Origin of the sequence: Enterococcus sp. BSD2780061688st2 D3 (assembly GCF_005844145.1) — a bacterium.
Lineage (GTDB): Bacteria > Bacillota > Bacilli > Lactobacillales > Enterococcaceae > Enterococcus_B > Enterococcus_B durans.
This window is the reverse complement of record NZ_SPHN01000005.1, coordinates 115,343-173,013: the sequence shown is the minus strand read 5'-3', so window position 1 is coordinate 173,013 and position 57,671 is coordinate 115,343. Positions and strand designations below refer to the sequence as shown.

The 57,671-nt window shown below is 37.8% G+C and carries 53 protein-coding genes and 2 pseudogenes (1 of these 55 cut by a window edge); 40 read left to right on the top strand and 15 right to left on the bottom strand.

Features of this window, described 5'->3' with window-relative positions; all coding sequences use genetic code 11:
• From FGQ66_RS06195 to FGQ66_RS06115, 17 genes are all read left to right on the top strand, one after another.
• On the top strand, positions 1–463 hold the final stretch of the coding sequence (locus FGQ66_RS06195; RefSeq protein ID WP_138302027.1) for a carbamoyl phosphate synthase small subunit. The gene continues 614 nt to the left of window position 1, outside the view; only the last 463 of its 1,077 coding nucleotides appear in the window; its start codon lies beyond the left edge, outside the window; the stop codon is at positions 461–463.
• A 2-nt stretch (positions 464–465) separates the two neighbouring features.
• On the top strand, positions 466–3,651 hold the full coding sequence (gene carB / locus FGQ66_RS06190; protein ID WP_138302026.1) for a carbamoyl-phosphate synthase large subunit: 3,186 nt from the start codon (positions 466–468) through the stop codon (positions 3,649–3,651).
• 122 nt (positions 3,652–3,773) lie between these two features.
• Positions 3,774–4,550, top strand: coding sequence for a dihydroorotate dehydrogenase electron transfer subunit (locus FGQ66_RS06185; protein ID WP_104660398.1), 777 nt, complete (start codon positions 3,774–3,776; stop codon positions 4,548–4,550).
• Complete coding sequence (locus FGQ66_RS06180) at positions 4,547–5,479, top strand: dihydroorotate dehydrogenase (protein ID WP_095443852.1); 933 nt, start codon at positions 4,547–4,549, stop codon at positions 5,477–5,479. Before FGQ66_RS06185 ends, FGQ66_RS06180 begins: the two co-directional genes overlap by 4 nt.
• The gene (gene pyrF / locus FGQ66_RS06175; RefSeq protein WP_138302024.1) at positions 5,476–6,186 is read left to right on the top strand and encodes an orotidine-5'-phosphate decarboxylase; all 711 of its coding nucleotides are present in this window, start codon (positions 5,476–5,478) and stop codon (positions 6,184–6,186) included. The genes FGQ66_RS06180 and pyrF overlap by 4 nt, the downstream gene beginning before the upstream one ends.
• 1 nt (position 6,187) lies before the next feature.
• Complete coding sequence (pyrE, locus tag FGQ66_RS06170) at positions 6,188–6,823, top strand: orotate phosphoribosyltransferase (RefSeq protein ID WP_138302023.1); 636 nt, start codon at positions 6,188–6,190, stop codon at positions 6,821–6,823.
• A gap of 803 nt (positions 6,824–7,626) precedes the next feature.
• On the top strand, positions 7,627–8,268 hold the full coding sequence (locus tag FGQ66_RS06165) for a YfbR-like 5'-deoxynucleotidase (RefSeq protein ID WP_005879659.1): 642 nt from the start codon (positions 7,627–7,629) through the stop codon (positions 8,266–8,268).
• 30 nt (positions 8,269–8,298) lie between these two features.
• Positions 8,299–9,003 (top strand): carbonic anhydrase family protein, encoded by a 705-nt coding sequence (locus FGQ66_RS06160; protein WP_138302022.1) that lies wholly within the window; start codon positions 8,299–8,301, stop codon positions 9,001–9,003.
• Entirely contained in the window at positions 9,000–9,896 is an 897-nt protein-coding gene (locus FGQ66_RS06155; protein ID WP_138302021.1) for a LysR family transcriptional regulator, read from the top strand. The genes FGQ66_RS06160 and FGQ66_RS06155 overlap by 4 nt, the downstream gene beginning before the upstream one ends.
• A 139-nt stretch (positions 9,897–10,035) precedes the next feature.
• Positions 10,036–10,236: a hypothetical protein gene (locus FGQ66_RS06150; RefSeq protein WP_138302020.1), complete on the top strand. Its 201-nt coding sequence runs from the start codon at positions 10,036–10,038 to the stop codon at positions 10,234–10,236.
• Between the two features lie 107 nt (positions 10,237–10,343).
• The gene (locus FGQ66_RS06145; RefSeq protein WP_138302019.1) at positions 10,344–10,787 is read left to right on the top strand and encodes a GNAT family N-acetyltransferase; all 444 of its coding nucleotides are present in this window, start codon (positions 10,344–10,346) and stop codon (positions 10,785–10,787) included.
• A 295-nt stretch (positions 10,788–11,082) separates the two neighbouring features.
• A complete protein-coding gene (locus FGQ66_RS06140) occupies positions 11,083–11,853 on the top strand; it encodes a DeoR/GlpR family DNA-binding transcription regulator (RefSeq protein WP_113845551.1) in 771 nt (256 codons plus the stop codon).
• A complete protein-coding gene (locus tag FGQ66_RS06135; RefSeq protein WP_138302018.1) occupies positions 11,846–12,478 on the top strand; it encodes an HAD family hydrolase in 633 nt (210 codons plus the stop codon). Before FGQ66_RS06140 ends, FGQ66_RS06135 begins: the two co-directional genes overlap by 8 nt.
• Positions 12,479–13,144: 666 nt before the next feature.
• Entirely contained in the window at positions 13,145–13,867 is a 723-nt protein-coding gene (gene emtA, locus FGQ66_RS06130) for a metal ABC transporter ATP-binding protein EmtA (RefSeq protein ID WP_138302017.1), read from the top strand.
• A 14-nt stretch (positions 13,868–13,881) separates the two neighbouring features.
• The gene (gene emtB, locus FGQ66_RS06125; RefSeq protein ID WP_373134924.1) at positions 13,882–14,532 is read left to right on the top strand and encodes a metal ABC transporter permease EmtB; all 651 of its coding nucleotides are present in this window, start codon (positions 13,882–13,884) and stop codon (positions 14,530–14,532) included.
• An 11-nt stretch (positions 14,533–14,543) separates the two neighbouring features.
• Positions 14,544–15,356 (top strand): metal family ABC transporter substrate-binding protein EmtC, encoded by an 813-nt coding sequence (gene emtC / locus FGQ66_RS06120; protein ID WP_138302015.1) that lies wholly within the window; start codon positions 14,544–14,546, stop codon positions 15,354–15,356.
• Positions 15,357–15,596: 240 nt separating this feature from the next.
• A complete protein-coding gene (locus FGQ66_RS06115) occupies positions 15,597–16,070 on the top strand; it encodes a YbaK/EbsC family protein (RefSeq protein WP_081133542.1) in 474 nt (157 codons plus the stop codon).
• 609 nt (positions 16,071–16,679) lie between these two features.
• On the opposite strand, the gene FGQ66_RS06105 is transcribed toward FGQ66_RS06115, so the two are convergent.
• Positions 16,680–17,270 (bottom strand): response regulator transcription factor, encoded by a 591-nt coding sequence (locus tag FGQ66_RS06105; RefSeq protein WP_095443854.1) that lies wholly within the window; start codon positions 17,268–17,270, stop codon positions 16,680–16,682.
• A 399-nt stretch (positions 17,271–17,669) separates the two neighbouring features.
• Here FGQ66_RS06105 and FGQ66_RS06100 point away from each other — a divergent pair, with 399 nt between their 5' ends.
• Positions 17,670–18,320 (top strand): ATP-binding cassette domain-containing protein, encoded by a 651-nt coding sequence (locus FGQ66_RS06100; protein ID WP_138302014.1) that lies wholly within the window; start codon positions 17,670–17,672, stop codon positions 18,318–18,320.
• Positions 18,310–19,242, top strand: a complete 933-nt coding sequence (locus FGQ66_RS06095; RefSeq protein ID WP_138302013.1) for a hypothetical protein — start codon at positions 18,310–18,312, stop codon at positions 19,240–19,242. The genes FGQ66_RS06100 and FGQ66_RS06095 overlap by 11 nt, the downstream gene beginning before the upstream one ends.
• A 291-nt stretch (positions 19,243–19,533) precedes the next feature.
• On the opposite strand, the gene efbA is transcribed toward FGQ66_RS06095, so the two are convergent.
• Positions 19,534–21,237, bottom strand: coding sequence for a fibronectin-binding protein EfbA (gene efbA, locus FGQ66_RS06090; protein ID WP_138302012.1), 1,704 nt, complete (start codon positions 21,235–21,237; stop codon positions 19,534–19,536).
• Positions 21,238–21,443: 206 nt separating this feature from the next.
• Between efbA and FGQ66_RS06085 the strand changes: the two genes are divergently transcribed.
• From FGQ66_RS06085 to FGQ66_RS06035, 11 genes are all read left to right on the top strand, one after another.
• On the top strand, positions 21,444–22,094 hold the full coding sequence (locus tag FGQ66_RS06085; RefSeq protein ID WP_375811103.1) for a hypothetical protein: 651 nt from the start codon (positions 21,444–21,446) through the stop codon (positions 22,092–22,094).
• 381 nt (positions 22,095–22,475) lie between these two features.
• Positions 22,476–23,522: a tryptophan ABC transporter substrate-binding protein gene (gene trpX, locus FGQ66_RS06080; RefSeq protein WP_025479863.1), complete on the top strand. Its 1,047-nt coding sequence runs from the start codon at positions 22,476–22,478 to the stop codon at positions 23,520–23,522.
• Positions 23,519–24,400 (top strand): ABC transporter permease, encoded by an 882-nt coding sequence (locus tag FGQ66_RS06075; RefSeq protein ID WP_005876043.1) that lies wholly within the window; start codon positions 23,519–23,521, stop codon positions 24,398–24,400. The genes trpX and FGQ66_RS06075 overlap by 4 nt, the downstream gene beginning before the upstream one ends.
• 2 nt (positions 24,401–24,402) lie before the next feature.
• Entirely contained in the window at positions 24,403–25,173 is a 771-nt protein-coding gene (locus tag FGQ66_RS06070; RefSeq protein ID WP_005876041.1) for an ABC transporter ATP-binding protein, read from the top strand.
• Between the two features lie 178 nt (positions 25,174–25,351).
• Entirely contained in the window at positions 25,352–26,212 is an 861-nt protein-coding gene (locus FGQ66_RS06065) for a shikimate dehydrogenase (RefSeq protein WP_138302010.1), read from the top strand.
• Positions 26,213–27,238, top strand: a complete 1,026-nt coding sequence (aroF, locus tag FGQ66_RS06060) for a 3-deoxy-7-phosphoheptulonate synthase (protein WP_113845561.1) — start codon at positions 26,213–26,215, stop codon at positions 27,236–27,238.
• Between the two features lie 101 nt (positions 27,239–27,339).
• On the top strand, positions 27,340–28,527 hold the full coding sequence (locus FGQ66_RS06055) for an LCP family protein (protein WP_113845562.1): 1,188 nt from the start codon (positions 27,340–27,342) through the stop codon (positions 28,525–28,527).
• Positions 28,528–28,846: 319 nt separating this feature from the next.
• Positions 28,847–31,033 (top strand): type IA DNA topoisomerase, encoded by a 2,187-nt coding sequence (locus FGQ66_RS06050; RefSeq protein WP_138302009.1) that lies wholly within the window; start codon positions 28,847–28,849, stop codon positions 31,031–31,033.
• An 87-nt stretch (positions 31,034–31,120) separates the two neighbouring features.
• Positions 31,121–31,435, top strand: coding sequence for a hypothetical protein (locus FGQ66_RS06045; protein ID WP_005876031.1), 315 nt, complete (start codon positions 31,121–31,123; stop codon positions 31,433–31,435).
• Between the two features lie 492 nt (positions 31,436–31,927).
• Entirely contained in the window at positions 31,928–32,179 is a 252-nt protein-coding gene (locus FGQ66_RS06040) for a type II toxin-antitoxin system Phd/YefM family antitoxin (protein WP_016176676.1), read from the top strand.
• Positions 32,164–32,430, top strand: coding sequence for a Txe/YoeB family addiction module toxin (locus FGQ66_RS06035; protein ID WP_113845566.1), 267 nt, complete (start codon positions 32,164–32,166; stop codon positions 32,428–32,430). The genes FGQ66_RS06040 and FGQ66_RS06035 overlap by 16 nt, the downstream gene beginning before the upstream one ends.
• A gap of 411 nt (positions 32,431–32,841) precedes the next feature.
• Here FGQ66_RS06035 and FGQ66_RS06030 read toward each other — a convergent pair whose 3' ends face one another.
• Positions 32,842–33,189: a bacteriocin immunity protein gene (locus FGQ66_RS06030; RefSeq protein WP_081133554.1), complete on the bottom strand. Its 348-nt coding sequence runs from the start codon at positions 33,187–33,189 to the stop codon at positions 32,842–32,844.
• 505 nt (positions 33,190–33,694) lie between these two features.
• Here FGQ66_RS06030 and FGQ66_RS06025 point away from each other — a divergent pair.
• Positions 33,695–35,911 carry a helix-turn-helix domain-containing protein gene (locus FGQ66_RS06025; RefSeq protein ID WP_113845567.1) on the top strand — a complete coding sequence of 739 codons (2,217 nt, stop codon included), beginning with the start codon at positions 33,695–33,697 and terminating at the stop codon, positions 35,909–35,911.
• A 94-nt stretch (positions 35,912–36,005) separates the two neighbouring features.
• On the opposite strand, the gene FGQ66_RS15400 is transcribed toward FGQ66_RS06025, so the two are convergent.
• Together FGQ66_RS15400 and FGQ66_RS06015 are read right to left on the bottom strand one after the other, a co-directional pair.
• Positions 36,006–36,488, bottom strand: coding sequence for a hypothetical protein (locus FGQ66_RS15400; protein WP_230315236.1), 483 nt, complete (start codon positions 36,486–36,488; stop codon positions 36,006–36,008).
• Positions 36,476–37,111: a DUF624 domain-containing protein gene (locus FGQ66_RS06015; RefSeq protein ID WP_230315235.1), complete on the bottom strand. Its 636-nt coding sequence runs from the start codon at positions 37,109–37,111 to the stop codon at positions 36,476–36,478. Before FGQ66_RS06015 ends, FGQ66_RS15400 begins: the two co-directional genes overlap by 13 nt.
• Positions 37,112–37,260: 149 nt before the next feature.
• Here FGQ66_RS06015 and FGQ66_RS06010 point away from each other — a divergent pair, with 149 nt between their 5' ends.
• From FGQ66_RS06010 to FGQ66_RS05975, 8 genes and pseudogenes are all read left to right on the top strand, one after another.
• Entirely contained in the window at positions 37,261–38,616 is a 1,356-nt protein-coding gene (locus tag FGQ66_RS06010; protein WP_113845568.1) for an alpha-L-fucosidase, read from the top strand.
• 40 nt (positions 38,617–38,656) lie between these two features.
• On the top strand, positions 38,657–39,610 hold the full coding sequence (locus FGQ66_RS06005; protein ID WP_113845569.1) for an ABC transporter permease: 954 nt from the start codon (positions 38,657–38,659) through the stop codon (positions 39,608–39,610).
• 15 nt (positions 39,611–39,625) lie between these two features.
• Positions 39,626–40,540, top strand: coding sequence for a carbohydrate ABC transporter permease (locus tag FGQ66_RS06000; protein ID WP_016176670.1), 915 nt, complete (start codon positions 39,626–39,628; stop codon positions 40,538–40,540).
• Between the two features lie 20 nt (positions 40,541–40,560).
• Positions 40,561–42,201 carry a type 2 periplasmic-binding domain-containing protein gene (locus FGQ66_RS05995; RefSeq protein WP_081133560.1) on the top strand — a complete coding sequence of 547 codons (1,641 nt, stop codon included), beginning with the start codon at positions 40,561–40,563 and terminating at the stop codon, positions 42,199–42,201.
• Positions 42,202–42,301: 100 nt separating this feature from the next.
• Entirely contained in the window at positions 42,302–45,352 is a 3,051-nt protein-coding gene (locus FGQ66_RS05990; RefSeq protein ID WP_113845571.1) for an alpha-mannosidase, read from the top strand.
• Between the two features lie 4 nt (positions 45,353–45,356).
• Positions 45,357–47,582, top strand: coding sequence for a glycoside hydrolase family 3 protein (locus FGQ66_RS05985; protein WP_138302008.1), 2,226 nt, complete (start codon positions 45,357–45,359; stop codon positions 47,580–47,582).
• 296 nt (positions 47,583–47,878) lie between these two features.
• Positions 47,879–48,085, top strand: a complete 207-nt coding sequence (locus FGQ66_RS05980; RefSeq protein ID WP_005879091.1) for an AbrB/MazE/SpoVT family DNA-binding domain-containing protein — start codon at positions 47,879–47,881, stop codon at positions 48,083–48,085.
• A 42-nt stretch (positions 48,086–48,127) separates the two neighbouring features.
• A pseudogene (locus tag FGQ66_RS05975) lies at positions 48,128–48,495 on the top strand (type II toxin-antitoxin system death-on-curing family toxin).
• A gap of 571 nt (positions 48,496–49,066) precedes the next feature.
• On the opposite strand, the gene FGQ66_RS05970 reads toward FGQ66_RS05975, so the two are convergent.
• The 7 genes from FGQ66_RS05970 to FGQ66_RS05935 form a co-directional block, all read right to left on the bottom strand.
• Positions 49,067–49,336: a hypothetical protein gene (locus FGQ66_RS05970; protein ID WP_138302007.1), complete on the bottom strand. Its 270-nt coding sequence runs from the start codon at positions 49,334–49,336 to the stop codon at positions 49,067–49,069.
• Positions 49,337–49,399: 63 nt separating this feature from the next.
• Positions 49,400–49,591 carry a hypothetical protein gene (locus FGQ66_RS05965; RefSeq protein ID WP_230315234.1) on the bottom strand — a complete coding sequence of 64 codons (192 nt, stop codon included), beginning with the start codon at positions 49,589–49,591 and terminating at the stop codon, positions 49,400–49,402.
• Between the two features lie 279 nt (positions 49,592–49,870).
• Positions 49,871–50,815, bottom strand: a complete 945-nt coding sequence (locus FGQ66_RS05960; protein ID WP_005877741.1) for an L-lactate dehydrogenase — start codon at positions 50,813–50,815, stop codon at positions 49,871–49,873.
• Positions 50,816–51,295: 480 nt separating this feature from the next.
• Positions 51,296–51,577 carry a hypothetical protein gene (locus FGQ66_RS05950; RefSeq protein WP_138302006.1) on the bottom strand — a complete coding sequence of 94 codons (282 nt, stop codon included), beginning with the start codon at positions 51,575–51,577 and terminating at the stop codon, positions 51,296–51,298.
• A 68-nt stretch (positions 51,578–51,645) separates the two neighbouring features.
• The gene (locus FGQ66_RS05945) at positions 51,646–51,879 is read right to left on the bottom strand and encodes a hypothetical protein (protein WP_138302005.1); all 234 of its coding nucleotides are present in this window, start codon (positions 51,877–51,879) and stop codon (positions 51,646–51,648) included.
• 289 nt (positions 51,880–52,168) lie between these two features.
• Positions 52,169–52,462 (bottom strand): rRNA processing protein, encoded by a 294-nt coding sequence (locus FGQ66_RS05940; RefSeq protein ID WP_138302004.1) that lies wholly within the window; start codon positions 52,460–52,462, stop codon positions 52,169–52,171.
• A gap of 419 nt (positions 52,463–52,881) precedes the next feature.
• On the bottom strand, positions 52,882–53,916 hold the full coding sequence (locus tag FGQ66_RS05935) for a Gfo/Idh/MocA family oxidoreductase (protein ID WP_005877732.1): 1,035 nt from the start codon (positions 53,914–53,916) through the stop codon (positions 52,882–52,884).
• A 198-nt stretch (positions 53,917–54,114) separates the two neighbouring features.
• Here FGQ66_RS05935 and FGQ66_RS05930 point away from each other — a divergent pair, with 198 nt between their 5' ends.
• Positions 54,115–54,987 (top strand): MurR/RpiR family transcriptional regulator, encoded by an 873-nt coding sequence (locus tag FGQ66_RS05930; protein ID WP_138302003.1) that lies wholly within the window; start codon positions 54,115–54,117, stop codon positions 54,985–54,987.
• 69 nt (positions 54,988–55,056) lie between these two features.
• On the opposite strand, the gene FGQ66_RS05925 is transcribed toward FGQ66_RS05930, so the two are convergent.
• The 3 genes and pseudogenes from FGQ66_RS05925 to FGQ66_RS05915 all read right to left on the bottom strand — a co-directional run.
• On the bottom strand, positions 55,057–55,635 hold the full coding sequence (locus FGQ66_RS05925; RefSeq protein WP_138302002.1) for an SGNH/GDSL hydrolase family protein: 579 nt from the start codon (positions 55,633–55,635) through the stop codon (positions 55,057–55,059).
• 121 nt (positions 55,636–55,756) lie between these two features.
• Entirely contained in the window at positions 55,757–56,209 is a 453-nt protein-coding gene (locus FGQ66_RS05920; protein WP_073490767.1) for an ASCH domain-containing protein, read from the bottom strand.
• 472 nt (positions 56,210–56,681) lie between these two features.
• Positions 56,682–57,381, bottom strand: a pseudogene (locus FGQ66_RS05915) (class C sortase); the annotation flags it as partial.
• Positions 57,382–57,671: the final 290 nt, after the last annotated feature.

Sequence of the window (57,671 nt, the reverse complement as noted above, 5' to 3'; positions counted from 1 at the left end):
GATTTTATCCTTAGCGCCTGATGGAGTCATGTTGACGAATGGTCCTGGTGATCCTAAAGACGTACCAGAAGCAATTGAGATGATCCGAGGTATCCAAGGAAAAATCCCGATTTTTGGCATCTGTCTTGGGCATCAACTCTTTGCATTAGCAAATGGAGCAGACACGTATAAAATGAAGTTTGGCCATCGCGGATTGAACCATCCAGTGCGAGAAATCGCTACTGGACGGATCGATTTTACCTCACAGAATCACGGATATGCAGTGGATGAGAAAACGGTGGACCCAAAACGATTGATGGTGACCCATGTTGAAGTGAATGACGGAACAGTAGAAGGAATCAGACACCGAAATTATCCAGCATTCAGTGTTCAATTCCACCCAGATGCTGCACCTGGGCCACATGATGCCTTACATTTATTCGACGAATTCATGGAAATGATGGATGCAGGAAGGGAGCAATAAGAATGCCAAAACGGACAGATATCAAAAAAATCATGGTGATCGGTTCAGGACCAATCATCATCGGACAAGCCGCTGAGTTTGATTATGCGGGAACACAAGCTTGTCTAGCCTTGAAAGAAGAAGGATATGAAGTCGTCTTGGTCAACTCTAATCCAGCGACGATCATGACAGATAAAGAAATTGCTGATCAAGTGTATATCGAACCGATCACTTTAGAATTCGTGTCGAGAATCTTAAGAAAAGAACGCCCTGATGCATTGTTGCCGACATTAGGAGGCCAAACAGGCTTGAATATGGCAATGGAACTAGCTGAATCTGGTATTTTAGATGAGTTAGATATTGAACTTTTAGGTACAAAATTATCCGCAATCGATCAGGCGGAAGATCGAGATTTATTCAAACAGTTGATGGAAGAATTGAATCAACCAATCCCCGAATCTGAAATCGTGACAACAGTAGAAGAAGCTGTTGATTTTGCCAATAAAATCGGCTACCCAATCATCGTCCGACCTGCCTTCACATTAGGTGGAACGGGCGGTGGCATGTGCGAAAATGAAGAAGAGCTACGTGTAATCGCTGAAAACGGCCTGAGTTTATCCCCTGTGACACAATGTTTGATCGAACGGAGTATCGCTGGATTCAAAGAAATCGAGTATGAAGTAATGCGAGATTCAGCTGATAATGCAATCGTTGTTTGTAACATGGAGAACTTTGATCCTGTTGGTATCCATACAGGCGATTCGATCGTTTTTGCACCAAGCCAAACATTATCTGATCATGAATACCAAATGTTGCGTGATGCTTCGCTTTCAATTATCCGAGCGTTGAAAATCGAAGGTGGCTGTAATGTGCAGTTAGCTTTAGATCCAAACAGTTTCAACTACTATGTGATTGAAGTGAATCCTCGTGTTTCACGGTCTTCTGCATTAGCAAGTAAAGCAACCGGCTATCCGATTGCAAAATTGGCAGCTAAAATTGCTTTAGGGCTGACGCTTGATGAGATGAAAAATCCGGTAACAGGTACGACCTATGCTGAATTTGAACCTGCACTCGACTATGTTGTAGCAAAAATCCCACGTTGGCCTTTCGATAAGTTTGAAAATGGCGAACGAGTGCTAGGGACCCAGATGAAGGCAACTGGCGAAGTAATGGCAATCGGGAGAAACATCGAGGAATCCCTTTTGAAAGCTGTTCGTTCTCTAGAAATCGGGACTTATCATATTGAATTGCCAGAGTTAAAGGATGTCGAAGATGATCTATTGATCAAAAAAATGGTCAGAGCACAAGATGATCGCCTCTTCTACGTAGCAGAAGCAATCCGTCGAGGTTTCCCGATCGAAGAAATTGCGGAATTAACAAAAATCGATTTATTCTTTTTAGATAAACTCCTTCACATCGTCGAATTAGAAAACCAACTAGCAGCACAATCGAATGATCATGAGCTACTAACGTTTGTGAAACAAAATGGATTTACGGATCAAAAGATCGCGGATTTGTGGAAAACTACCGCAAAAGAGATCAGACAAATGCGAACTGAGCAAAATATCCTGCCCGTTTATAAAATGGTGGATACTTGTGCCGCTGAATTTGAGTCACAAACGCCTTATTTCTATAGCACATATGAATATGAAAACGAGAGTATCCGCTCCGAGAAAGAATCAGTCCTAGTTTTAGGGTCAGGACCAATCAGAATTGGCCAAGGAGTGGAGTTTGATTATGCGACTGTCCATTCTGTCAAAGCAATCCAACAAGCTGGATATGAAGCAATCATCATGAACAGTAATCCAGAGACCGTATCGACTGATTTTTCTATCTCTGACAAATTGTACTTTGAACCATTGACTTTTGAAGACGTCATGAACGTTATTGATCTTGAACAGCCGATGGGTGTGATCGTCCAATTCGGTGGTCAGACTGCGATCAACTTAGCAGAACCGCTTGTTAAAGCTGGTGTGAAAATTTTAGGGACAACGATCGAAGATTTGGATCGTGCAGAAAATCGTGATCTTTTCGAACAGGCATTGAAGCAACTGGATGTTCCACAACCGCTAGGAGATACAGCGACAAGTAAAGCAGAAGCTGTCGCAATTGCTTCAACTATCGGTTACCCAGTATTAGTCAGACCAAGCTATGTTTTAGGCGGACGTGCAATGGAAATCGTTGAAAATCAACACGATCTTGAAGACTACATGGAACATGCAGTCAAAGCTTCCCCAGAACATCCTGTACTGATCGATCGTTATTTGCTTGGTAGTGAATGTGAAGTAGATGCCATCTGTGATGGAGAAACAGTACTGATCCCAGGAATCATGGAACATATCGAACGTGCAGGTGTCCATTCCGGTGACTCGATGGCTGTTTATCCGCCACAAGCACTATCCGCTGAAATCCAGAAGACGATCGAAGACTATACGATCCGCCTAGCGCGAGGGTTGAACTGCATTGGCATGATGAATATCCAATTTGTCATCCATGATAATAAAGTTTATGTGATCGAAGTGAATCCTCGTGCAAGTCGTACTGTACCATTTTTAAGTAAAGTTACAGGTATTCCGATGGCACAGATCGCAACAAAAGCAATCTTAGGGCAGAAACTAAAAGACTTAGGCTTTGAAACTGGCTTGTATCCTGAAACTGAGAATGTCCACGTAAAAGCACCAGTCTTTTCATTCACTAAACTTCATAAAGTAGATACGTATTTAGGGCCTGAAATGAAATCGACTGGGGAAGTCATGGGATCAGACCAAAATCTCGATAAGGCATTGTATAAAGCTTTTGAGGCATCAGGACTTCGGTTACCAGATTATGGCTCCGTTTTGTTCACGATTGCGGATGAAACCAAAGAAGAAGCATTAGAATTAGCCAAACGCTTTTCAGAAATCGGCTACAGCTTGTTAGCAACGAAAAATACAGCTGCCTTTTTCGAATCACATGGGTTGATCGTTACGAAGGTTGCTAAAATTTCTGAGCATGTCCATGAAAAAAATGTTGTCGATTTGATCCGTGAAGGAAAAGCGCAAGTCGTAGTCAATACCATTGACAAAGACAGAGGAAATGCTTCAAAAGATGGCTTTATCATTCGCCGAGAGGCTGTTGAACATGGAACTCCGTTATTTACTTCATTAGATACTGCAGATGCAATCATTCGAGTAATGGAATCACGAGCATTTTCAACAAAAGCGATCTAAAAAGAAACGAGATAATGAAAATGTGAATAGTCATGTACAAAAGTATCAATTGAGAAGAGTCTCTTCTTAGTTGATACTTAGGCAGGACACACACTGGAACGTCTCAAATGAGGAGAGTAGATATGAAACAAGAATTAATGAAGGTTATCAATCAAAGACAACTGGCACCACGCATTTATGAACTCACGTTAAAAGGAGAATTAGTCAATGAAATGAATTCTCCAGGGCAGTTTCTGCATATTCGAGTGCCTCGTGCTGATTTGCTACTAAGGCGACCAATCAGTATCAACCAGATTGATCATGAAAATAAAACTTGTCGGATTATCTATCGAATCGAAGGAGAAGGGACAAAAATCTTCTCAGAATTGAAAATGGGCGATACACTCGATGTGTTAGGTCCTTTAGGCAATGGGTTTGACTTGTCAGGATTAGAACCAGAAGATGAAGTTTTCATCGTTGGCGGTGGGATTGGTGTGCCTCCTCTCTATGAGTTATCAAAGCAATTAAAAGAAAAGGGGATCATTCCAATTCATTTTCTAGGATTCGCCTCAAAAGACGTATTATATTATGAAGAAGAATTCAATGAATTAGGAGAAACTCGCATTGCAACAGATGACGGTACCTACGGAATCCACGGCAATGTCGGAAATTTATTGTTGAGTACAAGCAAAATGCCTAAAGCAGTGTTTGCTTGTGGCGCAAATGGACTATTGAAGACCGTCGAACAACTTTATTCAGATCATCCCAATGTCCAGCTGTCATTAGAATCTAGGATGGCTTGCGGTGTCGGTGCTTGCTACGCATGTGTGTGCCATAAGCCAGATGATGAGACAGGAACGAAAAGTGTGAAGGTCTGTGATGAAGGACCTATCTTCAAAGTTGGGGAGGTCATTTTATGAGTGGAAATCCTTTAGCAGTAAAACTTCCAGGGCTAGATTTGAAAAATCCGATCATGCCAGCCAGTGGATGCTTTGGTTTCGGAAAAGAATATGGAAAATATTATGATTTGAATCAACTAGGATCGATCATGGTCAAAGCAACGACACCTAAGGCAAGATTTGGCAATCCTACGCCGAGAGTAGCAGAAACACCTTCTGGTATGCTGAACGCGATCGGCTTACAAAATCCTGGACTAGATGTTGTGATGAAAGAATTATTACCTGAATTAGCTCATTACCAGGAATTGCCGATCATTGCGAATGTTGCAGGGGCATGTGAAGAAGATTATGTAGAAGTTTGTGCAAAAATCGGTGACGCACCGAATGTGAAAGCTATTGAATTGAATATTTCCTGCCCGAATGTCAAACATGGAGGTATCGCTTTTGGTACTGACCCAGAAGTTGCTTTTCAATTGACACAAGCGGTCAAAAAAGTAGCAAAAGTTCCAGTGTACGTGAAACTTTCGCCTAATGTGACAGATATCGTGCCCATCGCTCAAGCAATCGAAAGTGGCGGAGCCGATGGTTTCACCATGATCAATACACTACTTGGCATGCGGATCGATCTAAAAACCAGAAAACCAATTTTAGCAAATCAAACAGGGGGACTGTCAGGTCCAGCAATCAAACCTGTGGCCATTCGCTTGATCAATCAGGTGGCGTCCGTTTCAAAACTACCGATTATTGGAATGGGTGGTGTCCAAACTGTTGACGATGTGTTAGAGATGTTCATGGCAGGTGCAAGTGCTGTTGCTGTTGGAACGGCTAACTTTACCGATCCCTACATCTGTCCTAAACTGATTGAAGGGTTGCCAGTCCGAATGGCAGAACTTGGTATCGAATCATTAGAGCAATTAATCAAGGAAGTAAGAGAGGAACGAAATCAATGAATCAACGACCAATTATCGCGTTAGACTTTTCAACTTGGCAAGAAGTAGAAGAGTTTCTGCAATTATTCCCAGAAGATGAGAAATTATTTGTAAAAATCGGCATGGAATTATTCTACCAAGAAGGGCCAATCATTGTTCGTTGGTTAAAAGACGCTGGACACGATGTCTTTTTAGATTTGAAACTCCATGATATTCCGAATACTGTTGAAAAAGCTATGACAGGCCTAGCTAAATTAGGTGTGGACGTGACTTGTGTCCATGCAGCTGGTGGCATCCGAATGATGGAGGCTGCTCTAAGAGGATTAGAAGCAGGTACACCAGAAGATAAAAAACGCCCGCTGTTGTTGGCAATCACGCAATTAACTTCAACAAGTGAAGAAGAAATGCACCATGACCAATTGATCGATGTTCCTCTTGAAGAAAGTGTCATCCATTATGCCCGATGTGCCAAACAAGCTGGTCTTGACGGAGTAGTTTCATCCGCATGGGAAGTGAAATCCATCAAAGAAAAAACTGACCCATCATTTATCTGTCTAACCCCAGGGATACGTCCAGAAGGAACAGTTGCAGGAGATCAAACAAGAATTGTGACACCGGCTAAAGCACATGAAATCGGTTCTACGTTCATTGTCGTTGGTCGTCCAATCACATTGGCGCAAGATCCATATCAAGCGTATCAATCAATTAAAGAAGAATGGAGCCATTAATATGAAGTCAATTGAAACTAAGATCGCAAAAGATTTATTAGAAATCGAAGCTGTTTTTTTGAGCCCTAGTGAACCTTTTACTTGGGCAAGCGGTATCAAAAGTCCAATTTACTGTGACAATCGGATCACGATGAGCTATCCAAAAGTTAGAAAAGAAATTGCACAAGGGTTAGCAGACAAAATCAAAGAAGCATATCCAGATGTTGAAGTCATTGCAGGAACAGCTACTGCAGGCATCCCACATGCAGCATGGGTAGCTGAAATTTTAGATTTGCCGATGGTTTATATCAGAAGCAAACCGAAAGATCATGGTAAAGGAAACCAAATCGAAGGACGTATTTTTGAAGGGCAAAAAATGGTCGTGATCGAAGATCTGATTTCAACTGGCGGAAGTGTACTAGAAGCAGCAGAAGCCGCTAAACGTGAAGGGGCGAATGTCTTAGGTGTGGCTGCTATCTTCATATATGAATTACCAAAAGGAAAAGCAAACTTTACTAATGCGGAAATGCCATTATTGACCCTTACGAATTATTCAGTGCTGATCGAAGCAGCACTAGAAGAAAAATACATTGATGAAACAGAATTAAACCTATTGAAGGAATGGAAACAAGATCCTGAAAACTGGAAGAAAAACTGATTGCTTAACATCTGTAAAAAATATTTTAGCATCAGAAATAAAATGGTATACTAGTGTTGAATAAACAACAAATAAAGAAGTATTCAAGACGAAAGTTTTGCTATGGACGAGTAGCTCAGTGATAAATCACGTAGAAAAAATTTTTCTACGAGGTTTTAGAGCTATGTTGTTTTGAATGCTTCCAAAACATGATGTTCAGGTTTACCCTCAAACTCATTGTTTTAGAGCTATGTTGTTTTGAATGCTTCCAAAACTCAGAGGTGAAGTCAGACACTTTGACAGCTGTTTTAGAGCTATGTTGTTTTGAATGCTTCCAAAACCATTCTCTATTCAGATTTTGTAGGTATGCAGTTTTAGAGCTAAGCTATGTTGTTTTGAATGCTTCCAAAACCATTCTCTATTCAGATTTTGTAGGTATGCAGTTTTAGAGCTATGTTGTTTTGAATGCTTCCAAAACAAATTGCTGCAGATCATGAATTATCAGCGAGTTTTAGAGCTATGTTGTTTTGAATGCTTCCAAAACAAGGAGTTTTATAAATCGTGAACAAAAAAAGTTTTAGAGCTATGTTGTTTTGAATGTTTCCAAGTCAGCAACTGTTTTTGGGTAGTGTTATTTGAAAATACGATATACGAGTGGTAGAGACTAGAATGCTTTCTTCTGGTTTCTATTTTTTTATATAAATTGGGGATGATTTTGTTAAAATTATAAAAAAATCAATGGAAATAAAACGTGTTATTTGCAAATTTTAGTTATTTAATGGTAGGATTATCGCAAAAAGTATTCCATTATGGGAGGTCTATTTATGGGATTGAATGAATTTATTTTGGGATTGAACAACTTAGAAAAAATCACTCGGGCTCCTGGTTTCTTTAAATTCACCGAGCATACGGTAGCGGCACACTCGTATCGAGTGGCTTCGATTGCTCAAGTTTTAGGGGATATCGAAGAAGTAAATGGTCAAAAGATCGACTGGAAACTTCTCTATGAAAAGGCACTGAACCATGATTATACCGAGCGCTTCATTGGTGACATCAAAACTCCAGTAAAATATGCAAGTAAAGAGTTGCGGGGGATGTTGCAAACGGTAGAAGAGAAAATGACGGACGAGTTTATTAATCAGGAAATTCCAGAAGAATTTCAGGAAACGTATCGTAAACGTCTTTTTGAAGGAAAAGATAACACGGTTGAGGGAGAGTTACTAGCAATTTCTGATAAAGTCGATTTATTGTATGAATCTTTTGAAGAAATCATCAAAAACAATCCGGAAAAAGTCTATAAAGAAATGTTTATCGAAGCGGTCACGACGATCAAGTCATTCGAGCATCGTCCTTCTGTAAAGTATTTCTTCAATGAGATCTTCCCAGAATTACTGAACCAAGAATTCTATGGAAAAGAAGATTTTTTAGCAACAGTTTCGACCATTGTCAAGAAAACCAACAAATAAAACGAAAAAGAAAGCTCTGGAGGTATGGATTTGAAGAAAAATATGGATGTTGAATGGGGCTACTCGGGAGATAGAGGACCTGAACACTGGGCTGAGTTATGTGATTGGTTTGCCAAAGGAGCAGCTTTTTCTTTGCAGTCACCTATTCAATTAACTACATGTGAGGAAACAGGCGAGTCAAGTGAAACATTATCTTTCCACTATGAAAGGCAACGATTCACGGACAAAGAATTCAAAAATACGATTCATTTAGTTCCTTACGATCAACTTAGTTACGTTGAATTTAAAGATCAAAAATTTTATTTGACTGATATCCACTTCCATATGCCTTCTGAGCATTTGATCAATGGAAAACAGGAAGATATTGAGTTCCACTTTGTGCACATGAATGCCAAAAAAGAAAATTTGGTCGTAGGAGTCATGTATCATTTAGCAACTGGAGAAGGTTGGTTATATGATCGCGAGAATGGTGATTCTTGGGACGTGGAGAAACACGAACATTGGACGAACCCAATCGTCTTATTCCCAGAGCAAAAGAGCCATTATCATTATGTCGGGTCGTTAACCACACCGCCGACTAGCGGTCCTATACAGTGGTTTGTAATGGACCAGATCCAAAAATTGAATAAGGACTTTTTGATTCCTTTTAAAGGGCAATATGCACAACCAAATAATCGACCGATCCAACCGCTGAAAAACCGAGAAATCAACTATTACACGGAGGCAAATCAGTGAATTTTCAACAATTGAAATATGTGGTCGCTGTGGCAAACAATGGAAGTTTTAGAGAAGCGGCTAAAAAACTATATGTTGCACAACCTAGTTTGTCGGCAGGTATCAAGGAACTTGAAACAGAGCTTGGGATCACTCTTTTTACCCGAACCAATCGAGGGGCCTTTTTAACCGAAGAAGGCCAAGAGTTTTTAAAACGAGCAGAACGAATCTTAGTGCAACTGGAATCGTTAGAAGGGTATTATCTTGCGAATGAAAAGCGAGACAGCTTTTCTATTGCTTCGCAACACTATGATTTTTTAGGTCCTTTGACAGCAAAGCTGATTACTTCATTCAAACAAGAAATCAAACAATTTCGGATCATTGAAACGACTACTGCAAAAGTGATAGAAGAAGTCAAAGAGCAACATAGTGAAATTGGTATCCTTTATATGAATGAACACAATCGTTCAGGGATCAAAAGATACTTGGAACAAGGAGAATTGGTGACACAGGCTTTAGGGACTTTCAAGACACATATCTTTTTACGTCAAGAACATCCATTGAGCCAAAAAAAGGAGATAGCCAAAGAGGAGCTATTTCCATATCCCCAAGTGAGATTTACTCAAGATGGCAGTAATTTTCCTTATTTTTATGAGGATTTGATCGAGATTCCTGACCAAGAAACGGTGATCTATACGAGTGATCGTGGTACATTGATGAATATCGTTCTGGAAACAGATGCTTATGCTTCTGGTTCTGGAATCGTGATCGGCGAGATGAAAGAATACCTTCGATTGATTCCCCTAGCAGATAGTCAAGAAAATGAGTTGGTGATCATTTACTCCGTGAAACGACCATTAAGTAAAATCGCTCAACGGTTCATCCACCATCTCACACAGCTAATCAAACAGTAAGAACATCATTAGAAACAATTGGAATGATCGCTTGTAAAAGCTATTGTTCTAATTGTTTTTTTGTCTGTCTTTTTCGCGTTGTAAATGATAGGATTGAAAGTAGTAGGAAACGAAAAAAGTAGTAGAAAGGCGTGAGGTGATGAAACGAAAACTGTCTAGGAGAAGTGTTATCGCAAGTGTGATTTTTGTAGGTACATTGATTGGCGGGTTTGTCATAGCACAACAATTACCTGAATACGAAAATGTCATCCTGACTATTTGTCTATTAGTCATGATTTTTAGAATGAAAATAACTGATTTTATACTAAAAACGAACAAAAAATCAAGAATATCTGCATGACTACAATATCTATTCGCTTCCGTCAGGCGTGAAAATCGCTTATTTAGGCGGTATAACAGTAAATGGCGTGATGTAAACTACATCGTTTTTGCAGAAAGGGTGGGATTATGAAAGAAATCGAAATCAAAGACAGAACTCCTTTGCTTGTCGAGCAATTGGTTGATGTATGGGAAAAATCGGTAAGAGAAACTCATCTTTTCTTATCAGGTGAGGAAATAGAAGAGATAAAAAAATTTGTGCCGACTGCCTTGATGGCCGTGCCACAATTGCTTGTTGAAACTGATAAAAATGCAATGCCTGTCGCTTTTATGGGAATTGATGACGGAAAACTGGAAATGCTGTTCATTGCTCCAGAAGAGCGTGGTAGAGGATTAGGTAGAAAGCTGTTGGGATATGGAATGACAAAATATGGTATAAAAGAACTCGTTGTCAATGAGCAAAATCCACAAGCAAAAGGATTTTATGAACATATGGGATTCCAAGTTCGTGAAAGGTCAGAGATGGATGAACAGGGAAATCCGTATCCTATCTTGTTTATGGAAATAAGTTAAGTTATATAACTAAATACTACATGTTTTAAAGACAGTTTCCTATAAAAAATAGGCTGTCTTTTTTTTGTTAAAAAACTAGCTGAGTCAGCTAACTAACTACACTTCTTAAGTAACAAAGCTATTCTACATAATTGCTGTTTAATCGACAACGATTGGGGCTATTTCAGAAATTAAATTATGAGTGTCCAGAAACGTGTGATGTATGAGTATGATATACTGTTGTACATTTAAGCTTATTTAAGTTATTATTAAAATGAACTTAAAATCACTTATTACAGTAAGGAGAGTTCTATCGATGAATCAACAAAAAAGATTGCTGATAATAATGGAAAGACTAAAAAAAGAACAATCGTTAACTTTACAAGACATTATGCAACTTACAGGTGCTTCTAGAGACACGGCTAGAAGAGATACAATAAAACTAGCGGATAACAACCTTGTGATTAGAACTTACGGAGGTATCAGTTTAGCAAATTCATTTAATAAAATAGATGGATATTTAGGACGAACAGATCAAGAACTTCAAGTAAAAAAGCAAATTGCTCGAGAAGCAAGTAAATTATTACTTGAAAAACAAAATATATATTTAGATGTGTCGACCACAATCTCTCTTTTGCCCCAGTATTTAGCGAATAGAAACATAAAAAAAGCTGTAACGAACTCGATTGACATTGCTGATCAATTTTTAAAGACTACTTCAATCCCTACTACAATCCTTGGGGGAACATTAAATAAAGAAAGCCGTTCAGTTACTGGTGGATACCCAATCTGGGAATTAACTAAGTATCGGTTTGATATTTCTTTCTTAAGTTGTGCAGGTATAAATAATCAAGGAATCTATTATGCCCATGAAGAAGATATAGCAATGAAGCAGGCAATTAGAGAGAAAAGTAATAAAATCGTACTGCTATGCGACCATACAAAAATCAACTTATCTCATAATTATCTTATCTACACGTTTGAAGAACTCGACTACTTGGTAACCGATAAAAAAATTCCTGAAGAATTAGCCGTTAGAATAGGAAAGAGTAAAATCATTTACACAAAGGAGAAAAGCTATGATTAAAACGATATTATTTGATGTTGATGGAACGATTATTGATACAGAATATGTTATGACACATTCTCTGCAAAAAACATTGCGTGAAGAATTAGATAAGGAAATCCCGATTAAAGAATTACATTATATTTTAGGTATTCCCGGAAGAGATGCGATTAAAAAGTTTGTAAATACTGAGGAAGAAGAGGAGACTCTCTTATCAAAATGGGGTGAAAACGTACTTTTATTAGCAGATAATGCTCAAGTTTTTCCGCATATAGAAGAAACATTACAGATATTGCACGTAAAAGAGATTCAATTAGGACTTGTTACATCTAAAACAAAGGAAGAAATGAAGAATGAATTTGACCGATTTGATTTAAATCAGTATTTTGATATACAAATTACAGCTTCAGATACTAACTTGCATAAACCTTTTCCAGATCCAATACAAAAGGCAATTGACGAGCTCAATGTAAAAAAGGAAGAGACGATTTATATTGGTGATTCATTATATGACATGCAAAGTGCGAAAGCATGTGGAGTCACTTTTGGTTTAGCTAAATGGGGAGCCCAAAATATTGAAAATTTTCAAAATGTCAACATAGTTATTGACTCTCCTCAAGAAATACTTGATTTGTTAGAAAAATAGAAAAAGAGTGTGAGAGAAGAATGATATGCTCCCCTATATAGGAATTTTATATTTCTGTGTCCACTAGACGGGAAGTGCATCATAGTGTCTCACACTCTTTTTTTAAGTGTGGGACAAAACTAAAAATCATTTTTGCCATAGACTTGTGAATAAACGAAAGTTCAAAAGTCAGTTTTTTCGGAAATTTCAAAAAAGAGGCTGTGACAGAAGTGTTTAACTCCGAGAAATAAGCCGAAATTAACGAAAATTGCTTTTCAAATTTTTGTGAATTTCGGCTTATTTAAGAAGAAGTTGTTTCTGCTCCCACCGTTTATTCGTTTTTAAAGAATGAGACAAAAGTGTTTCTTACTTTTGTCCTACGATTTTTCTCTCCAATTTCTCAAATCGAAACGACTTTTGTCTCGATCTCATTTTAGAATATGAAATAGTGAAAAAAGAGCAAAATACGACAAGTAAAAATTAGTACAGTTGTAAAAACAGATTTTTCTCATAAAGCGAGTAAAAATATTGCTTTTTTTTTGGTTTTAAGGGATTATATAGCTAGAAAATGGCAATTGTCCATTATTTCATTGATTAATCAGAAATTTTTAGCTGATTTAGTAGTTACTTTTTTATTATTATTAAACAGATTTTAGAGGTGTTATAATCTTGGATTGGAGAGTTGCCATGATTGAATTGAGGAATGTTTCTAAGCGATATGAAAATACCCAAGCGTTGCAATCGATTGATTTTTCTGTCGAAGAAGGAGAAATTATTGGAATCGTTGGGAAAAGCGGCTCAGGAAAATCTACACTGCTTCGCTTGTTGAATCTGATGGAGGACCCGAGTTCGGGAAAAATACTATTTGATGGCATAGATAGTCAAACTTTCACAAGAAATGAGCGTCGTCAGCAAAAACAACGGATGGGAATGATTTTTCAAAATTATAATCTATTGGATAATTTACGCGTATACGAAAACGTAGCATTACCTTTGAAATTACAAAAAAAAGTTAATGAGGATAAACTTGCACAATTATTAGACTTTGTTGATATGAACCACAAAGCGCAAGCTTACCCAGCCAATCTTTCTGGAGGAGAAAAGCAACGGGTTTCGATTGCCAGAGCACTAAGTAGAGATCCTCGTATCCTATTATGTGATGAGGCGACCAGTTCATTGGATGAGGAAAATACTGAAAGCGTTATACGCCTATTGCAAAAAACACATGAAGCGTTCCAACCGACTATTTTCTTTGTAAGTCATGAACTTGAAACAGTCAAAAGCCTCTGTAAACGGATTCTCGTCATGGAACATGGAGAACTGATTGGCGAATTATCCAACAATCCCGAATACTTTGAAGAGGAAAACCTTACTTATTTTGAAAAGATAAAAAGGGGGCTTGACCATTGACACATACTAGTTTTATGGAGTATTGGCCCGCATTGCTAACAAGTTTGAAGGAAACAGGGATCATGATGTCGATTTCAATGGTGATTTGTCTTTTGATCGGCTTACCATTAGGCTTGAGTTTGTTTCTGACAAACCCAAAAATGAAAGGTCATCACCCATGGCTGTATTGGTTACTCAATTTTTTAGTTACAGTTGTCCGTTCATTTCCGTATTTATTGTTTGTGATTGCCTTGATTCCCCTTACACGTTCTGTCCTAGGGAAAGCTTTTGGCCCTGTTCCTTCATCCGTTCCATTGAGTATCGTAGCAATTGCGATTTTTGCTCGGTTAGTCGAGCAAGTACTATTAGATGTGCCAAAAGAGATTGGTGCTCTGGCTAACTCCTTAGGAACATCCAGATTACAATATGTTTGGTATTTTTTATTAGTTGAAGCACGTAGTGGATTAGTATTGGCTTATACGACCACGACCGTCAGTATGGTTTCCTATTCTACCGTTATGGGAGTCATTGGTGGTGGCGGAATTGGCGATTTCGCTGTACGTGTAGGTTATCAGCGTTATGAATACGGTATGATGTATGTCGCCATCGTGATCATGATTGCGTTGGTCTTCATTTTACAAATGTTCGGTAATTTCATTGCCCAAACACTAGACAAACGAAAATAGGAGGAAAAAGAATGAAAAAGGTTTATCTGATTGTATTGGCTGCTCTTGCAACTGTGATTTTGGCTGCTTGTGGTGGAGGTAAAGAGGGGAAAGAAGACAAAGAAATCACGGTAGCTGTCCAGTTAGAATCATCAAAAGATATTTTAGAAATTGCGAAAAAGACAGCTGAAAAAGAAGGCTACACAATCAATATCATGGAAGTTAGTGATAATGTCGCATATAATGATGCCGTCCAACATGATGAAGCAGATTCGAACTTCGCACAGCATGAACCATTTATGGAGATGTTCAATAAAGAGAAGAAAGCTGATCTTGTAGCTGTTCAACCGATTTATTATTTCTCTGGAGGATTTTATTCTAAGTCATATCAATCAGCAAATGAATTACCTCAAAATGCGAAAGTAGGGATACCTAGTGATCCAACGAATGAGGGACGCGCATTGGCAATCCTTGCTAAAAATGGGGTAATCACATTAAAAGAAGGTGTAGGATTTGAGGGGACAGTCGCTGATATTGTAAAAAATCCTAAAAATCTTACATTTGAAAGCATTGATTTATTGAATTTAGTAAAAGCCTATGATGAAAAAGATATCGCTATGGTCTTTTGTTATCCTGCTTATTTGGAGCCCGCTGGTTTAACGACTAAAGACGCGGTGCTATTAGAAGATGAAGAAGCAAGTGAACATTACGCATTGCAACTCGTTACGCGTGAAGGTGAAAAAGACAGCGAAAAAATCAAGGTACTCAAAAAAGCAATGACTACCCAAGAAGTAGCAGATTACATCAAAAATAATTCAAAAGGTTCAAATATTCCCGCTTTTTAGATTTTAGCTAAGGAGTACAGTTAACTTTCTAACATAAAACTCTTCAAGTACAGTAAAAATGATGGCTCCCCCGATAATGGGACAATAAAACAATCAATGATTTTTTTGAACTACTCTTTCATCTTTGGAGAGTAGTTTTTGCTATATCAAAGGATAGTAAAGACCTGGTATAATTGTTGACTTTTCTACAAAAAAGAAATACGGTTAAAAAAACTGTCAATTTTTCTAGGAGTGAGTGCTGTGATTTCATTAAAAGACAAATTTTTAAAAGAAAATATTCCTTTTGAACTATATGACCACCGGGCGATTTATACGAATGAAGATGCACTAGTCGTGAAAAAAGAGCAAGGATTTACTGGAACGGAAACAAAAAGCCTCTTTTTGAAAGATAAGAAAGACAACTATTACATCTATTTGACCTTTACCACTAAAAAAAGCGATTTTAAAAAGGTAAGTAAGCTGATCGGTAAGAGAGTTTCTGTTGTTTCTTCAGAAAAAATGGAAGAATTGACAGGTCAAAAACCAGGTGCTGTTTCTCCGTTTGGCTATACGTTCCATGTACCTGTAATCATTGATGAAGAATTACTATCCCATCAAAAAATCGTCTTTGCACCTGGAAGACCTGATCAAACGATGGTCGTGGAAGTGGCGGATCTAGAAAAAATCATCCAAGTCTTAGGGTTGGAAGTCTACTATTTACCAGTGGGAGAATAAAGAATGTCTGAAATTTTACGAGAGATCGGTGTTTTTTCTCGTTCTTTGGCTTCAATCAGTAAATTTGAGTTCAAAGAGATCCATTTGAAAAAAGAGCAATAGTTGCCTCTAGCAAATATGAGTCATTCATCTTCCCTGCATTGATGCCAAGAATAACACGCATTGGATATTGTGTCCTATACACCAAGCTTGGATAGGGTCGAATCATCTAGTGTTCCAACATGAGTCATTGCCCAAAAAGTTTAGAGGGATCCGCTCGCTTTGAATGGGAAAAAGAACTTAATAGGTGCCAAATTAGCTATAGGGAAAATACAAAAGTAAGAAACACTTTTATCTCATTCTTTAAAAATGAATAGACAGTGGGAGCAGAAGCAACTCCTTCTTAAATAAGCCGAAATTCACAAAAATTTGAAAAGCAATTTTCGTGAATTCCGGCTTATTTCTCGGAGTTAAACACTTCTGTCCCAACCTCTTTTTGATTGCTCTTTTTTGATGCGAAAAGGGAACGAGGCTAAAAACAACCATTCAGTAAGGGAAGGGATTGTATCTTTTTTCTATGTTGGATGGTTGATTTTTTGCTATGGTGTAGTTATCGATAGGTGGAGGACACTAACTTTTGATCTGTATCAGCCCCAGTTCAAGCCCTTTGATGATGGCAGATACTGTTGAGTTCACCTCTAATTTATTGTTGATAGAGCAGATATGGGAATTGACAGTACGGCGACTTATAAATAATTTTTTGGCAATTTCGTGCTGTGTCTGTCCAGTAGCTGCTAGTTTCAAGACTTCTAATTCTCTATCCGTGATTTTATTTGCGATCGATTGATCTGGTGACAAGAGTGTATGACCTTTGGAAATAAATTTGATTTTGGTGATCAACTCATCTAGAGAAACAGTTTTATTTATAAAGGCTTTAGCACCTAGCTTGAATGCCTCATTACGATAGACTTGTAAATCATAACCAGAAAGAAAAATTAGTTTAGTATGTGGGACTTGTTCCATAATTTCTTTTCCGACAACTAATCCGTTGACACTACCCATACGGATATCTAACAGAACAATATCTGGTTTATTCTTAATAATAACTTTTAAAATATCAACTTTTTCCGAAAAAATATCAAATCGTTCAAAATAAGTGGATAAGGAAAACTGCATCGCTTGGGCAAAAAGTGTATGATCATCAAATAAAATAATATGCATGTGGCTAGATCACTCCCCATCGATTGGAATCATAAATGTAGTACTTAGGCCGTTGATTTGTATGTATGCTTTTCATTTTAGGAATAGCAAAGTGTTCCATTTTTTGCTACTTAGTTGGCGAAATCACGAAGAGAATGAGTTCCTTATGAAACGTGTAGTTTGGATGTATCCATTCCATTTTACTGTATTTAAATTTAATTGAGAATCCGTATATTGTGCAATTTACAATATAGAATTTTACACAATGTACCGATGCTTTTTTAATTCGTTGTGAGATAGACTTAAAGAAAAGTAATCTGTGGAATAAAGCGGAGTTCCTTATAGAATTGAGTTACAATGACATGGATCGTTATGGAGTAATACTGGTGGTAGCAGTTAGTATTAAGGTGGGGAAATAGAATGTTGAAGCTGAGTGATTTTTCAAAGAGTTTTGGAAGGAAAGTACTTTTTGAAAAGGTTTCGTTCACTTTTTATCAAAACGTAACTTACTATATTTACGGAGAAAATGGTATTGGCAAAACGACCTTGTTCCATTGTATATTAGGACAAGAAAAATTTACTGGGATGATCGATAAAGAATCATCTAGTATATTTTGTGTTTTTGATGATACGCCATTTTTTTTAAATTTGACTGGACTGGATAACCTAGTTTTCTTTACAAAAAATAAAAATATACGATTTGAGATAGAAAAATTAGAGTCTTCATACTTATCGAAAGGATTGCTGTATAAATCGCGTGTAAGAACCTATTCTTTAGGCGAACGAAAGATGTTGGCTTTACTACTTGTGAGATTGCTCCATCCTAAAATTCTCTTGTTAGATGAAGTTCTAAATGGATTGGATCAAATGAATCGATTGCTTCTTTTCAAGACGTTAAAATATTTAATGAAACAAGGAACGTTGATAATAATGAGCGGGCATGAATCACTGTATTTAGAGCTTTGTGATGAGCATTTATGGGTAAAGAATAAGACGATCGAAGTTGTACCGAAACACAAAGTGCGTACATTATTTGCTGTCGTAGAAGAAGGTGGGTCTGTTGCTGAGTGAACTGCATTATCAATGGAAGTCAAAAAATTATTTGATTTTTTTAGTGATTTCGATTTTTGTGACTGCAATGATGTATCTATCCCAAAGAAATCTGGTGAATAGCCATTTAGACAGTTTTTATCAAGCAGTGGAGGATGCCATAGCAAATGGTGAAAACATTACTCAACTGTTAGACGGAGGTTTTCGTTTAGAACGTTCTAAAAATATAGAAATAATCGATAATCCTACAAAATACTATTTTATGGCATATCAAGCAAGTTTAGTAGCGATGTTACCTAAAAACGGAATCAACCAATTATTGTCTTCTTCGTTTTTTATTATTTTTCCCTTTATGAGTGGTATTTACGGAGTTGTTATCGCAAACGCAGAAATAAAATATGGAACGAACAAAGTGCATCGAACAATCTGTTCGCAGTGGCAAATCAACCAGTCGAAACTAATCGCTAGTATGGTAATAACTCTGACTAGCGTATTACTTATTTCAATTATGGGTTTCGTTATGTTACAGCTATTGACGCCTTGGTTATTCCCAGTGGAAGTAATTCCCTTGATAGAGTTAGACAGCATAAATCAACTCTCCTTTATGCATCATTCACTCTATCAGATCCTTTTTGTTTTAGGAAATAGCCTGATCTATCTTTTGATTATGTTCTATCTTACTCTAGTTACAAAAAATATGTTAGTGAGCCTATTTGTACTAAGTACATATACTCTGTTTTTACCGATATTAGGGAAATTTGACTTGAAAAATATCATTCTGACAATGTATCCGAAAGTGTTCAATACGAATGCGACTACTTTTCATATAAATGAGGGTATTGATCTATCATTGAACATCTGGGTAGTGCTGTTCCCGATTGTTCTGCTGCTCGTATACGGCATCACCATGGAAAAAATTTTACGTTTCAAAGGTACAGGCTAATAGTTTCTTCCAAGTGACTATCGTCGAAGAGAGGCACTTGATTGAGCTTATTTTCTCGTGTATGGGGTATTTTAGAAGAAATGGTGTCACAGACTATACTTCACGGATGGATTGGAAACATGTTTGCTTCTATGTATGATAAAATCGTATGATAAAATCAACGAGTGTGTATCAACAGTAAGAAACATTCTACTTCGCGCTTTAAAAAACGAATAAACGGCTGAAACAGACGTAACTCCTTTGGTTTATCTTTCGGAGTTACTTTTGTTTCAGCCATTTTTTGGATAAGCGTTACTCTTTTTCTAGTTGATTGATTTTTTCTTCTTCCGGTGTCACGATGATCGTTTTTTGATTCTCATAAATGACAAATCCTGGTTTTGCTCCATTTGGTTTACGGATATGTTTGACTTGAACAAGGTCAACAGGTACCTGAGCCGAGTGACGATATTTTGAGAAGTATGCGGCTAATTCGGCAGCTTGTGTGATTGTTTCATCTGTGGGTCGATCACTTTTGATAATAACGTGTGAACCTGGGATATTTTTTGCATGGAGCCAATAATCCGTCTTTTTCGCCGTTTTCATCGTTAACTGATCATTTTGTAAATTGTTTTTCCCAACCAGGATCAATGTGCCATCTGAAGAACGGTATTGATCGGGTTGCGAAGGTTTTTTTCGTTTTTGTTTTTTTTGTGTCTTCTTTTTTAGATAACCTTCAGCTGTTAATTCTTCTTTGATTACTTCGATATCCATTGGTCCAGCAATCTCTAATTGAGAGAGGACAGATTCTAAGTAATCGATCTCGCTTTTGGCTTCTTTGATTTGCTGGCCGATCAACTTGACTGCATTTTTCAGTTTTTGATAGCGATGGAAGTACTTTTGTGCATTTTGATTAGGCGAGAGTGCAGGATCAAGTTTGATTTTGATCGGTTGGTCTTCTTCATAATAGTTAGGTAGCGTTACTTCTGTTGCGCCTCTTGGAACCTGTGTCATAAAGGTTGTCAACAACTCGCCGTTTCTACGATAACTTTCCGCATTCTCAGAATCTTTCAGCGTTTGTTCTCGTTTTTTAAGTTTATTTTTGTTTCGTTTCAATTCATTCTCGATTTTTCGGATCAATTCGCCACCTTGTTGCTTTGCACGATCTTTTTCAGCTTTGTCATGATAAAAAGCATCAAGCAATGTACTGAGGGTGTCGTATGTTTCTTCAGAAGTGGCTGACTTTGCGAAATAGTCGTAGGCGATGGGTGTGAAATAATCTTTATTTTCCACTTCATAATAATGAGGAGCTAGTTCCTTCTCTACAGCGGAAAAAAACGTTTGCCAAACGAGCATTTTTTCATTTGGTCGTTCTGCTAAACGTGCGACTAGTTCCTGTGCGGTATCAAAACCAAGTCCTTGGAATTGTTGCTGGAGCGCTTTTGGTGAAAGCTCGATTTGTGAGAGACGATGAAAGATTTTTTCGTTGTCTGCACTAAAAGGATCAAGTTGTTCTTGCTCGGGAGGTGAAACGTACTCAACCCCAGGAAGCAATGAACGGTAGGTATTGTGAGAGCTTCCTATGTGTTTGATCGCATCTAAGATTTTACCTGTTTCTTTATTGACCAAGACGATCGTACTGTGACGACCCATCAATTCAACAATCAACACAATATTTTGTAGGTCTCCAAGTTCATCTCGTTTAGAAAAATGGAAATGGATCACTCGATCATTATCGATTTGTTCGATTGCTTCTAAAATTGCACCATCTAAATATTTTCGAAGCATCATGACAAAATTAGGCGGATTGTCGGGATTTTGATAGTCGATTTGTGTGATTTGCACGCGTGCATAACTAGGATGCGCGGACAATAACAAGCGATGATTTTTACCGCGTGAGCGGATAACTAAAATGATTTCATTTTCATAAGGCTGGTGGATCTTGGAGATTCGACCAGACAGTAGAGTTTCACGCAATTCATTGACCATTGCATGGGTAAATACTCCATCGAAGGACATGGTTCATTCCTCATTTCTTTTCATAAGTAGTTCTATTATAACGAAAAAAAAGCAGAAAGACCAATTTGCAAAGTGTGGGCATAAAAAGCGAGATTCTCTAAACAAAATGGAGGAAGAGTAAAAAAAGTAAAGGTTTCTTTTCATATCTTGGCAGTTTTTAGCTATAATAAAAGAAAAGATGAAAAGAAGGTGACAGTGGCTTGGCGATGATTGAAGAATTGGGCAAAAGAATCAAGGCAAGTTATACTCATTTTGCTGCAGATTTCGCAGAGAATCCAACAACATATTTTACCCGAGTACTGTTGGTATTGTTTTTTTCTGGGATGCTTACCATCATGATGTTTGTTTTTCCAGAAAAAATCAGAGAGGAACAAATCGATAGTTTAGTCTATGCAGATATCACATCTACCAAACTGCAACCTTTAGTTTTAAGTGACGCTTCCAAGACGATTGCTGAAAATAAAGCAATTTCTGTGATGTTCTGTGTACCAAAGGGTAAGCAATATGAAACGTTATTGGCAATTTTTAATGATCCAAAAGAAATGGAAGAATTGAATCGGCCGATTTATTTTTATCCGCTTATTTACGATATAAAGGAAACGGAACAAAAATATAAGATCAATCAGGAGAAACCCACGGTGATCTTTTTTAAAGACGGTAAAGAAGCAAATCGCTTGACGATAGAAAAAAAGGACAATCAAGTAAAGTTAGCACAAGAAATGATTCCAGAATTGAACCGACTTCCGTTAGCAAATATCAAAAAACTAGAGGATGAAATGGCGAAATCAGAGTCCGCCTCGACAAAAATAACAGAGGATCAAACAAATACAACCACTCGCTCAACTGATGATAATTGAGAAGAGCAAAAATAAAATTGTAAAAAGTAGTTGACGTATAGGATAAATTCGATTAGACTAATATCAATTATTAAGGAAAGGGTGATCCACAATGAACTTATCAAACCAATTTTTAGCAGTAACGAATCAAGCTTGGCGTAACTGGCGTAGATAAGTTGTATTGATGGCGAACTTTTACCGTAGATACAACTTTTTAGAGTACAAATCTAAAATTTGTATCTATGCTAGACAAGAAATTTGACTACCGCATAGATAACGTCTATGCGGTTTTTTGTATGTAAAAAGACAATTGCCGTCTAGGTAATTGTCTTTTTTTCGTAAGTTCGTATGTAAACCAATCTTGAATAATTAGTCATTAAGGAGTCCATGGGGGGAAAGAAAATGAAAAATAAGCGATTGATAACAGTAGTAGCACTTATAATGATTTATTTAGTCGGAACATTCATTTATGAAAAAATAAATGATTCTTCCACAGAATCAGCAGAAAAAACAACAAAAACAACAGTAGTTGGGGTATTACAATATGTGAGCCACCCAGCATTAGACGAGATTTATCGAGGAATCAAAGATGGATTGAAGCAGTCGGGCCTTGAAGAAGGAAAAAATCTGGAAATCAAGTTCCAAAACGGTCAAGCAGATCAAAGCAAACTAGCAACGATGAGTCAACAACTGGTTCAAGCGGACCCTGATGTATTAGTTGGGATCGCGACACCAGCAGCGCAATCCTTAGCGAATGTGACGACAAAGATTCCGTTAGTATTAGGTGCTGTGACCGATCCCGTGGGCGCAGGGTTAGTGAAATCCCTTGATAAACCAGGTGGAAACATCACAGGTGTATCGGATCAACCCCCTGTAGAAGCACAAATCAAATTGGCATCAGAAATTTTACCTAATGCGAAAAAAATCGGGATTCTTTACGCCTCTTCCGAAGATAACTCAAAATATCAAGTGAGCCAAGCAGAAGCAGCGGCTAAAAAAGAAGGATTGACTTCTGTAAAATATGCTGTTCCATCAACAAATGAAATTGCTCAGACAGTCCAAGTGATGAGTCAACAAGTCGACTTCATCTATGTTCCGTTAGACAATACGATTGCGAACGCTATGCAGACCGTAGTGAAGGAAGCCAACAAATCAAAAATACCAGTTATTCCATCTGTTGATACGATGGTTGAACAAGGTGGATTAGCAACAATCGGCATCAACCAATATGATTTAGGCGTACAAAGTGGAAAAATGGCAGCAACGTTAGCAACAGGTAAAGAAAAACCAGCATCAACACCTGTTTACGTTTTTGATAAAGGCGATACGATCATCAACGAAAAACAAGCGGAACTCTTAGGGATAACGATCCCAGATAAATTAAAGAAAAATGCGAAAATCGTTTCGAGTGACACAACAGAAACGTCAACAAAGGAGGATGAAAAATGATCGTATCAGCAATTTCACAAGGGATGTTATGGGCAATTTTAGGTCTGGGGATTTTCATGACGTATCGAATTCTTGATTTCCCTGATATGACAACAGAAGGTTCATTTCCACTAGGCGGAGCAGTTTGTGTAACAGCAATCACTTATGGAGTCACACCGATTTTAGCAACGATTCTAGGCGTACTTGCAGGTATGGTTGCCGGATTGGTCACAGGTCTTCTTTATACAAAAGGAAAGATTCCAGTAATCCTTGCAGGGATTCTAGTGATGTCAGGTTTGAATTCAGTCATTCTCTTTGTGATGAAAACACCTAATCTATCATTGTTGAATCATCCGATTTTACAAGATACATTTAAAGGACTACACTTGCCAGATTATTTCGACACTGTTTTACTAGGCTTGATTGCTTTAGGTATTTTGATCAGTGTTTTACTCTTCTTTTTCAATACAGATTTAGGTCAAGGTTATATTGCAACTGGGGATAATGAAACAATGGCACGTTCACTGGGAATCAAGACTGATCGCATGAAGATCTTAGGATTGACACTATCGAATGGCGTGATTGCATTATCAGGTGCATTGATTGCCCAAAATGATGGTTATGCGGATGTCAATAAAGGGATTGGCGTGATCGTGATTGGTTTAGCTTCTATCATTATTGGCGAAGTGATTTTCCAAGAATTGACATTAGCAGAGCGTCTGATTGCTATTGTGGTCGGCAGCATCATCTATCAGCTGTTGATCTTGATCGTTATCAAACTTGGATTTGACACGACATACTTAAAACTATTCTCAGCAATCATCTTAGCAATTTGTTTGATGATTCCACAAATGAAGAAAGCTTTGAATCTTAAAACTGGATTCGAAAAGGAGGTCTAGTTATGACAGCAATCATCACGATCAAAAATGGAAAAAAAGTAGTTAGTAATGGGATGCATGAAGAAAAAATATTACTAGAAGATATCAATTTGACAATCAATGAAGGAGACTTCATCACGGTACTTGGTGGAAACGGTGCAGGAAAAAGTACACTTTTCAATACCATCGCAGGCACGTTGGAACTCAGCCAAGGGACGATTTCTTTTAAAGATCAGCTGATTACCAAATACCCAGAAGAAAAACGAGCTGCTTTTCTCTCACGTGTTTTTCAAGATCCAAAGATGGGGACTGCTCCTCGAATGACCGTTGCTGAAAATTTATTGCTTGCTCAAAATAGAGGAAAAAAGCGAAAATTCCGTTTGCGCAATTTAAAGAACCAAAAAGAACAATTCTTCAAATTATGTCAAGAGGTAGGAAATGGATTGGAACAACATCTTGATACCCCGGCTGGAGAGCTTTCAGGCGGGCAACGTCAAGCATTGAGCCTTTTGATGGCAACTATTGAAGCTCCTGAATTGTTGTTATTAGATGAACATACCGCTGCACTTGATCCTAAAACAGCGAAACAGCTGATGACACTAACAAATGAACGTATCACGGGACAAAAGTTGACTTGTTTGATGATCACTCACCGTATGGAAGATGCGTTGAATTACGGGAATCGCTTGATCGTGTTACAAAAGGGACGTATCGTTAAAGATTTGACGAAAGAGGAAAAAGCACAACTTTCCATGAGCGACTTATTACAATTCTTTGAAGAAGTATTAGACTAATTACTTTTATTTAGTTGATAGGCAGTACGTCAAGTCATCTGAACTTTGACTTTCTTAGAGTACAGATGTGTGCTACCTTATATAATTTTACCTGAAATGATTCACTGCCATCCATGTCTTCGTACTCCTCATGCGAACGATGACATCTGATGGCAGTTTTTATAAAAGGAGGAACATCATGATTTCTGGAAAAACAAAATTGGCCGGGTTTTTTGCTTCACCTGCTTCACATAGTTTATCGCCAATGATGCACAATACATCTTTTGAAGCCTGTGGTGTCGATGCCATCTATTTGGCTTTTGATGTCGATCAAGAAAGTCTTGAACAGGCGGTGGCAAGTATCCGCACATTTTCTATGCTAGGTGTCAATGTTTCGATGCCAAACAAAACAGCAGTGATTGATTATTTAGATGAATTAAGTCCTGAAGCTAAATTGATTGGAGCAGTGAATACTATCGTGAATCGCGAAGGTCGCTTGACTGGTTATAATACGGATGGGATGGGCTTTGTACGTTCTGTAAAAGAAACTGGGCATTCAATCGAAAATCGCAAAATCACTGTTCTTGGAGCCGGTGGCGCTGCAAAAGCAATCATTGTCCAAATGGCCTTAGAAGGCGCGCGGGAAATCGTTGTTTATAAACGAAAAAATGCGACTTTTCTATCTTTGAAGAGTTATTTCGATCAGGTCGCAGCTCAAACTGGATGTCTGATCCGTGTGTGGGATTATGCGGATGAAGGTCAGCTTGGTAAAGATCTCGCGTCATCGGATGTATTAGTGAATGCGACGGATATCGGGATGGGGACAAAAAAAGACAGTTTACCAATTGCGAATGTCGGATTGTTACATGCTGATCTAGCGGTATTTGATTTGATCTATTCTCCTAAAGAAACAAGACTGCTTCAAGAAGCAAAGAAGGTTGGTGCGAAAGGATACAATGGTTTAGGGATGCTGATCCATCAAGGGGCGATTGCGTTTGAACTCTGGACACAAAAAGAAATGCCAGTACAGTTAGTGAGAGAAAAAATCGAGGGAAGATAAATGATTATTGTAATGAAGAAATCTGCAACCAATAGTGAAGTGCGCAAGGTCATTGAACGAGTCGAAAAAGAAGGACTAACTGTCCAAGTGAACCAGTTAGAGGAACAACAAGTCCTTGGATTAGTTGGAGATACACGGTTGATCCAAGATGTAGCTTTTCTACGTTATGAAGGAGTAGAAAATGTAGAACGGATCACGAATACGTATAAGTTAACTTCTCGTATCTTTCATCCTCAAGATACAGTCGTGGATGTCAATGGTGTGAAAATCGGGGCTGGAAATTTTGTAACGATGGCAGGCCCTTGTTCCATTGAAGGTTTAGAGCAGATACGGGAAACGGCGAAAATGGCCCAAAAAGGTGGTGCGCAGATTTTACGGGGTGGCGCATTTAAACCGAGAACTTCTCCTTATGCTTTTCAAGGTCTAGGAGAAGAAGGACTCCGCTACATTCGCCAAGCAGCAGATGAATGTGGGATGCAGGTGATCACAGAAGTCATGGATGAAGGTCATATCGATATGGTAGCGCACTACAGCGATATTTTACAGATAGGTGCACGTAATATGCAGAATTTTCGCTTATTAGAAGCAGCCGGGAAAACGGGCAAGCCGATTGGATTGAAACGTGGCATCTCTGGAACCATTGATGAATGGTTGAATGCCGCTGAGTATATTGCTGTTCAGGGAAATCAAAAAATCATTTTTATCGAACGGGGTATTCGGACATATGAAACAGCTACAAGGAATACTTTCGATCTTAGCGCAGTCCCAGTCATCAAAAAATTAAGTCATTTTCCAATCATCGTGGATCCTAGTCATGGGACAGGCGTGTGGGACCTCGTTTCCCCAATGGCTAGAGCTGGAGTTGCAAGTGGAGCAGACGGCATGATCGTTGAGATCCATCCTGACCCGCTTCATGCTTGGTCAGATGGCCCGCAATCATTGAATGAAAAACATTATCTACGGATGATGAAGGAAGTCAAGATCATGACAGACGCCATGAAAAAAATCAAAGAAGAGAATGCTTAGAACTGATTTCGTTATTTTTTATTAAATTGTTGTCATTTTCAGTGTTTTTGATTCCTTGATATCGTATTCTTTAATTATATATGAAACAAGGAGGAACGAACATGAGTCGGATGGATCGCTATAAGAACATCCATAAAAAAGCAAAACCTCTTAAAGACGATTCAAGCAGTATCTTTAGAAGAGAACGAAAAAAAGAAAAGTATGTTGAACAAGATGATGCTACACGTATCTATCAAAATCATCAGGAATCTTCCAACAGGTTTGATGAGAAAGAGGCGGTACATCAGCGGCAATCAACACCCTACACCTATCAAAAAGCAACTGAACAAGAGGAGTCTACTTTTAAGAAAAAAGGCTTCTTCCACCGTAACAAAGGGATAAAACCACCGAAACAACGAAAAAAACATTCCTGGAAAAGAATCGTACTAGGAATCATTTTCTTTCTTCTTATTTACTCGATTGGTTCGTTCTTTGTTGGCAAGTTTGTTGCAGAACATGATAAAAGTCTTGAAAGTGCAACGACGGAAACTTTTAATGGTGTCCAATCTTCGAGTGGGGCCCATAATATCTTGATCCTAGGTAGCGATACGCGAGGAGAAGATGCTGGACGGGCAGATACGATCATGGTCTTACAATTAGATGGACCTGCCCACAAACCTAAACTGATTTCCTTTATGAGAGATAGTTTTGTGACGATCCCCGGCGTCGGGCAAAACAAGATCAATTCTGCTTATGCTTATGGTGGCGCAGATCTTGTAAGACAGACACTCAAAGAAAACTTTGGGCTCGACTGTCAGTATTACGCAAAAGTGGATTTCAAATCTTTTGAGAAAGTGATCGATGCACTGTTTATGACCGGTGTTAAAATCGATGCGGAAAAAGATCTAAATCTTGATGGAGTGGATATCAAAAAAGGAGTCCAAAAAATGGATGGACACGTCCTTCTTCAGTATGCTCGTTTCAGAATGGATGAAGAAGGGGACTTTGGTCGAGTAAGAAGACAACAGCAAGTAATGAATGCTATTTTTAGTCAGTTGAAAAATCCATTGAATCTTATTCGTGCGCCTTATGCGGCTGGTAAAGCAATCGGCTATACGTCAACAGATGTTACTGCGCTGTTCATTGCCAAAAATCTTTTTTCGATTGCTCGTGGAGCAGGAGGGATCGATCGATTAAGTGTTCCTGTAGACGGTTCTTGGAATTACGGAAATAGCGAGTATGCAGGAAGTATTTTAGTCATTGATAATGAGGCAAATAAATCGGCAATCAGTGAATTTTTAAGTAAATAAAGCAAAATCGTTTATACGAATTGAGCGGATGAGATGAAAGTGATGGTTACTTTTGTCTCGTCCGCTTGTTTTAATGATAGCTAAGAAATCAAATCATCTCAACGATAGAAAATGTAACTCAAAAAAGAGGTTCAGCAAGCTGATTTTTGAGAACTGGCTATACTTAGTCGATTTCAGACTATTCGGTTTTATTTTTAGGGGATTGGAAAGAGTGGACTACCTTTTTTCACAAGAAAACGATTTTCTTATTGTCAGATGCGAATGTTTGTTCCATAATAAAGAAGTCTGAAAAAAGGCAGAGATAACGGAGGGAGAAGCAATGAAAACAGTCATTCTAGCTGAAAAGCCTTCTCAAGCAAAAGCATATGCTGAAACGTTCAAGCAAAGGAAACGTCATCCAGGGTATTACGAAATCGCTGATCCTTTGTTCACTGGTGAAGTTACGATCACTTACGGATTCGGTCATCTAGTCGATATGTTGCCTCCTGGTGCTTACGAAGAGCGTTGGGCGAAATGGTCTTTGACGAACTTACCGATTTTCCCCGAGGAATTTCGCTATGAAGTACCTGCGGATAAACGTGAGCAATTCTCAATCGTAAAAAGAGAGCTTCAATCTGCAGATACGATCATCATTGCAACTGATGGGGATCGTGAAGGAGAAACAATTGCTTGGTCGATCATCATACAGGCAAAAGCATTCACGAAAGAAAAGAAATACCTTCGTTTATGGATCAATTCGCTGGAAAAAGAAGCGATTTATGAAGGATTCAAGCAACTTAGGCCGGGGGAGCATTATTTCTCTAAGTATAAAGAAGCAAAAGCAAGACAAAATGCGGATTGGCTGATTGGTATGAATGGCAGTCCTTTATATAGCTTGTTACTGCAACAAAAAGGGATCGATGGCAGTTTTTCTTTAGGGCGTGTCCAAACCCCAACGCTTTATATGATCTATCAACTGCAAGAAGCAATCAGAAATTTCAAAAAAGAACCTTATTTTGAAAGTGAAGCGAAAATCGTTTCTAAAAATGGACGATTCATTGGGAAGATGGACCCGAAGAAAAGCTTCAAGACATCAGAAGAGTTAGTGAAAGAAATCGAACGGTTAGGGGCACATCTAGGGAAACAGCCTGGGAAAATCTTAGACGTATCAAAAAAAGAGAAACAGCTCAGCAGTCCACGTTTATTTTCTCTATCAAGTTTGCAGTCGAAAATGAATCAGTTGATGAAAGCAAGCGCAAAAGCGACTCTCGATGCTGTCCAAGGATTATATGAAAGCAAATTTTTAAGTTATCCTAGAACAGATTCTTTTTACATCACAGAAAATGAACACCAGTATTTAGTAAGAAACCTTGACAAGTACAAAACATTTTTAGGTATCGAAAATGTTCCAACGCCCGATACTTATGCGAAGAAAAGGTATGTTGATGCGAAGAAAGTGCAAGAGCACCATGCAATCATTCCAACGAAGACGATTCCTTCAAAGGAACGTTTCGCTAAATTATCTCGTTTGCAACAAGCAATCTATCTTCAAGTCGTACGAACTACGATCGCCATGTTTGCTGAAAACTACATCTATGAAGAAACAGTTATTCAGACAGGCGTAGAAAATTTACGATTGAAAAGTACTGGTAGAATTCCTGTCAAAAAAGGGTGGCAGGCTATTTTAGAAACAAAAAATAAAAAGAAAGACCTCCAACAATTGCCAGCAGTTGAAAAAGATGAAGTCGTTGAAGTTGATTTGGCGAGTATCGAAAAAGAAACACAACCGCCTAAACCTTACAACGAAGGTACGCTGATCACTGCCATGAAAACAGCGGGAAAAACGCTGGACGACGAAGAGGCACAAGAAATATTGAAAGAAGTAGAGGGGATCGGTACAGAGGCCACCCGAGCCAATATCATCGAAAATTTAAAGCAGCGTCACTATATTGAAGTCAACAAGAATGAAATCACGGTGACTGCCAAAGGGATTACCTTGTGCAAAGCCGTAACAGGTGAGCCGCTATTGACCAGTGCAGAGATGACAGCCCGCTGGGAAGGTTATCTCAGAAAAATCGGAAATCGCGAAGGAACTCCAGAAGTATTCCTTGAAAATATCAAAAAATTCATTCTTCATTTATTGGAATCTGTTCCAAAACAAATCGAAAAAGTCGACTTGTCTAAAGAAATCACTGGCACAAGACAAATCAAAGCAATGGAGAAGAAAAATGACCAGTTGGGACATTGCCCTAAGTGCAAACAAGGAATCATCATGTTGTATCCTAAAGTGGCAACTTGTACAAATCCAGCTTGCGAATTTAAACTATGGCCAACGATCGCGAAAAAGAAATTGACCAAAACAAATTTGCGAGAGTTATTGTCTAAAGGGAAAACTAGCAAAGTCATCAAAGGTTTTACAGGCAAAAAAGGCAAATTTGATGCTGTGTTAGTGTTGAAAGATGATCTCACGATCGGTTTTTCATTTCCTTGGATGGACAAAACAGGAGACACAAAAAAAGAGACTTAAAGTGATTCACATTCAGATAGTACGTAAAAGCCGCACTACCAATACACGAGCAAATAAAATCATTAGGGAAATAAGGAGTTTTACCATTTGAAAAAAGTTCATTCATTTTTAAACTATTTTATGGGAGCAATCATGATCGTTGCTATCTATCAAGCATTACTTAAATACCCAGAGTATGGGACAAAATTATTGTCGATCAAACAAGATCCTACAGCTTATTCTCCAACATTGATTTTATCTACTTTGACAGCAATAGCAAAAGGCGCTACTTATTTTTTACACAAGACAAGTAGTATGCTGAAACGTAAAAAACAGCGCAAACAGTTGATCATGGTGGTTATCGCGATGGTCATCATCTATTTCTTACCTGTTCTAACACAACTGTTCCATCAATACATCTGATTATTGACTTGAGGTCGAGACAAAAGTCGTTTAGGTTTGAGAAATTGGAGAGAAAACCGGCTCTTTGTCAAATGATGTTGATAAAGAGAAATCTTAGAATAATTTGGACAGAACAGAAAGAAAAAACCTTCTTTCTGTTCTGTTTATTTGGGCTCTTTGTCAAATCGCGTTGGTGGGACAAACAGTTAAGGAAAATTGTCAACAGATAACTGGGAGAACTGCAAAAAAGAATTAATCCTGACTCATTCATCCTTGTCAAAATGAGTCGATTTTCTAATTGTTTACTTGCTATATCAATAGATTTGGGAGATAAAATGCATACCCTCCGTTGATACTCAAGTTTCCATCTTTTATTCAGAAAGTTGGTAGAGAGATCAAAATTTTTATCACTTTTTGCGCATTTTACAGTTGACTCTAATATAAGCTAAAATCTATTTTTTGACGTACGCTATAATTGGTTTACGAACAATTGTAAAAAGGGGAGGGTGAAGTATGGAAGTTATTTCTCCAACAAATGCGAGAAAAAATCTTTATGAAATCATCAAGCATGTTGTGTCAGACAGCCAGCCTATTGAAATTTCTAGTACAAAAGATGGCGAAAGTGTTGTTATGATTAGCAAAAGTGACTGGAACTCCTTACAAGAAACAATTTACTTACAGAATGCGGGTGTTTTAGATCAAATCCATCACTTTGAAAATGAAGAAAGTGAAGATTTGGGTGAAATTGATTGGGATACAATATAAAAATTAAGAAGAATGCCCGGAAAGACTTGCCCAAACTGAAAGATGCCAATTTGAATGACAAGTTTGATGAGCTAATTACAGTCATTAGAGAAAACCCTTATCAGAATCCACCACCTTATGAAAAGTTAATGGGGTTACTTTATTATTCGAGACGCATAAATATTAAATATCGTTTAGTTTATAGCGTAGAGGATCAAAATAAAACAATTACTATTGTTTCTGTATGGCCTCATTATGAACACGGGTTTTAAGATGTAATTTTATTTTCTACAGAAATAGTTAGAATTATAAAAAACGAAAAGGCAAAATGCAGTTTCCGATTCTTCGAGTAGGGACTGTTTTTTGCTTTTTTTATATTCGAAAAGTTGTTATTATCTTTTTAATATTTCCTCAGGTTATACGGTTATCCGTTGTGTTGATTTACAGTAGTGATCCATGCAAGCTTATCATACTCGTATGTTTGGAAGCATTTGAATTTTTTGCGTATATTTAAGTGTATGCAGTATTGAAATCTAAATCCACGAGTTATGGCTTTTGCATGTCACTTTTTCTTCTTTTGAGTGATGAAACCCGCAAAAAAGAGCAATCTCTCTAATGGAAATTGCTCATCCGTATGGCTGATCGTTTTTTAAATTTCAGAGATCAATCTGAAATTGTTTATTTTAATGACGAGGAACCTGTTCTGTCCAATTATAAAATTGTGTCTTGTCTGAAAAATCTGCCATATATAATCCATTTAAACCAGCTTTTTTTCCAATGGCACTCAGACTTATAACGATTTTTTCTTCTTCTGGTGGGAAATAGATTTTTCCTTTGATTGCAGTACTGCGAATATATTGGACGAGTCTGTTAATCAAAGCTTCTGGATTTTTTGTCGTTCTCAATTTCTTTGATACTTCTAGCAATACATCAGTGATATCCAGCATCTCTGGTGTCTGATCTTTGCGTTCTCTCAAAAGGGAGTATAAATCTACAATATCCTTTAATGCTTTGTTTTCAATGGAACTCATTTTAGGTCACCTCTTATTAGAATAACTAAAGACTAGCACTCGAAGTAGAAACTGTCAAAGAATATATCGAACTAGGATAACGCTTGCATGGTATAAAAAGAGCAACTATAAAACACATAAAAAAACATCAAAAAAATGTGCAACAAAAGATCAAGAAGGAATGATTGAAAAAAAGATTGCATCTTACATTTAAATCAGAAAAAGCACTCTTGGTTTTAATAGAGGGATGAACTTGATGCTAACGTCCCTTCGGCGAAACTTTAAAAATCGGTCTTTTGTCTGGATGTAGCTTTGATTTAGTGATAGGTTTTTAGAAATAATCACTCGAGTTATTTAAATATAGAAAATACATAGGATGGACTTGTTTTTTTCATACCTAATAATGTTTTCATCCTTTCCATATTGTATTGCTAAATCGTTATTTTTATGTTGGAATAGAAGAGATAGAAGGAAGAGTTTGTAGCTTGATGTTCTACTATAACAATAAACTAAGTTGGAGGTGGACTTGATCAGAAGGATTAAACAAAAAAGAATCAATGTTCGAAGACTTCTAGGCATATTAGGCTCGTATCTCGTTGCTTTTTTACTTCCATTTTTATCTGTTTCGTGGATCTGGTATATTACAGCAACGGAAAGTACAGAACAACAAGTGCGCTTGATGGCAAAAAATCAGATGATGCAGATCAATTACTCGCTTGAGAGCAACTTTTTGAAGTTGGCACATCTCACGGAGCGGATCACTGACAATCGCCAACTCGCTTTAAGTTCGCTGGATCATCCGTATTATATCAAAGAAGGCAAATCAATATTACATACATACAAAATAACTAGTGAGTTAGTTGAAGAAGTCTATCTCTATTATCGGAATGACCGCCCCGAGATGCTTTACTCCTCATCAGGAAATTACTCGCTGGAACTGTTTCTTAGAAAAACAGTTAAGAACGATCATCAGCTGGAAAAGAGACTACAAGAACAATTGGCTACGACTGATGCCAAGTTTATCACTATTGCTTCTGATGAGGAATTGCCATCTTCTTCCTATCTGTATGTTGTTCCAATACAAAACAAGGAAGGTACCGTACATAGTATCGCAATCTACGAAATCAAAAAGAACACTCTTACTAAAGTACTCGATGCTTATAGTCCTGCTAGTACAAATCTAAACTATATCATCGATGAAAGCTATCAATTAGTGACAAAGACGAAAAGTGAGGAGCTGAATACTTTTCTCAGTACGCCTTATTCCGTAGAGAAACTAATGACAAAAGAAAATGTGAAGATCAAGCAAAAACGATATCTTATCCAAAGTTTGAAGAATCCTTATTTGAATCTCTCGCTCCTTTCTCTTGTTGATCCAACAACGGCATTGCTTACGATCGAACGAGTTCAGACCAAAATGATTGTCTTGATCTTAGTGATTTTGTTTATGGGGTTAGTGATCGTCGTTTTGTTTAGCATGCGTAACTTGCGTCCTATTCAAAAAATCGAGTACTTAGCACAGCAATTTCAAGAAGACCCCACACTTACGGTTTCTTCACTTAAAGAAGTCTCTGATACATTAGCAAAATTTCTCATTGCGCACCAAAAATTGACTATTCAGAATCAGCTACAGATCCCATATGCAAGGGAGCAAGTTTTCCAGCGCTTGCTTAACAGTCAATTAGTGATCGATTCCGAATTGGAGCAGTTACTGACAGCTGTCCATATCAACTTTTCGACGGAGTATTATTTTATTGCAACGATTGATCTCAAACAGTTGGATCAATCGAAAGAACGAATAAATAATCAGTGGGCTGAAGCAATCACAAACAACTATTGTGCTTATGGAGTCGAGAATATAGAAAATCAGACCTTTGTTTTCGCGATTGGGTGTGGATCTCTTGACGAGCAGGTTGAACTCGTCCAAATGATTACCGACAGCTGTTCACAACCTATTCGGATCGGGGTTGGCTCTATCGTTCATAGTCTCGGTCAGTTAAATCGTTCCTATATTGAATCGCGAGCAGCGCTACGTTATCCGAATGTGAAAGAAACAATCCGTTACTATTCAGAACTAACTACTAAAGAGAATGCTTTGAGTATCGAGTATCCTAGTGATCTACGTTTAAAATTAGTGAACTACCTTGAAAATGGAGAGTTTGATCACGTTTTAGAAACAATCAGAGAACTGATATCTTATGGAGAACTGAACTTGAAATCAGAAAATCTGCAAAAATTATATGGATACTATCTACTTAATACGATCCTCCAAATAGGAAATGAACTCATCGGTAAAGGGATTTTCCATCACTTGGAAGAATTGCCTGATTTTTCTAGTTTGATCGAACTTGAAAACTTTTTAAACGAACTAGCAGAACGAATTTGCAAAAAAATGGGCGAGATACCAAAAAAACAACCGGAATGTTTGGAAGAACAAATCTTGGCCTATCTACAGCAGAATTTCCAATCGGCACAGCTTAGTTTAGAATCAACAGCTACAGATTTTTCTGTTTCAGTTTCCTTTGTCAGTCGTTCGATCCGCAAAGAAAGCGGACTGACTTTTTCAAAATATATCCAAATGTTGCGCTTTAGAAAAATAAAACAAGAATTGGCAGAAACTGAGTTGCCCATCAAGGTGATCATCCAACAGAATGGGTATTATGATATCTCTAATTTTACAAGAAAATTCCGGCAGATTGTCGGGATGACACCAGGTAAATATCGAGAAATGAACCGTGAATAAACGGTGTTTGCACTATTTGAACATGAAAACAAAAAGCAGCTTTCTATGGATTGACGTCCTTGAGTAGGACAGTCTAACCCTGGAAAGCTGTTTTTTAGTCGATCTGTTCGATATTGGTAATGATGGCATCAGTGATTTTCCATTCACCTGCTTCAATCATAAACGTGTAATGGATTTGAGCGATATGGTTTTGATAATGGGTTGTTCCTTGATTATTCGTTCGCTGGAATGCTTCAACAAATAAAGAATCTGGCCGTTGCTCAAGTACCTTGAAAGCTATCAGCTCGTGTTCTAGATCATAAGAATCAATACTTGATAGTTCTTTTTTTGTGTCTGCCTGCGCTTTGTCAGACAAAGTAGCCAGATAAGCTTCAAGGTTTTTTTCAGTGGCTGCAGCTAAATTCTTTTTTACTAAGTCAAGACAATTTTGGGCACTTTCTTTATCCGTGATCTTTCCCGAAAGTGTAGCAGTTGTTTGCCTATTTGATACTGTATCTTGGTGATCACTACCTAGCCAAATGAAAAACAAAAAGAAAGAAATGAGTAAAAAAATAAAAATTCGAATCATTTTGTACATGTCTTGTTCCTCGCAAGGTTCTCTCCACGTTGCATCGCCTGAAAAGTAAAAAAGCCGATTGGAAACAAAAATAATGGGATAGCTAAGAAACAGAATAAAGGACACCAGAATACAAGTGCTGAGGTGAGGATACTACTGACAACCATCGCTAATGTCTGGAAAGGATTTAAGAACATCAAGAGAAATACACGTATGAAGTATTGGCTAAATGTTAGCTGGTATCGTAGAAAGACAGGCAGAAGATAGAATCCTGCCAGAATGAACAGACATACAAAGAGCAATAAACTCAGATGAACGAATGAATGGCGCAGAAAGTGTGCAGCTATTCGTAGATCGAACCAAATAAAAAGCAAGATGCTGCTGTAGAAGAAGCCTAATCGATTGATTGCCTTGAACTGACGGTTAGTCGTTTTTTTATACCAAGATGCCAATTCTTGAGGCACTTCTTTGTTCGTAAAAAGGAATAGAAAAACCTGAAAGATGGTAGCAGTCGCTGGAAATAAGCCAAAAATGATCCCGCCTTTCAAGAGAGTCAGTAGCCAGAAAAACTGCAGTTTAAGCAAAAGTATCAGGAACGTTCCAAAACGATAAGATAGGTCATAAAAGGCGTTAGATGTAGGCATAAGATCCTCCTTGCTACGTTTATTTACTAAAAAGATACTATGAAAAAATTGCGAATACCATAGTATTCCTGATATTACACATTGGCTTTTTTTACATATTGTTTTTTCTGTCTTTGCCCAGTAGGTTTAAAACAAAGGAGAGGTGTGTAATGGAAAAAATCCGAGGCGATATTGAACAATCGAAAAATAGAGATGAACAAGAAGAGATTTATCCAGAAACAAAAATGCTGGAACGACGTCTCAGTTGGTTCCAAGATTTGAAATTCGGTGTCATTTTTCACTATGGACTATATGCGCAAGCAGGTATCGTGGAGTCTTGGCAATTGTCTGAAAAAGATGAATGGGCACGAGCCGGTAGAGCCTATCGAGAGAATATAGCAGATTTACGAATGGATTATTGGCAGCTTATAAGGGAATTCAACCCCAAAAAATTGAACGCCGAAAAGTGGGCGGAACTTTGTCAAAAGGCCGGTTTTAGGTATTGTTTATTCACAGCGAAGCATCATGATGGCTTCAATTTATACAATACACTGGAAACAGAGTACAAAATCGGAGGTAAATTAAGCCCTTTTAAAAGAGATGTGCTTAAAGAAGTTTTCACTGCTTTTCGATCTGCGGGGTTAGCGACAGGTGCCTATTATTCTAAAGCTGATTGGTACTCGCCCTTTTATTGGTTAGATGATTCAACTATCAAAGGTCGGCATGTCAGCTATGATACACAAAAGCACCCTGAACTGTGGGAAAGATATGTTTCTTTTGTTCATCATCAAATAAAGGAGATCACTACTCACTATGGACCGATCGATTTTCTGTGGTTGGATGCTGGTTGGTGTGGACAAGGCAAAGAAGATCTACAGATGGACCGTTTGGCAGAGATTGCCCGTGAGTCGCAACCAGAATTGATCATTGTAGATCGGATGATGGGGGGACGTCACGAAAACTATGTGACGCCAGAAAGAAAAATACCTGCGCATGATGAGATTCCTTCAAAACCTTGGGAAAGCAACATACCTATAGGAAACGACTGGGGATACGTGCCAAATGACGTGTTCAAGACAAGTCAGGAATTGATTGAGATGCTGATTGATGTTGTCAGTAAAGGCGGAAATTTGATTTTAGGTGTAGGGCCAACTCCTGCAGGAACGATCACCAAGGAAGAAACATCCATCTTAGAAGAAATCGGTGAATGGTTGCAAAGGTATGGTGAAGGGATCTATCATACGCGACCTCTAGAAAAAAAACAGAGTGACAATACTGAGGGATGGTATTTTACCTCGCATAAAGAAAAAAATACATATTACGCATTTCGTAGCATTCTGGAAATACCGCAATCTGTTATCAAGTTAAGTGAAATCAAAGCGAGTATAGACACAGTCGTTGTAGATCTAGCAACAGAAAAGCAACTGTCATTCTATGAAATAGATGGCGAATATCATCTACTTAGCAGTGAAATCACACGTCCCGTAAACGGAGCAATCGGACTTCGAATAACAAAGAATAAATAAAAATGAGAGCGCAAACTATTTTTAAAAAGGAGGTTAACCAATGGGTTATCCAAATATTCAGGTACCGTCGACAGGCAAAAAAACAAAGTTCCAGCAACTCAAACTGAAACTGAAAAAGAATCAACAACTTTATTTATTTGTTTTGCCCGCTTTTCTGGTGATCCTGATTTTCTCTTACGGACCGATGTATGGGATCATCATTGCTTTTAAAGATTATATGCCTTCTCTTGGTATATTAGGTAGTCCTTGGGTGGGGTTGAAACACTTTCAGCGTTTTTTTGAATCCTACTATTTTTGGGATCTAATCAAAAATACTTTAGGAATCAGTGTGTACTCCCTCGTCGTTGGGTTTCCGCTTCCGATCATCTTGGCTTTAGCATTGAATGAAATCAAGGATGGTCCGTTTAAAAAAATCACGCAAACAGTGACTTATGCGCCCAACTTTATTGCGGTGGTGGTCATGGTAGGGATGATCATTGCTTTCTTATCTCCTTCAACTGGGGTGATCAACCATTTGTTGGAGTTCGCTGGTCTGCAACGAATCAACTTTATGACTGATCCTAAGTGGTTCAAAACGATTTATGTTTTATCAGGTGTATGGCAAGGCACTGGATGGGGCTCTGTCATTTATTTAGCCGCTTTATCTGGTGTCGATACCCAATTACATGAAGCTGCCACGATCGATGGTGCTTCAAGGTTGCAAAGAGTTTGGTACATCAATTTGCCAACGATCATGCCAACGATGGTCATTTTATTGATCATGAGTTTTGGTAGTTTGATGTCGGTAGGATTCGAAAAAGTCATTCTAATGCAAAATCCCTTGAACATGGAATCGTCCAATGTCATTGCAACATTCGTGTATCAGCAGGGATTGTTGGATGCTCAATATAGTTTTGCATCTGCAGTCGGACTTTTTAATTCAGTGATCAATTCCATTTTACTGATTTCAGTAAATAGCATTGCCAAACGTTTGAGTAATTCCAGTCTGCTGTAAAAAGGAGGTGAAAAGATGAAAACAACCACTCTTATCAAAGATACCAAAGCAGATAAATTATTCCTGGGTGTCCTATACACTTTTTTAGCAATTGCGTTATTGATCGTGCTTTATCCCTTGATTTATATCGTTAGTGCCTCGATTTCAAACCCGCACCTTGTAAATTCGGGGGAGATGTGGCTATTTCCAAAGGGAGTAACTCTAGAAGGCTATCGTACGTTGTTGGGAAATAGCAATATTTGGCGAGGGTATTTAAATACGATTTATTATACTTCGCTGGGTACGATGATCAACCTTCTCGTCACATTGCCCTGTGCCTATGCTTTGGCAAGGGAAGATTTCTATGGAAGAAAAGCATTTACCAATTTTATGCTCGTAACGATGTTTCTTTCTGGAGGGCTGATTCCTTCTTATCTGCTGATTCGTAGTTTAGGGATGTTGAATACAGTCTGGGCTCTCGTGATTCCGGGATGTGTATCAGTCTATAACGTCGTTGTCACAAGAACTTTTTTTCAGACAACGATTCCTAGAGAGATGGAAGAAGCCGCTATCGTGGATGGCTGTTCTAATTTTCGTTTGTTCCTAAAAATCGTTTTACCATTATCGACACCGATCATCGCTGTAATGGCTTTGTTTTATGGTGTTGGTCATTGGAACAGCTTTTTCAGTGCATTGATCTATCTTTCAGACAAATCAATGTATCCTTTGCAGTTGGTATTACGTGAAATCTTGATTTTACAAGATATGTCTTCAAATACAGTGAGCAATATAAGTGCGGACACAGCGAACATGCTGTATAGCAAACAGCAATTAGCTGCAGTGATCAAATATGGTGTCATGATTGTTTCAACGTTACCAGTCATCATCGTCTATCCTTTCTTGCAAAAATATTTTGTCAAAGGGATGATGGTAGGTTCAATAAAAGGATAACTAAGAAGGAGGATAAAACTATGAAAAAGAAAGTTATACGGATCATTTGTCTTATTTTATGTGTTACAGCAATCAGTGCCTGTGGAAAATCCGACAAAAAGGATACGGCAAAAACAACAAAGGCTGAATTGAATACAGATGGTCAGTTTCCGATCATTAAAAAGGGTCAAAAATTAACATTGAATCTGATGGCACCCAATGCTGGCTTGGCAGAATGGGAAGATATGCCAACACTCAAAGATTATCAGAAAAAAACAGGGATCTCATTGAAATATACGACACCACCCCTAGCTGATTTCAGTACACGTTTGAATCTAGCTTTTGCTTCTGGTGATTTGCCAGATATCGTTTATGGGGCAGGCTCGGGTTCTTTGACTTCTGCTATGGAAATCGATTACGGTTCACAGGGGATTTTACTTCCTTTAGAAGAATACATAACTCCAGAACTAATGCCTAATTTTTACGCATTGACGCAAGAAGACCCGTCTTTATTGAAATCGATCACGACGCCAGACGGACACGTTTATTCTCTACCGATGGTCACTAGAAATGCAACATCGATTTGGTGGCAAGGACCAATGTGGTATAACGGCACTTGGTTAGATAAGCTGAATGTGACGGAGCTGCCAAAGACAATAGATGAATTCTATGAACTTCTCCTTCGTTTTAAAAATGAAGATCCTAATGGGAATGGTAAAGCAGATGAGATTCCGCTAACTGATGTGGATATGAATGGAACAAGAGTCTGGTTGCTTGCGGCTTTTGGTTTGAGGACAAGAGGGATCCAAGTCGATAATGATCAGGTCATTTATACCCCCACCACTGAAAACTATAAAGGCTATTTGACATTCATGAATAAACTTTATAACGAAGGGTTACTTGACAAAGAAGTCTATGGACAATCGGATGAACAGAAAAAAGCGAAGGGACAGAATGATCAACTAGGGATATTTTCCGACTACTTTAGTTTCTTCACCACGGGCCGAACGGAAATAGAAGCATTGAATGACCCAATGTTCCAGCCTTTGACGTCTGAGTGGTCAACTGATGCAGTGATTCCAGGAAGTCCTCGTCTTTCTCGAGGGACTTTCGCATTGACGAAAGTGAATCCTTCACCAGAAGCTTCTGTGCGCTGGGTAGATTATTTTTATTCAGAGGAAGGATCGAAATATTTAGAACAAGGTCCAGAAGGTTCTTTATGGGAATATCAGAAAAATGCTGCCGGTGAGAAGGTTCGCGTGTACACAAAAGGGATCGATCTGAAAAATACGGAAGATGAACGGGGGAAAATCACGCCAGCATACGGATTGACTACACCGAACATCGTCACCGACACTGGAGAATATAAACTTTTAACAGCACCAGATGAAGAAAAAGACACTCGTTTTGATGAGTGGGTAGCAAAGGAAACACAAGAGAAAATGAACGATATTGCAAAAGTTCCTTTTCCTCTTCTTTATCTAACGGTGAAAGAAAATGACCAAGTTTCGGCAACGGCAACCGATTTATCGACTTATATCGAACAAATGGAAGCAAAATTCATTACGGGAGTCGAACCGCTTAGTAAATGGGACGATTTTAAGAAAACGGTAGAGTCGATGGGCATCGAAAAATATCTTGAAGTCTATCAAACAGCTTATAACCGATGGAAAGAAAACTAGCGATATGAGGCATAAGACCTGCGACTATTTTCTACACGAGGATGGTCCAGGTTTTTGATGCAAATGAAACATGAAATACGTAGGAGGAATGTGAAAATAGATGGAACCATTTGAATTTGAACGTGCCCAAAGAATTTTAGGAGAATTAAAAAAATATCGCGTGCAAGAAGAACAACGTATCGAACCAATCTATAAGAAAAATGATGAATCGTGGGAACTCTATCAACAAGGCACTTTTTTTGGCGAAAAGAACAGGCATTACACATTAAAAGGTAGCTTTTCAGTGCCTAGCGAATGGAAAAAGGCGACGGTAGCGTTACGAATAGAGACAGTACTAGGGGAATGGGATAATACGACTAACCCACAGATGAATGTTTCAATCGATGGAATACTTATCCAAAGTATCGATGTCAATCATAGAGAAATCATCTTGGATCACTTCTTTTTTGATCGATCCTTGGATCTATCGATCGAACTGTGGGCTGGACGGACAGAAAAAAAGTTTCCTTTGTACGTTTCATTGATTAAAATCGATCCAGAGGTGGAGCAAACGATTTATGATCTTTTCACGTTCCTTGACTGTTGGCGGGGAATCCGACAATTCGGCGGTAAAACAGAGATGTACCAGAAATTTGTAACAAAAGCAGTCAATTCCTTGGATTTTAGACAACCTTATTCTACTCTTTTTTACAGCAGTCTAAAGAGTGCTCGCAGAATTTTCGAAGAACTCTATCACTCTGCAGGAGCAATTGAAGAAAGGGTAACGGCAGTCGGACATACACATATCGATCTAGCTTGGCTATGGACGGTACAGCAAGCAATCGAAAAGGGGCAACGAAGTTTTCAAACTGTCCTCAAACTGATGGAGGAGTTTCCTGAGTATACTTTTCTTCAAAGCCAACCGCAAATGTATCAGTTCATTAAGGAACAGGCACCGGAGTTGTACGATGAGATCAAGCGTAAAGTGGTTGAAGGAAAGTGGGAAGTAGAAGGGGCGATGTGGGTAGAAGCAGACTGTAACTTGACCTCAGGGGAATCGCTTGTTCGCCAACTCCTTTATGGAAAACGATTCATCAAAAAAGAATTTGGCATCGATAGTCAGATTTTGTGGCTACCCGATGTTTTTGGCTATTCTGCAGCTTTGCCACAACTGTTGTTAAAAACGAACACGCCCTATTTTATGACAACGAAACTATCTTGGAATCAATTCAATCAACTACCCTATGATTCGTTTTACTGGCAGGGAATCGATGGCAGTAGAGTGCTGACACATTTTATCACAACTATCAGTGAAGGCTACAGCCCTACTCCCTATTACACGACATATAATGGCCTTTTAGACCCTTATACGATCAAGGGTAGCTTTGATCGGTATCAGCAAAAAAGTGCGCACAATGAAATTCTTGTGGCGTATGGATATGGTGACGGTGGCGGTGGTCCCACAAGACAGATGTTGGAAGTCCAAAGACGTTTGCACCGTCCTCTACCTGAGATGCCAACGATCACTGGGAATCGAGCAAGCGAGTTTTATCAGAGATTGGAACATTCGTTGAATCTTGATGATCCTCCTGTTTGGTACGGTGAGTTATATTTTGAATACCACCGGGGAACATTGACCTCGATTGGCAAAAACAAAAAAGCCAATCGTCAATCTGAATTTTTTCTTCAAACGATCGAGAAACTATATAGTTGCTATGGACTGGCGATTTACCCGCAAGAGTTGGAAAACCTATGGAAAAAACTCTTACTCAATCAGTTCCATGATATTTTGCCAGGTAGTTCTATAAAAGAAGTGTACCAAGAAACAGATCAAGACTATCAGCTGATCACAAACAAAGGAAATGCATTGATCCAGCAATTAACTGATTTTCTGGCAGAACAGAATAAGGATCGACTGCCTTCTTTGAAAGGACAGGAATACCTAACAGTCTATAATCCATTAGGGATCCAACGAGATGCAATCATTTGTTTTGCGACAGAGAAACAAAGCAAAGATGCAAAGTTCCAGCAGCGAACGCACGACGGACAACTGTTGGTGAAGCTGCCTCACATGGCTAGTCTAAGTAATCGGATTGTTCAACTCGTGGAAAATACAAAGAAAGCACAAGTGGTCCAACCTATACAAAAAGAGTTTGAAACAACTGACTTTATCGTAAAATTCAACCGTTCTTTTGAGATCATTTCTTTATATGACAAAAGATACCAGCGAGAAATATTACCTGAAGGCACGATACTGAATCAACTAATTGCTTATGAAGACCTACCGATGAATTACGATGCGTGGGATATCGATATCTATTACGATAAAAAAGCATATTTTGTCAATCAGATCAGTGAAGCCAAGCTAGTTGAAAAGGGGCCTATTCGAGATACGATCAAAGTCACTCGCCCTTTTGAGAATTCCGCGATTTGCCAACTCATTCATTTTTACCATGAGACTGGCCGTATTGATTTTGAAACCACTGTAGACTGGCATCTACACCATTTGCTATTGAAAGTGCAAATGCCGATCGCTGTCAATACCTTAGAAGCAACTTTCGATATCCAATTTGGGAATGTCAAGCGAGCAGTTCATCAAAATACTTCGTGGGATCTCGCACGTTTTGAAAGCTGTGGGCAAAAATGGGTCGATTTATCAGAAGAAGGGTTTGGAGTCAGTATTTTAACTGATTCGAAATATGGATTCAATACAGCATATCAAAAAGTAGGGATTTCTTTGATCAAAGCAGCAACTGATCCATATCCAGACGCAGATCAGGGAATCCATAAATTCACCTATTCCTTGTATGCACATCATGGGACTTGGAAGGAAGCAGATACGATGGAGCAAGCCCTAGATTTGAATGTTCCTGCGTTGGTCTTACCGATTCTTTTAGATTGCGAAGATACAGCGTATTTCTCTGTTGACGAAAAAAATATTTTACTCGATACAGTGAAAAAAGCAGAAGAGGAAGAAGCGGTCATTGTTCGATTATATGAATACCATAATCGTCAAACAGTCGGTTCCTTGTCAGCAAAACGACATATTGAACGCGCTTTTCTATGTAATTTATTGGAAGAAGAGGATGAGGAGTTACCGGTGATTGGAAACTGTGTAAGCATCAACTTCAAACCATATGAGATCCACACAATCAAATTGTATATGGAGTAATGAGATGATCGAAAACCTTCTTAAAGAGATGACTATAAGGGAAAAAGTAGGACAAATGAATCAACGTCTCTACGGGTGGCAAGTTTACGAAAAAGTAAATGGAAGAATCGAATTGACTGATTACTTCAAAAAAGAAGTAGCGTATTTTGGGTCGATTGGGTGGATCTATGGTGTTTTTCGGGCAGATCCTTGGACGAACAGAGATTTGAATACAGGCCTTACGCAAGAAGAAGCATTTGAAGTCAGCCAAATGATCCAAACCTATTTGAATGAACATACAAGACTTAAAATCCCCGCTTTTTTGACTGAAGAATGCCCCCATGGACATCAAGGACTAGATGCTACGACAGTACCTGTTAATTTTTGCAGTGGAGCCAGTTGGAATCCTGGACTTTATCAAAAAGTCCAAGAATGTGTTGCAAAAGAAATTCGTACAACAGGGGCGCATGTCGGCTTGATTTCCGCCCTTGATATTGCTCGTGATCCAAGATGGGGGAGAACGGAAGAGTGCTTTAGCGAAGACCCTTTTCTAACCAGTTGCTTTGCAGAAGCGGCTGTTAGAGGACTGCAAAAAGAAGATGGACATCCTTTAGTCTTGGCGGTGCTAAAGCATTTTGCCGCCCAAGGAGCCAGTATGGGTGGGCATAATGCGGGACCAGTAGTCATTGGTGAACGAGAATTACGTGAAATCCATCTTCCGGCAGTGCTGAGAAGTATTCGAGCAGGCACTTCAGCGATCATGGCTGCTTATAATGATATAGATGGAGTACCTTGCCATATCAATCCCTTTTTATTGCGGAAGTTTTTAAGAGAAGAGGGCGGGTTTGAAGGCATCGTCATGGCAGATGGATGTGCGTTAGATCGTATTGCTGAACACTTTGGTGACCCAATACGTGCAGCAGCAGAAGCATTGAAAAGTGGGGTGGACATCAGTTTATGGGATCAGGTCTTCCCAAGATTGGAACATGCTATCGAAATGGGAAAGGTTTCTGTTGAAGAGTTAGACGATGCTGTCTTTCGTGTGTTGAAATTGAAGGAGAGGATGGGGCTGTTCAGGAAAGAGTTGCCTAAGATAGCGGAAGTAGATATCAAACAAACGAAACGGCTAACAATCCAATTAGCAGAAGAATCGGTGGTCTTGTTAAAAAATCAAGGTATATTACCATTGAGTCAAACAGAATCATGCAAAATTGCAGTAATCGGTCCGCATAATGAAAGTATTTACCATCAATTAGGAGATTATACGCCGTTCAAGATGAGAGAGCGATGTTCGACTTTGTGGGATGGATTACAGCAGTACCAGAAGGATAATATCGTATTTACACAGGCTAAAGGGTGTGGAATGACTTCTGGTCGTAGGGAGTTATTAGAAGAAGCAAAAGAGATAGCGGAAGAAGCAGAGGTAGTCATTGTGACATTCGGTGGTTCAAGCATACGTGAGTTTGAGACTACTTTTGATACGAATGGTGCAGCATTGAGTGGTTCGAACGAAATGACTAGTGGGGAAAATATCGATCTGTCTGACTTAAGTGTACCTGATTGCCAATCAGAACTGATCCAGGAACTAGCAAAACTTGGAAAGCCTTTGATTGGTGTGGTCATTACTGGAAGACCAGTCATTGTTTCGCCGCTAGCAGATTATTTTGATTCTTTACTCTATGTGGGCTATCCTGGGCAATATGGTGGCGAAGCTTTAGCGAATATAATTTTTGGCAAACGAAATCCTAGTGGAAAATTAGCAGTATCGATACCAGATGCAGAAGGACAATTACCGGTTTTTTATAATTTTAGAGATACCGCTTTTAACGAGAACTATCTTCATTTATCAGGAAAACCAGTGTATCGGTTTGGCTATGGTTTAAGTTATAGCAACTTCGTCCTCAAACATTCTGAAGTTTCTCTAGAAGGAAAACAAATCATTGTGTCTGGAACTATCGCTAATGACTCAGCGATTGCTGGCAAAGAAGTTATTCAAGTTTATTTGAAAAAATACACCAATAAATGGCTCCCTAGGACAAAAATATTAGTAGGATTCGATAAATCAACGATTTATCCAACCGAAAATCAGCAATTCCACATCAACCTATCAATTTCAGAACTTGAGTTTTTAGGTTTGATTGCTGATGATCTATTAACTGTACCGTTTATTGTGCAAATCGAGTGTGCCAAACAAATCGTTCGATTCCGATATGATCCAATAAACACGCTCTTTAATAAAATCTGTGACTAAGACAATTTCTCATGGCAAGTTACAAGTCGAAACTGATAAAATTTCTTTGAAACGGAAATCTTTATCAGTTTTTTAGTTGCAACCGCTATTAACTAGCGAATTTATCTGATCGATTAAGATAGAAATCGATTTTTGTGCGTAAATAATAAATGAAAAAGTGTAAATGCTAAAAATCCAAGCACTTTATTGATAAATTAGGCATTTGAGAGGGGAAAGATATTTCACAGTCTCCACGACTTAAATCAAGCCTAACCTTTTTTATGAATGGAAAATCTATTAGAAAAGAGAGAGATACATTGAAAATGACACGCAAGTATAAGATTAAAAAATCTGGCAATAGCGATATTACGACTATTCATCCAGAAACAAAAAAATATATAGGTGTAGAAACCGGAGAATCAATCATTTATATTTATCAAGAGGAAAAACTCAATATTGATAGCATAGTTAATTCTGTTATGGATCAATATAATCAACCTTTGAAAGATTTAGTTGATTTATGATTTTAGCATACAGCAGTTCCAGTAGTTTTCCTGTAGTTCATTATGTTTAAATGTAAAATTCTTCTTCATTATTCTAAAGGTGAACCGATTGGTGTAAAAGATTCCAGCGCTTTAGATATGGCAATCAATCAACCGTCTCAGTCAGTTTTTGGCGAAGATTTATACCCAAGTATTTATGACAAAGCTTCCATATTAGCAATAAACCTCGCAAAGAAACATCCCTTTTTAAGCGAACGGCACTGCTAGCAATGGTCACATTCCTTGAAATCAACGACTATACGACTGCTTTTTCTCAGGATGAAGCAGTTCGATTTATCTTAGCTATCACAACTAGCAAAAAAGAATTTGATATTCTAAAAAAAGATATTGCAATCTATTTGAAAGAAACAAATAAAATCCAGAAAAAGTAAACCTATCTATAAGGAAAATCAACATTCTGTCTGTTTTTAACCATTTATGCCTGCAAAAGTTAAATAATTATTTTTTTCGTTTTTTGCTAATTACGTTCATTAAAAGATATTAGAGATAGGTAAAACAGTGGGGAGAATAGCCTAATATATAATTTTCATATTCTAGTTTACATAATATATATTATACAAAGTAGATTCAATGTGAAATCAAACCTACTTCATACCAATTTAAACCAAAATTTGCTATTTTTGTCTTATTCAAAATTATAAAAAAATTTTGCACTGTTTCGACTCGTAAATCTTTATTTGCTAGAAAAATTTTCTGATTTGTTCGTTACATATTCAAAGATTTTATCTTTCAAATATTTGAAATTACATCGTGTTCTGTGAAAAAACTTTTAGAATAAATTATTATTAATGATTTGCGCAGCAACAATTTTATAATTATTGTTCATTTGTTCGTGTTTTAAGCTGTATTTTGTGTGTGCAATTATCTGCATTCAAATTAGTTATGTATTGGATCTTGATTATCTAAACAGCTTTTTTGTCCTATATTAGTCATACTTGAAACTTATTCAATTAATAGTATGCCATCTATACAAAATTCTGGTTTAAAATAAGTTGAACGACCTTTCCCAAAAACATGAAGGTTTAGCATGACTTTGTCTCCTTTGTTCAAATGGGAAATATCAATCTTATTTGTCACATGATAAGAAAACAAACGTTTTTTATCTTCTGGAAGCTTAAAAATCAATGTTTGAGTATACCATTTGTGACCAAAACGATTTACCTCATAAATATTGACTTTGTGAACGATTACATATTCAATGCTTGTATACATAGAGTTGCTCCTTCCTTTAAAATGATTAAAAAGATTGAGATAAAAGTAAAAACCACTTTTACCTCAATCTTTGTTTATCCTATTGACCATGTTTAAACTGATCCAGTTCACGTTTTTCATACCTGATTTCTTGAATGTCCCTTTTATAAGTGCTTTTTTCAAGGCATTCCCATAGGTTAATTTGTACATGATCTTAGGTGTATTCATCGTTGTAATAACTGTTGTGGCCTTTAATTTGGGTAAAAGACTTACCATATGTAGCAATCGTTATAAGGATAAATATGATTTTTGTACTGATAGAATGATCGTCCAAATCGCTGAACATCGTTTTTATCCAACTAAAATCCACGTTGTTTGTTCCCTTCTCTAGTTTTTAGGTTGCAACGGTCAATATGTAGACATATTTTTATTTTATAGTCTGGAAAACGGATTAATGAAACGATAATTTCAAATGCTGGAATAATTTGTTCTATAAAAAAGTCGGGATAAGTAATATATCCCGACTTTTAAAAGCATATTCTTTGCAATCATTTTTTATAATACAGTATTCAAAACATTTCGTAATTCACTAACAGATTTATGGAACTGTGCTCTTTCATCTTTTGTGATAGATAACTCGATTACTTCACGTACTCCATTCTCATCGACGATTGAAGGAACGCCTGTAAAGATATCTTCTTCTCCATATTGACCAGTCAAATAAGCTGAAACTGGCAATACAGCTTGTTCATTGTTCAAAACAGCTTTGACGATACGTGCTGTACTCATTCCGATCCCATAGTAAGTGGCTTTCTTACGATCAATGATTTCATATGCAGCATTCTTTACTTTATCTGCAATGATCGTTAAATCAGCTTCTTCAAGGCGGTGATCTTTTTCAACAAATTCCATGATTGGTTTTCCACCGACTGTTGTGTGTGACCATGCAGCTACCTCTGAATCCCCATGTTCACCTAAGATATACCCATGGACACTTCGTGGATCGATTTTTAATTTCAATGCGATTTCTTTTCTGAAACGAGTAGTATCTAGCGTAGTTCCAGTACCAATAACACGTGAAGTTGGTAATCCTGATTCTTTCCAAGCAATATAGGTCAAAATATCCACTGGGTTTGATGCTACAACTAACACCCCATCAAATCCTGATCCCATGATTTGTTTGACAATATCACGCATGATGACTGAATTTGTTTTAACAAGATCTAAACGAGTTTGTCCTGGTTTTTGGTTTACTCCTGCGGTGATAACGACTAGATCTGCATCTGAACATTCGCTGTAATCTCCTGACCAAACAGCGACATTTTCTTCTCCCCAAGCCATACCATCTAAAAGGTCCAATGCTTCCCCTTCTGCTTTTTCTTGGTTCACGTCGATTAGAACGAGTTCATTAGAAATTCCTTGGTTGATCATTGCATAAGCAATACTTGTCCCAACAAAACCAGTACCAACAATGACTACTTTTCTACTTGTTTTTTTCATGATATATAACACGCTCCCTTTCATCTCTTATGTTATTTTCATGAAAATTATAATGCCGACTATGTCATTTATCAATATAATGAAAGTTATACTTACTATAATTTTTATTTATAGAAAAACTCAACTAGATTGTCTGGGTGCGTTCCCAACTTCTTCTTTTCCCAGTATGTATCGCTTGTTCTTTACCAATAGTAGCATGTAGGTCTTCCATCGACGCTATTCTTTGAAGCATTCCCTGCCTATTCTTCTTTGCATGGGTAATTCTAGCATGTAGAGAAGAGTTTGGGGTTATAGTAAGATAGCTTGTATCGGTGGACATAGATCTAAGAGTTTCTTTACTGGAGTTACTTATCGAGCTATTGAAACTGCTCATTTCTTTTTGTTCTTTTAGTTTTTGATAAGTCTTCGTACGAAAGAATTTGTGGATCGGGTATACGAACTTTTTCACTGTTCTCTCCTCCTGTTGAATCGGTTATTTTATTAGGGATTTTGTTTATTTTTTGCATTTTCGAGTAGTGTTTGTTCTTGTTGTCTATAAGCTTCTGCTAGTTGTTTTTTAAACTTTCGTTGATGTTTTCGGTGACGTTGCCCTTTCAAATACTTCATAAAGGCACGAAGGATCACAATAAATAAGTACATAGCAAAAAAGGCTGAAAAACCATACCGCAGAATATAGAGGAAAAAGTAAGTATAGGATTCTGCTAAATGATTCATGTGTGGTAATCCATCTTGATAAAATAAGAATGCCAGAAGTAGATCCATTTATTTTCTCCTATAAGTAATAAAAAAGAGGCTGTATCGCTATACTACCTCCCCTAGTTTAGTTACGTTTATCTGTATTTTTTGTATTGGCCTTGTTTTGTCGTCATTTTTCCTGATGATTTTTTATTTGCTGGTCCACTTGCTGTCATTTTTTTACTAAGTAACAGTGTGACAATAATGATTACTGCGAGTCCGCCTAAAATAAACACTAAATGATTGGATAAATAGTCAGAGAATCGTTTGAATAGATCAGTCTGTGCTACGATACCTGATTTGATTGTTTGTTGCCAAAAGGTTTCCATATAATGCCTCCTAGTTTGAGTTGAGAATAGTAATTTGGTTTCACATCTTAAAGCATAATATAAAAATAAACCAAGCGACTAACACTTTTTTCTAAGTCAGGAAAAAGTATTTTTTTAATTTTGGTCATCATTTTTGAGGTCAAAAAACAATAGGATTTGTTAGTTCTAAGCAATATGGCACCGAATTGTATCCCTGACAGTAAAAAAGCCACAGACCCATTTTTTTGCTTCGGGGTCTGCAACTTCTATTGCTTTGATTTAAACGCTCTTTAAAGAAAGTATCACATAATTAGTCTTTATGTTCTTTTTTTGAAGTCAATTCTTCAAATTTTTCTTTGACTTCATCTGTCAGTTTCTCTACTTCTTTTTCGAAACGATTAGGCTTTGTTGGTTCATCTTCTTCTACAGCATTTGATCCAGATAATGCTACTTCTTTTTCTTCGCCGGAGTTTGTACCAGATAATGCTTCTTGTTTTTCTTCTGTTTCGCCAGAATTCGTTCCAGCCAATGCTACTTCATCATCTGTTTTAGGCGCCATTGAACCTCTCAGACGTTTTCCCTTTTCCCCATTGTAATTTGTCATAGTTCTACCTCCTAGTCTTTCTTTTCTTTATAGTACATAAGAATAAAATAACTGTCAAAATATGTGAATAGAAAAGGGTTTCTTTTCTTACTTTTTTAAAATCAGCAATCAGGATGTTTCTTTTTTCTATAAAAAACAATCCGAAAAATCTGCGTAGCATTTGTAACATCTTAACTGATTTTATTTTTTTGTGACCGGCAGAGAAAAGTTCTGTACATATCGCTATTTCTTCCTACAGACATTTTCATAGGATTTCGGAAATTCCAAAAAAATAACGAACAATACAAAAAACGCATTGTTCGTTTTTCCTCCAATTTCTCAAACCTAAACGATTTTTGTCTCGACCTCATTTTCTGTGTTTGATTGTGAGTATTAGAAAGGTTCCTTTTTATTCGCTGATTAAGAAACAAAATTTGGCATCAGTGAGTGCTTTTTTCATTTTCCTGAATTTCTTTGATTCCTTCTTCCAAGATGTTCATTTGAAGTAAGGTTTCTTCGTCTTTTATGATTTTTTCTGCACCATTGATCAATGTTTCATAGATGCCTTCGTATACACGGCTGTAGTCACCAATCTCTGAAATGACTTTTTCTTCATGGTAGGTTCCTTCGCCATCTATATAAGTCAAAGTGCCGTAGTGTTGAGGTAAATCGATCCCAAAGTCTTGATTGTCAGGCATATAGAACATTTTTAAATGTTCTTCCTGACGATCCTTTGTTTGTTTGACGAACATGCCTTTTTTTCCATAGACGACAAAACTAGGACGCTCCTTGATTCGGAAATAACTGGATTTGACTGAAATTTTCATCGTACCATAATAAAAATCAAGGTCGAAATAATCATTCATACGTCCTTTACCCAATAATTGACGAACATCATAGTGGATCGTATCTGGTTCACCAAAGTAAGAAATGACTTGATCTACTGTATGACACGCATGGCCATAAAGATAACTATTCGCTGTTGAAAATTCAGTAGTATTTTCTGGGATTTCTGGTCTGAAATAATCATAATGCATTTCGATTTCTAAGATGTCACCAAGTTTTCCGCTTTCGATCACTTTTTGAACCGTGAGAAAATCGGAATCGAAGCGGCGATTTTGATAGCACTGGATGAATAGCCCTTTCTCCTTCGCTAACGCAAATAATTCTTTTGCTTCTTTTGACGTCTCTGCAAATGGTTTTTCGACTAATACGTTTTTGCCTTTTTCAAGAGCCATTTTTCCGTACTCATAGTGGAATTGACTAGGCGTAGTAATAACGACCAATTGAATCTCGGGATCATCCCAAAGATCAGATAGCTGATTTGTATATTCAATATCGTCAAATGTTTCCCAAACTGGTTTTGATGGGGAAAAGATTTTTTTGATCTTGATCTTATCGGTTAGTTTTCGTGAAAATGGCAGATGGTAACGATTGGTACTTTTTCCATTACCTAAATATGCGATTGTTAGCATAATTATCCCTCCTTAGTAGATACTGTCAGTATACAAGGAAATCGCAAGCGTTGGTTGTTTTCAGGACAAACAGGTAAAAATGTTCAGCAACTCAGGAAAATCTCTTCGTACAGTGACAAATATGTTTAGTCGCACATTTTTGATTTAGATAGTCAAACACATGGATTTTCAGTATGATAGAGTTGGAAGGTGATTGAAATGTTAATTGAAGATAAATTGATTCGCCAAGATACATTTACAACAACGGAGAAACGGATTGCTGATTATTTACAAGCAAATTTTGAAGCTGCCGTCTATATGACTATCGAGGAACTAGCTAAAGCAACCTATACTTCTCATTCAGCCATCATTCGGCTATGTAAAAAATTAGGATTTACCGGTTTTAAAGAATTTCGCTTGGAATTAGGGCGTGAGGTCCATCAATTACTAGCGCAATTTGATCAAACGATCGATGCGAATTTCCCTTTCTCTGAGCAAGATGACGGAGCAACGATTGCGAAAAAAATGGCTGAATTATCGATTCAGGCTGTGAAGAAGGCACAGCTACAAATTGAAGATCAGCCATTAGATACAATTGCGGAAAAATTGACACAGGCGAAGCGGATTTTTGTCTTTGCCAAAGGAGATTCCCAGATCACTGCAAGGAAATTCCAAAATAAATTGGTCAAACTAAATAAGTTCTTGATCTTGGCTGAAGAATATAGTGATTCGTCTTGGAATGCTGCGAATCTAACTAAAGAAGATTGTGCTGTTTTTATTAGTTATAGTGGAAGAATCCACCACTATGAGAAAATCATGTCCTACTTGAAATATGTAGGAACACCCACCCTTCTTCTGACAGGAAACGAGCATTCTGAAATGGCAAAAAAGGCGAGCATGTGTCTCGTGATCTCTCAAGGGGAGCTGGATTTTGTGAAAGTCGCTACTTTTTCTTCCCAGATTGCTTTTGATTATGTTTTAAATACGCTATATTCGATCATGTATGCCCAAAATTATACGGCGAATGTTTTAAACTTGAAAGAAAAGCAACAATTGATCCAAAATGGGTTATTGAAGGAGTACCGTCAATAAAAAACTAGCTCCCGCTTGTCTTAGAAGTGATAAAAACCACTTGCCAATCAGCAGAAGCTAGTTTTCGTTTTATTTTTGTTGCTCGTTTCTTTGGATCAACTGCGCAATCAGCGAACCTAAAAAATGATAGCCAAGTTGTGATGGATGTAATCCGTCTGATTGTAAATAGATCGTTGGATCAGTGAAAGAACGTTCATGCTGATAGAAGTCAATAAACTCGCTAGCGGTTTGCTCCGCTACTTTTTTAGCTAGTTGGGTGTATTCCACTAGGATAACTGGATCTGTCTGAGTTTTAATCTTTTCATCTACATAACTTGGTCCTACTAAGATGATCCGACTGTCTTTAAAACGATCTATGATGTCCAACAGATTTTCTTGAAATGCTTTTTTGTTTTTACGATCGTTGATTGCATCATTGATGCCGATGTTCAAAACGACATAATCAGCGGTTAATTCTTGGTCAATCTGTGTCAATCGTTCCAAAGCACTAGTCGTAGAATCACCTCTTTTTCCTAGATTGGTTATAGTAAAATCTGGTAACCCTAACGCACGCAGCGTGTTCAAAAGCTGCTGATCTAAGGCGTGTATGACTTCTCCTTCAAAAAGTCCTGCAGCGATGCTATCGCCAAATATAATGATTTTTTTCATTTGTGTCATCCCTTTTCTTTTATACACTTCAATCTTAGCACCCTACATAAAAAAGGAAAACTCTAAAGGGTAAAGTATAAAAAGATTTTATCCTTCGATCAAATTATCTGATCGATAGCTGTTAAGCACGATAGCAGACTCGGAATGTTTCACAATAGAGGATTTCTTTTTCCGTAAAGGTCAGCCCATAGGTATGGAACACCTCTTGAAAATAGTTCAGATGGGCATAGCGCCATTGCGCAAGACTACGATCGTCTTCACCCTCAAGGTAAGCAAAATCGGCTGGAACATCACAAAAAGCGATTTCGTCTACAGTTATTGTTTGGATGACTGCCTTGGGTTGGCTCTTGCCATCCAGGATGATACTGTATTCTTTTTCCTTGGGAAGTGGTTCATCGTCGTAGTCAAATAACTTTTTGGCAGAACAGGTTCCAGTCTTTTTCCCCTCCAACACTAAGGCAAGTAAACTATCTGCCATCGACGGATTGCTCCCGAAAGCCCATACCTCATATGTGCTGTCTTTAGCTTCAGGATGCATCGTTACAAATTTTTCCCATAATTCGAGTACTTCCATGTTAGTCTCCCATCTATTCCATGGTTTTATTCATAGAATCATTTGATGTAATAGATATAAGGTTCTTTTTTGGTTCTTTGAATGACTACTTTATTGTTTTGTCGTTTCAATCGGAACTGTTTGTCTTTAGGATGTCTGATGGATGCGCGGATTCTCCCACCATTATCAAAAAGAATAGCATATTTTCCGCCTGATAGCATTTCATTCACTTGTCCTTCTTCATTTGGTGTCACGTTGATTTTCGAAGGCTTCTTTTTGTTCAAGCTTTGTATCGTAATTGACTGGATTGTTTCGTTTTGTAGTTGGAAAGACAAAGGATATTTAGTGTGACGAATCACTTGGTTCCCCCAGATACGATAGCCGAGATAAGTGATTAGTCCAACAATAAGTAAAAGTGTTCCAATCAATAGTAATAAAAAGAGCTGTTGCTGGTTTTGTACTTTTTTGGTTGCATTTTCTGCTTGTTCTGGAGAATAAGGGATCCGGTGTCCGCGAACCAATAGTCGATGGCTATTGATCATATAAGGCGTACAAGTCAAGAGTGTAACAAGATCCTTGTCCGGTTCGATCCTCAAATCGTCTGTATCTGTTGGTTCGACGGTCTTGATCTGATCGACTTGATATGCGTGGATACTTTTGTTGATTTCAATCAAGAAGGTATCTCCAAGTACTAATTTCGGTAAGTCAGTGAATAATTTTGCTTGGGGTAATCCTCTATGACTTGAAAGAACTGCGTGGGTGCTTTTCCCGCCTGTTGGATAGGAGGTACCTTCAAGCAATGATGCACCTTTTTCCAGAAGTACTGCACTAGTCTGATCAAAAATAGGTAACCGAACATTGATTTTAGGGATCGTCAAGATTCCCAATGTATGTTTTTGCAAATAGGTATCATCTGCTTTTTCTGGTTGCTCTTTTGTCTTTTCAAAAGGATCTGCTCCCGGGTTATTGCCTTCTTTTGCTAATTGTCGGTTTTTTTCTTCCATTTTCTTTTGGATTTGTGTCATCTTTTCTTTGTTTTCTGAGGCTGCTTGTTTCTGATAATGACTGATTACTTGTTGATCCAAATAATTATTCAACGCATCACTGACAAAAGGATAGGCTAATGCAAGAATACCTCCGAGTAACACTAGAAGCATGAGACAATCCCAGAATCTTCTCTTTTTCTTATTCATACTTCTCTCCTTTCGTTTATAAAAATCTGTAGCATGAAAAATCTCTTTTCTTTTATCTAAAAAATCTGAATAAATAACGGTAATAGAAGTATTCATTTCGTAAATAAGCCAGAAATCTCAAAAATTTGAAAAAACAAATTTCTTGATTTCTGGCTTATTTAGTGGAGTCTGGGACAAATCTAAAAATCAGTTTTGCTACAGACACTAATTCCGAATAAACGGTGTCCAAAAGTCAGGTTTTTCGAAATTTCCGAAAAACCTGACTTTTGTCTTGACTTCCTTTCAAGAAT

What these genes read in the sequence shown, in the direction of transcription:
- emtB (WP_373134924.1), top strand. Translation starts at nt 13,882, where the DNA reads ATGGAGTATTGGCCCGCATTGCTAACAAGTTTGAAGGAAACAGGGATC.
- FGQ66_RS05940 (WP_138302004.1), bottom strand. Translation starts at nt 52,462, where the DNA reads ATGACAAATTACAATGGGGAAAAGGGAAAACGTCTGAGAGGTTCAATG.
- FGQ66_RS05965 (WP_230315234.1), bottom strand. Translation starts at nt 49,591, where the DNA reads ATGGTAAGTCTTTTACCCAAATTAAAGGCCACAACAGTTATTACAACG.
- aroF (WP_113845561.1), top strand. Translation starts at nt 26,213, where the DNA reads ATGATTATTGTAATGAAGAAATCTGCAACCAATAGTGAAGTGCGCAAG.
- FGQ66_RS05945 (WP_138302005.1), bottom strand. Translation starts at nt 51,879, where the DNA reads ATGGAAACCTTTTGGCAACAAACAATCAAATCAGGTATCGTAGCACAG.
- FGQ66_RS05995 (WP_081133560.1), top strand. Translation starts at nt 40,561, where the DNA reads ATGAAAAAGAAAGTTATACGGATCATTTGTCTTATTTTATGTGTTACA.
- FGQ66_RS05985 (WP_138302008.1), top strand. Translation starts at nt 45,357, where the DNA reads ATGATCGAAAACCTTCTTAAAGAGATGACTATAAGGGAAAAAGTAGGA.
- carB (WP_138302026.1), top strand. Translation starts at nt 466, where the DNA reads ATGCCAAAACGGACAGATATCAAAAAAATCATGGTGATCGGTTCAGGA.
- FGQ66_RS06180 (WP_095443852.1), top strand. Translation starts at nt 4,547, where the DNA reads ATGAGTGGAAATCCTTTAGCAGTAAAACTTCCAGGGCTAGATTTGAAA.
- FGQ66_RS06005 (WP_113845569.1), top strand. Translation starts at nt 38,657, where the DNA reads ATGGGTTATCCAAATATTCAGGTACCGTCGACAGGCAAAAAAACAAAG.
- FGQ66_RS06085 (WP_375811103.1), top strand. Translation starts at nt 21,444, where the DNA reads ATGATTGAAGAATTGGGCAAAAGAATCAAGGCAAGTTATACTCATTTT.
- emtC (WP_138302015.1), top strand. Translation starts at nt 14,544, where the DNA reads ATGAAAAAGGTTTATCTGATTGTATTGGCTGCTCTTGCAACTGTGATT.
- FGQ66_RS05990 (WP_113845571.1), top strand. Translation starts at nt 42,302, where the DNA reads ATGGAACCATTTGAATTTGAACGTGCCCAAAGAATTTTAGGAGAATTA.
- FGQ66_RS05960 (WP_005877741.1), bottom strand. Translation starts at nt 50,815, where the DNA reads ATGAAAAAAACAAGTAGAAAAGTAGTCATTGTTGGTACTGGTTTTGTT.
- FGQ66_RS06030 (WP_081133554.1), bottom strand. Translation starts at nt 33,189, where the DNA reads ATGAGTTCCATTGAAAACAAAGCATTAAAGGATATTGTAGATTTATAC.
- FGQ66_RS06040 (WP_016176676.1), top strand. Translation starts at nt 31,928, where the DNA reads ATGGAAGTTATTTCTCCAACAAATGCGAGAAAAAATCTTTATGAAATC.
- FGQ66_RS05935 (WP_005877732.1), bottom strand. Translation starts at nt 53,916, where the DNA reads ATGCTAACAATCGCATATTTAGGTAATGGAAAAAGTACCAATCGTTAC.
- pyrF (WP_138302024.1), top strand. Translation starts at nt 5,476, where the DNA reads ATGAATCAACGACCAATTATCGCGTTAGACTTTTCAACTTGGCAAGAA.
- FGQ66_RS06000 (WP_016176670.1), top strand. Translation starts at nt 39,626, where the DNA reads ATGAAAACAACCACTCTTATCAAAGATACCAAAGCAGATAAATTATTC.
- FGQ66_RS06010 (WP_113845568.1), top strand. Translation starts at nt 37,261, where the DNA reads ATGGAAAAAATCCGAGGCGATATTGAACAATCGAAAAATAGAGATGAA.
- FGQ66_RS06105 (WP_095443854.1), bottom strand. Translation starts at nt 17,270, where the DNA reads ATGCATATTATTTTATTTGATGATCATACACTTTTTGCCCAAGCGATG.
- FGQ66_RS05930 (WP_138302003.1), top strand. Translation starts at nt 54,115, where the DNA reads ATGTTAATTGAAGATAAATTGATTCGCCAAGATACATTTACAACAACG.
- FGQ66_RS06050 (WP_138302009.1), top strand. Translation starts at nt 28,847, where the DNA reads ATGAAAACAGTCATTCTAGCTGAAAAGCCTTCTCAAGCAAAAGCATAT.
- FGQ66_RS06055 (WP_113845562.1), top strand. Translation starts at nt 27,340, where the DNA reads ATGAGTCGGATGGATCGCTATAAGAACATCCATAAAAAAGCAAAACCT.
- FGQ66_RS05920 (WP_073490767.1), bottom strand. Translation starts at nt 56,209, where the DNA reads ATGGAAGTACTCGAATTATGGGAAAAATTTGTAACGATGCATCCTGAA.
- emtA (WP_138302017.1), top strand. Translation starts at nt 13,145, where the DNA reads ATGATTGAATTGAGGAATGTTTCTAAGCGATATGAAAATACCCAAGCG.
- FGQ66_RS06185 (WP_104660398.1), top strand. Translation starts at nt 3,774, where the DNA reads ATGAAACAAGAATTAATGAAGGTTATCAATCAAAGACAACTGGCACCA.
- trpX (WP_025479863.1), top strand. Translation starts at nt 22,476, where the DNA reads ATGAAAAATAAGCGATTGATAACAGTAGTAGCACTTATAATGATTTAT.
- FGQ66_RS06145 (WP_138302019.1), top strand. Translation starts at nt 10,344, where the DNA reads ATGAAAGAAATCGAAATCAAAGACAGAACTCCTTTGCTTGTCGAGCAA.
- FGQ66_RS05950 (WP_138302006.1), bottom strand. Translation starts at nt 51,577, where the DNA reads ATGGATCTACTTCTGGCATTCTTATTTTATCAAGATGGATTACCACAC.
- efbA (WP_138302012.1), bottom strand. Translation starts at nt 21,237, where the DNA reads ATGTCCTTCGATGGAGTATTTACCCATGCAATGGTCAATGAATTGCGT.
- FGQ66_RS06015 (WP_230315235.1), bottom strand. Translation starts at nt 37,111, where the DNA reads ATGCCTACATCTAACGCCTTTTATGACCTATCTTATCGTTTTGGAACG.
- FGQ66_RS05970 (WP_138302007.1), bottom strand. Translation starts at nt 49,336, where the DNA reads ATGTATACAAGCATTGAATATGTAATCGTTCACAAAGTCAATATTTAT.
- FGQ66_RS06075 (WP_005876043.1), top strand. Translation starts at nt 23,519, where the DNA reads ATGATCGTATCAGCAATTTCACAAGGGATGTTATGGGCAATTTTAGGT.
- FGQ66_RS15400 (WP_230315236.1), bottom strand. Translation starts at nt 36,488, where the DNA reads ATGTACAAAATGATTCGAATTTTTATTTTTTTACTCATTTCTTTCTTT.
- FGQ66_RS06100 (WP_138302014.1), top strand. Translation starts at nt 17,670, where the DNA reads ATGTTGAAGCTGAGTGATTTTTCAAAGAGTTTTGGAAGGAAAGTACTT.
- FGQ66_RS06165 (WP_005879659.1), top strand. Translation starts at nt 7,627, where the DNA reads ATGGGATTGAATGAATTTATTTTGGGATTGAACAACTTAGAAAAAATC.
- FGQ66_RS06070 (WP_005876041.1), top strand. Translation starts at nt 24,403, where the DNA reads ATGACAGCAATCATCACGATCAAAAATGGAAAAAAAGTAGTTAGTAAT.
- FGQ66_RS05925 (WP_138302002.1), bottom strand. Translation starts at nt 55,635, where the DNA reads ATGAAAAAAATCATTATATTTGGCGATAGCATCGCTGCAGGACTTTTT.
- FGQ66_RS06140 (WP_113845551.1), top strand. Translation starts at nt 11,083, where the DNA reads ATGAATCAACAAAAAAGATTGCTGATAATAATGGAAAGACTAAAAAAA.
- pyrE (WP_138302023.1), top strand. Translation starts at nt 6,188, where the DNA reads ATGAAGTCAATTGAAACTAAGATCGCAAAAGATTTATTAGAAATCGAA.
- FGQ66_RS06135 (WP_138302018.1), top strand. Translation starts at nt 11,846, where the DNA reads ATGATTAAAACGATATTATTTGATGTTGATGGAACGATTATTGATACA.
- FGQ66_RS06150 (WP_138302020.1), top strand. Translation starts at nt 10,036, where the DNA reads ATGAAACGAAAACTGTCTAGGAGAAGTGTTATCGCAAGTGTGATTTTT.
- FGQ66_RS06065 (WP_138302010.1), top strand. Translation starts at nt 25,352, where the DNA reads ATGATTTCTGGAAAAACAAAATTGGCCGGGTTTTTTGCTTCACCTGCT.